The sequence below is a fragment of the Streptomyces sp. NPDC024632 genome, assembly GCF_055559175.1.
On record NZ_JBVHLD010000004.1, the window covers coordinates 94,277 to 138,329 of the forward strand.

Below are 44,053 nucleotides of genomic sequence, written 5' to 3' on the forward strand. Positions count from 1 at the left end.
GTTGCGGGGTGGCTGGGGACCGGACGATCTCGGCGCGGGGGAGTAGGTGGGCGGTGTCGGGACGGGGGGGGCGGGGGAGGGAGAGCACCGTGCCGGCGGACCCCCCCCCCGGGTAGCGCGTCGGCTGGTCCAACGACGCCCGCCCGGCCCAGAAGCCGTCGGCCGCGGCCGTGGTGCGGTAGACCCCGCTGACCAGCAGGTCGACCTGGGGCGGCGCGTTCCCCACCGCGGGCGTCCTGGCGAATTCCAGCGTCAGTCGGCTCCCGGTCGTGACGCCCAGGGCCCGCGCCGTGGCCTGCGACAACCCGATCTGGGGCGCGGTGCCCAGCGGTGTGCGGTCGGCCGGGGCGCGGCCGCTGACGTAGCGCAGATGGGCCCGCGCGGACGGCAGGTAGCTGAGCGCCAGCTTGGTGGCGGTGTTCGCGGGGCCGGGAGGCGGCGGTGCGACCAGGGACGCCGGGTTGTAGTCGTAACCGCCGCCGACGGAGGTCAGGCGGCGCGCGCCGGTGCCGCTGAGCTGCTCGGTGAAGGTGCTTCCCGCGCCCAGCAGGGTGGCCATGTCCACCGCGGGCGGGTCGGTGTCGAAGACCTCCGGAGTGGCGCTGACGCTGATCAGCGGCGCCTCGGCCTGCGCCGCCGCGACGCGCTGCCGCAGCGCCCGGTCCTCCTGGCGGCCCACGACGGCCGGGGCCCAGGCGCACAGCGCCGTCAACACGATCACCATGACCGTCAGGCAGACCAGCAGCGGGAGGTCGCCGCGGGTCTCCTGACGTATCAGGCGCAGTGTCACCGAGGCGCCCGTACCGCCCGGCCGCCTCACCGCCGTGTCCGCTCCCGCCGATCCCGTCTCTGTCGTACCCGTTGCCCCAAGTCCCTTTCCGGTCACGTCCGTTCGTTCGGCTCGCGTCTCCGCCCCGTCCGTTGCCCCACGTCCGTTGTCCCCCGCGCCCGTTCCCTCGGCTGGTGTCCGCCGCCCCGCGCGGTCGCGTCCGGCCCGGCTCATCGGTCCTCACCCGCTCGCAGCACGCGTACGAGGTCCACCCGGGCCAGCAGCCGGGCGAGCGCCAGCACGATCGCGCTGATGGCCACAGCGGTCGCCACCGCCGTCAGCGTCACGGTGCCCCACGGAGTGACGTTCGGCAGCGGGGGATACGGGGCGTGGCCGCTGTCGTCCACGGTGACCAGCGGCAGCACCGCCGAGGCCAGGGCCATGCCCATCAGCGCGCCCGGCACCACCGCGAACAGCGCCAGACTCAGCTGCTCGGCGCCCAACAGCGCGTACAGGCCGGTGGACCGGACGCCGATCGCCCGCAGCAGCGCGAATTCCTTGCGGCGCCGCCGGGTGGAGACCACCGCGTGCACGGTGAAGGCGATGACCGCGAAAGCGGGGGCCAGGTAGCGGACGAGTTCCAGCACCCGGCGCAGCCCGGCGCGGAACGGGTCGTCGCGCAGCGCCGCCGCGGTCCGTTCCGCTGTCGTGACCCGGCCCAGCGCGGGCCGCGCCTCGGCGGCCGCGGCCGTACGCGCGCTGTCGGTGCTGCTGATCCACCAGAACGCGGGATCCTCCTGGTCGACTCCGGCCACGGTCATCGCGGCGGCGAGCTGGCGCTGATCGGCGATCAGATGCCCCTGCCCGCGGCCCAGTCCCGGCAGCGAGTCGACCAGGCCCACGATCGTCGCGGTGATCCGGCCGCCGCCCAGATCCAGTGTGGTGGTGCTGCCCACGCTCAGGCGCGTGTCGCGCAGGGCGGCGGCGTCGGCGCGTACCGGGAGCGGCGCAGGACGGCCGGCCGGGCCCGCCACGAGGCGCACCTGGCTGCCGGGCCGGGTCTCGTAGTCGCTGTCGGCCAGGCCGCCGAAGGCGTCTCCGGTCGCGGTCGAGGCCCTGACGCCGGTGCTGACGGTGGTCCTGAGCACCTCGGAGCGGCCGGGGGCGATCGCGCACACCCCGGGAGTGCCCGGACTGTAGTCGCCCGTCGGTTTGCCTTCGCAGGCCCCGGCGGTGGCGTCGGAGGCGTGGGTCGTACCGTCGGCCCAGACCTGGCCGCCGGGAAGGCTGGTGACCCACGTGTCCGCGCTGCCCCGCGCGCCGACCCGGATCAGCTCCAGGCCGAGCCGCGCGGGCCGCGCGTTCGGCTGCGGCAGGACGTTCACAGCGGTCACCGTCAGCGGATACGCCCGCGGGTGGCCGTCGCTCAGCGCCACGTCGAGGGGGACCACGACGGTGTGCCGGGCGCCGTCGGCGGCGGGCAGGCGGGTCGCCAGCGTACTGACGAGGCCGGACGCGTCCTGCACGGTCAACTCCAGATTCGGCGCCGCGCGGCTGCCGTCGCTGCGCAGCCGCTCGTCCAGCAGCAGCGCGGTCGGACGGCCGGGGAGCGGCACCCCGAAGACGGCCGGTGACGGGGTGGGGGGAGCGGGCCCGCCGACCGTGCCGACCAGGCCCTCGGTGGCGTCGCCCGGCAGGTTCACCGTCGACTGCGTCACCGGGGTCACGGCGGTCACCGCGGGCAGCGCGCGATAGGCGGCGCCCAGTACGGACGAGGGGTAGCCGCCGTCCGCCGACGGCTGGACGCGTACGTCCGCGCCGACGGTGAACGCGGCCTGCTCGGACGCCAGTCCGCCCAGGCAGGCCAGCGCGGTGGTCGCGAAGGCGCTCACGGACACGGCCAGGCACATCAGGACGACCGGTCCCGCGTTGCGCGCGGCCCGGCGGCTCAACTGCCAGCCCGCCAGCGCGAGGGCCAGGCCCCGGCTGCGACGGCCGAACGCGTCCAGGAGCAGGGAGGTCAGCGGCAGCAGGCGCAGCAGCAGGAGGGCGGCGGCCCCGGCCACCAGGGCGGGCACCAGGACCAGCACCGGGTCCGCGCCCGCGCCGCCCGTGCCGACGTCGGCGATCAGCGAATGGTGCCGCCGCAGCTCCAGATAGCCCAGGGCCGCGACGGCCAGCAGCGCCAGGTCGGCGCCCAGCCGCTGGGCGGCGGCGCGTACACCGCGGGCCGGCCGGGACCGCGTCGAGCGCAGGACGGGCAGCAGCACCGCCGCCGCGTGCACCAGCAGGGTCAGGCCCACCGCCGCCCACGCGGCGGTTCCCCGGCTGCCCGGGCGCAGCAGCCCGGCCAGAAACGGCGCGACGGCCGCGGCCGGAACGCCGGTGACCGCCCACTCGGCCGCCGCCGCGCGCAGCAGTCGCGGGGTGCCCGCGCCCCTGGCCTGCTGGAGTGCCAGTTCGTCGCGCCGGTGCTCGGTGAGCTGGCGGGCGGCCAGTACCAGGGTGGCCAGGGCGAGGACCGCCAGCAGCACGCTCGGCAGGTACAGCGAGGACCGGGCCGCCACCATCGGCACCGCCAGGCCGTCGATCGCGCCCGGCAGCCCCGAGGCCACCGTCAGGTCGTCCAGAGCGGGCTGCCGTCCGCCGAACACCGACACGCGGCTCGCGCTGCCGGAGAAGGCGCGCATCCGGTCGTGCAGTCCGGGGAGGCTGTCGGCGTCGATCCGGGCGAAGTCCGGCTGCATACTCCAGTGGGCCGTCAGATGGCTGTTCAGGACGACGCTCCCGTTGAGAGCCGACGCCGAGACCACGAGCAGGTCCTGGCTGGCGGTCTCGTCCGCCGTCACGTCGCCGGCCATCGCGGGCCAGAATCCGACGGGGCCGGTCGGCCGGAAGACGCCGGTGATCCGCAGCGTCATGGAGTGCCTGAAGCCGTCGCGCACCTGGAGGCGGGAACCGGCGGTGACTCCCAGCCGCCTGGCCAGCGCGTCCGGCAGCGCCGCGTCGACCGGGGCGGTGGACCCGGCGGCGATCCGTACGTCGGGCAGCGAGGTGAAGGCGTCCGCCGTCGCGTCCGCTGTGCCGACCGGCCACCGTCCGGCGACCAACTGCCCGAATCTGCCCGCGTCCTGGACGGCGACCGGGTGCAATCCGGTTCCCCCGGGGCCGCGCGGCGGGCCCGTGACCCCGTCGATCCCCGTCACCGAGACCGGTGAAGACCCCAGCAGCCCCACATAGGTGTGCTGCGGAACCCCGGCGAACGTCCGGTCGGCGGCGGCCCGTACATCCCGGTCGGCGACGGCCATGCCTCCGGCGCGGAAGGGCGCGTTGACGGTCACCTGCGCGTCGAGGTCGGCGGCCAACCGCCGTACGGCGCCCGCCTGTACCGAACTCCCGGCCAGCGCCGCCAGTGCGGCCAGCGCCGTCGCGCACAGCAGGACGGTCACGGCGACGGCGGCCAGCACCAGCCCGTGCTGCGTGGCCTGCCGTACCACCGTGGGGAGCCGCCGTCGGGCCGGTCCCGGGACTCCCGGGCGTCGTCGCGGCGACGACGTGAAGGCCGTGGCGACCACATGAACCCCCGCGTTATCGAACATGTGACGGTGACGGCGCGTCACAGTCCTACCAGGGCATCCCCCAACGGGGCAAGCAGAGGCCCGGCGCGGGCCTGTGGGGAGGCCCGGCGCGGGGCCTGCGGGGAGGCCGAATCCCGGCCCCGGCGGCGCGGGCGGGGCCGCGCGCGTACCCGATGGGCCGACCCCGCACCTGTCACGGGCGCGCACTCACTCGGGCGGCTCACCGCTGCCACCGGGGTGGCGCACAGGGCCGGGGCGCGGAGGGAGGCAGCCCCGGCTCCGGAGCCCACTGTCGCCCCGTCACCACCGCCGCCCCTGGCCCGAGTACCGGCGGATCCAGGTTTGTTGACCGTGGTGGCCCACAGCGAGAACCCTTCTGCCGCATTTCGGACCTGGCGCGTTGCAGGCCCCCTCGGCGCGTGGTGCTTTATGCGTAGCTTAAGCCTCATATCGGACTTGCTCGGTGCCGTCGCCGTCACCGTACGGCGCGGTCATCGAGGTTCCGTTCAGGGCTGAGCCGTCCCCGCTCTGCGCCGTCCCGCCCCCAGCCGGGGGGCGGCGGCCCCGCCTGGAAACGGATGGTCCATGCAGTCTTCCCACCCGCCCCGCCGCACGGCGGCCCGCGCCGCCGAACGTTCACTCGCCACCGCCGGCCTGCTGGCCCTGGTGTCCTCCGTCGTCCTGACCGGTCTGACGCCCGGTGTCAGCTCCGCCTCCAGTCACCGCGAGGCGCCGCTGATCGCAGGGGACCCCAAGGCGGACAACACCGACGTCTACGCCTTCACCAGCCCGGACAACCCCGACACCGTGACCCTGGTGGCGAACTGGATCCCGTTCGAGGAGCCCAACGGCGGCCCGAACTTCTACCCGTTCGCCAACGACGCCCACTACAACATCAAGATCGACGCGGACGGCGACGGCAAGGCCGACACCACGTACACCTGGTCCTTCACCGACCACTACCGGGACGAAGCCAACCAGTTCCTGTACAACACCGGGGTCGTGAAGTCGCTGGACGACACCACCTTGAACTTCCGTCAGACGTACACGCTGACGGTGACCGACGCGGAGGGCAACACCAAGACGCTCCTCAAGGACGCGCCCGCGGCCCCCTCCAACGTCGGCAAGGCGTCGATGCCGGACTACGCCTCACTGCGCAAGGAGGCCACCGTCGCCCTCCCCGACGGCGGCCAGACCTACGCCGGGCAGGCGTCCGACCCGTTCTTCCTCGACCTGCGGGTCTTCGACCTGCTGTACGGCGGCAACCTCAAGGAGACCGGCCACAACACGCTCGCCGGTTACAACGTCAACACCATCGCCCTCCAGGTGCCCAAGTCCGCGCTGGCACTGAAGGGGGACGCCACCCGCAACCCCGTCATCGGCGTCTGGTCCACCACCGACCGGCAGGGCGCGGCGGTCGCCGCGCCGTCCGGCAAGGGCGACGAGGGCATGGCGTCCCACGGCGCGGAGGGTGCCAGGGGAGCCGGGGGCGCCGGGAAAACCGCGGGCGCCGCGGACTCGCAGGACGAGGGCAAGGGCGGCCCGCCGATGCCCGACAAGGGCGGCGAGACGGGCTGGCACCAGGTCTCGCGCCTCGGCAACCCGCTGGTCAACGAGGTCGTCGTCCCGCTGAAGTACAAGGACGCCTTCAACACCCTCAACCCGGACCAGGACCACACCGTGCAGCCGGTCGTCGACAAGGTCCTGGACCCGATCGTGCCCAAGCTCATCCAGAGCATCTACGGCGTCCCGGCGCCCGCCACCCCGCGCAAGGACCTCGCCGAGATCTTCCTGTCCGGAATCTGCAAGGCGTGCGGACCGGTCCAGGCCGACCTCAACTCGCAGTTGCTCAACGCCGACGTGGACAAGGCGAAGTTCACACCGTCCGAGGAACTGCGGCTGAACATGGCCGTCGCGCCCTCCGCCAACCCCAACCGGCTCGGCGTCCTCGGCCAGGACCTGGCCGGCTTCCCCAACGGCCGGCGGCTCAACGACGACGTCGTCGACATCGAGCTCCAGGCGCTGGAAGGCGCGGCGGAGACCGGAAAGATCGTGCCCGCGCTGGCCGCGGGCGACGCCGTCGACACCCCCTACCGCCAGCCCGGTTCGACCTTCCCGTACGTGGCGCTGCCCAACACCGCCGCGGTCAACCAGGCCGACTCGCTGCACCCCGACGGCGGCGTGGGCGCCGGCTTCGGCGGCACCGCGTTCCACGGTGGCTTCCCCGCCGTTCCGGTGACGGCCCTGGGCGGCGGCGCCCTGCTGGCCACCGCCGGACTCCTGGCGCTGCGCCGCAGGCGCGCCGACCGGGTGTGACCGCCCCCGCCACCTCGGGCCGCCCGGCCTCCGCACCGGAGGCCGGGCGGCTGCGGCGCGCCCTCGGATTCCGCCCCGCCCGGCCCTGGCGCCTGATCACCGCGCTGGGCGTCCTCGCCGGTCTGGGCATGATGACGGCCGGCGGCTGCGCGCTGCTCACCGCCCGGCCGCCGAAGACCACGCAGGTCGACGTCGGCACGCTGCCGGTCCCCGCGACCGCCGGGGGCCACGCCGCCGCCGTCGCCCCCGCGGCGCCCGCCGCACGGCCGGTCCGGATCCGTATCCCCGGCATCGGCCTCGACCACCCCCTGATCGGCCTCCAGGTCCAGCAGGACGGCCACCTCGGCGTGCCCGAGGACCCCGGCCAGGTCGGCTGGTGGAGCGACGGCCCGCGCCCCGGCGACCCGGGCGCCGCCATCGTCGTCGGCCACGTCGACTCCCTCACCGGCCCGGCCGCCTTCTACGGACTGTCCACGCTGCGCCCCGGCGACCGGATCACCGTCGACCGCGCCGACCACAGCCACCTGGACTTCACCGTGCGGGCGCTGCGGCAGTACGAGAAGGACGCGTTCCCCGACGACCAGGTCTACGCGACCGCCGGTCCGCCCACGCTGCGGCTGATCACCTGCGGCGGCGCGTACGCGGGACCCGAGGGCGGCGGCTATCTCGACAACGTCGTCGTTTACGCCACGCCCGCCGACCCGAAGCCGCCGCGCCCGTCCCCCCACGCCACCCCCAAGACCCCCCATCGGAGCGGGAATTGACTACGTCCGTCCGCCGGAGCCCCCGGCGTCATCTGCTGTCCGCCGCCGTCACCACCGTCCTCGGCGTGGGCCTCTTCCTCGCCGGCGGCCTCGGCCTCGCCCCCTGGCCGGTGACGGGCGCCGACCGCGCCGCGGGTCCCACGGGCGAGGCCGGGGCTCCGGCGGCCGGCGCGGACCCGCTCGCCCAGGACATCAACGGCATCCAGGCCCACCTGCGGCAGAGCCCGCGCGACGCCGTCGCGCTCGGCACCCTCGGCCTCGACTACGTCCAGCAGGCCAAGAACACTGCCGACCCGACGTACTACCCCAAGGCGGAAGCCGTCCTGAAGCGCTCGCTGTCGGTGGACGCCACGGACAACTTCACCGCGATGGGCGGCATGGCCGCCCTGGAAGCCGGGCGGCACGATTTCCGCCAGGCGCTCACCTGGTCGCGCAAGGCGGTGGCCGTCAATCCGTACAACTCGTCCCTGTACGGCACCCTCGCCGACGCCCTCACCCAGCTCGGCCGTTACGACGAGGCCGCCGACGCCGTACAGCGCATGGTCGACCTCAGGCCCGGCGCGCCCTCGCTGGCGCGCGCGTCGTACGTCGCCGAACTGCGCGGCGACATCGACACGGCCAGAACCGACATGCGCCGCGCCCTCCAGGACTCCGCGGGCCCGGCCGACCAGGCGTTCGCCCACTACTACCTCGGCGAACTCGCCTTCAACAACGGCGATCCGGCCACCGAGCTGACCGAGGCCGCCGCCGGTCTGCGCGTCGCGCCGACCTACACCTCGCTGTTCCAGGCCAAGGCCAGGGCCGAGGCCGCGCTCGGCAGGACCGACGCCGCCCTCGCCGACCTCAACCGGGCCGTCCAGCGGGTCCCGCAGCCCGAGTACGTGCTCCAGCTCGGCGAGCTGTACCAGTCCCTCGGCCGCACCGCGCAGGCCGACGAGCAGTACCAGCTCTTCCGCGCCGAGCAAAAGCTCTTCACCGCCAACGGCGTCGCCCTCGACTCCGACGCGGCCCTCTTCGAAGCCGACCACGGCGACGCCGCGCAGGCCCTCGCCATCGCCCGCCGGGGCATCGAGTCCCGCCCCTTCATGGACACCCACGACGCCCTGGCCTGGGCCCTGCACGCCAACGGCCGCGACCGCGAAGCCCTCGCCGAGAGCGACCTGGCCCTCGCCCAGGGCACACGCAACGCCCTGTTCCGCTACCACCGCGGCATGATCGAACGGTCCCTCGGCGACACCGCGGCGGCCCGCACGGACCTCGCGACCGCCCTGTCCGTCAACCCCCACTTCAGCCCCCTGGCCGCCCCCAAGGCCCGCGCGGCCCTGACCGCCCTGACCGGCCCGTCCCGGCGCACCTGACCGTCGCGGAGTCCCGGTCCTCGGCGGCTGGGCCGGGCACCGGGGCGTTCGCGCTTCTTGACGGGGGTTCGGGTGGCGTGCCACGGTGAGGATATTACTTAGGGATGTTAAGTGATTCCTCGAGGAGCCGTATGAAGCTGAGGTTGTCGCCCGAGGACGCGGCCTTCCGTGACGGGTTGCGGCGGTTCTTCACCACGCGGGTGCCGGGGCACATTCGGGAGACGGTGGCGGCGCGCGAGGAGTTGACCAAGGAGCAGATGGTCGAGTCGATGCGGACGCTCGACGCGGCCGGGATCGCGGTGCCCAACTGGCCGGTCGAGTGGGGCGGGAGGGACTGGACGCCGCTGCGACGGCACATCTGGCACGAGGAGATGCAGGCGGCCTGCGTTCCGCCGCCGGTCACCTTCAACGCCTCGATGGTCGGCCCGGTCATCGCCGCGTTCGGCTCGCGGGAGCTCAAGGAGCGCTTCCTGCCGCCCACCCGGAACGTCGACATCTGGTGGTCGCAGGGCTTCTCCGAGCCCGACGCCGGTTCCGACCTGGCCGCTCTGCGCACCTCGGCCGTACGCGACGGCGCGCACTATGTCGTCAACGGCCAGAAGACCTGGACCTCCTACGCCCAGTACGGCGACTGGATCTTCACACTGGTGCGCACCGATCCGGACGCCCCGCGCAAGCAGGCCGGCATCTCCTTCCTCCTGATCGACATGGCCTCGCCGGGCGTCACCGTCCGGCCGATCCAGCTCATCGACGGCGGGAGCCTGGTCAACGAGGTCTTCTTCGAGGACGTGCGCGTCCCCGTCGACAACCTCGTCGGCCAGGAGAACCACGGGTGGGACTACGCCAAATTCCTCCTCGGCAACGAGCGGGTGGGGATCGCGGGCGTGGGCGGGACCAAGTGGCTGCTGGCGCAGGCCAAGACATGGGCCGGGGACCGGCTGCGCGAGGATCCGCTGCTCGCGGCGGACTTCGCGCGGCTGGAGAACGACCTGCTGGCGGTCGAACTGACCTCGATCCGGGTCGCCGCCGACTCGGCGGACGGCAAGGCGCAGCCCGCCTCGTCCGTCCTCAAGCTCGCCGGATCCGAACTCCAGCAGGCCGTCACCGAACTCGTCCTCGGCCTCGCGGGCGAGCAGGGGCTCTCCGGCGACCCGGCCGCGGGCGCGCCGCCGTGGACCCGCCCGGCCGCCGCGGCCTATCTCCACCTGCGGGCCGCGAGCATCTACGGCGGCTCCAACGAGGTGCAACGACAGATCATCGCCGGCACGATCCTGGGGCTGTGAGACATGGACTTCGACCGCACTGACGAGCAGCGCGCCCTGCGGGACGCCGTACGCGGTCTGTTGGGCACGGCCTACGCCACGGTCCAGGGTCGCCGTGACGCCACAGCCAAGGAGCCGGGATACGACGAGACCATGTGGTCCCGGCTGGCCGCGATGGGCGTCCTCGGACTGCCGTTCGCGGAAGAGGCCGGCGGCATGGGCGCGGGCCCGGTCGAAGTCGGCGTGGTGGCCGAGGAGATCGGGCGCGTACTGGCCCCCGAGCCCTTCGTCGAGGCCGTCGTCCTGTGCGGCGGCCTCCTCGCGCGGGCGGGCGGCGACGTGTCCGGCATCGCGGACGGCACCCTCCTTCCGGCGTACGTCGGCGGGCCCGGCGTCACGGCCCGGCGCCACGGCGAGCGCTGGGTGCTGGACGGCGGCGCCTCGCCCGTACTCAACGGAGCCCGTGCCGACCTGCTCGTGGTGGTCGCCGACGCCGGCGGAACACCGGCGCTCTTCACGACGGCCGGGGGTGAGCGGACCCCGTTCGGTACGTACGACGGGGGACGCGCCGCCCGGGTGACCTTCGGCGCGACCGCCGCCGAGCCGCTGGGCGATCCGGCCGCCGACGCGACCGGCGTGATCGCGTACGCCCGGGCCCGCGCGCAGGTGGCGTACGCCCACGAGGCGCTCGGCGCCATGGAGCGCGCGCTGGAGATCACCCGCGACTACCTGCGCGACCGCCGCCAGTTCGGGAAACCGCTGAGCGCCTTCCAGAACCTCACCTTCCGCGCCTCCGACATGTACGTCTCGCTCGAACTCGCGCGCAGCACGGTGCTGTGGGCGTCGATGGTGCTCGCGGAAAGCGACGAGAGGGAGCGGGAGGGCGGTCTGGCGGGGAGCGGCGCGGCCGAAGGCATCGAGGCGGCGTCGCGCGCCAAACTCCGGGCCGCCGAGTCCGGGCGGCACATCGGCCAGGAGGCGATCCAGTTGCACGGCGGGATCGGCATGACGATGGAGTACCAGGTCGGGCACTACGCGATGCGGCTCACCACCATCGAGCACCTGCTGGGCGACCGGCGCCACCATCTCTCCCGCCTGGCGGCGGCGGTCGGCGACCACCGGGCCGTGAACCCGCTGCAATAGCCGGCGCCCGGCCGCCGCAGGAGCTGACGAACGAGCCGGCGGAGGAGTCGTCCGATGAGCCGGTGGATTCTGTCGATAATCCATTAACCATGCTAATTTATTGCGCAATCCGAAAGGGGCCCCCATGGCAGGGTCGGTCACCACACACGAAGCCCGGCTCACCCACGACGGCGCGGAACCCCTCACCGCCGGTTCGTTCGAGGTGGCCGAACGGGAACTGCCCCCGGCGGTCGACGGCGAGATCCTCGTCGAGGTCCGGTACGCCTCCCTCGATCCCTCGCAGCGGATCCGGCTCCGGTCGGAGGGCGCCGGTTTCGTCCCGCCCGCCGGAGTCGTCGGCACCGTCGTGGAGTCCCGGAGCGACGCGTTCGACGTCGGGGACACGGTGACCGCGCCGGGCGCCTGGGCCACCGTGGTCCGCGTCCCGGCCGCGAGCGCCGAGCGGTACGACGCCCCGGAGGGTGTGGCCCTGCACCACGCGGTCGGTCTGCTCGGACTGACCGGTCTGACCGCCTACTTCGGGGTACGGCGGGTGCTCCGCCCGCGTCGCGGCGAGAAGATCGTCGTGACCGGCGCCTTCGGGGGAGTGGGCCAGGTCGCCGCGCAGCTCATCGCCGCGAGCGGCGCCGACGTCCTCGGCGTCGTGGGCGGCCCCGACAAGGCGCACGGCCTCAAGCGGCTCGGCATCACCGCCGTCGACCACCGGGCTCCGGACTGGACCGCCGAGGTCGACCGCTGGGCGCCCGAAGGGCTGCACGCGGTCTTCGACAACGTGTGGGGCGAGACGTCCGCGCGGCTGGTCGAGCGGCTGGGACCGCTCGGCCGCGTCGCCCTGTGCGGGCAGATGTCCGGCATCGGCGAGGCGGTGGTCCCGCCGCTGCCGCTGGACAACTGGTTCCGGCTGGTGACCCGTTCGCTGACCGTCCAGGGTTTCCGCGCGGCCGACTTCGCCGCGGAGAACGCCGACGCGCGCCGGGCGCTCGCGGACATGATCGCCTCGGGCGCCCTCGACCAGGAGATCCACCTGGCGCCCGGCCTGGCCGCCGCGGGCCCGGCCTTCGCCGACCTGCTCACCGGCCACGTCGTCGGCAAGCTCGTCGTAGCGGTGCGGGAGTGAGCGACGGTGCGGGATCACGCGGCGGTGCGGGAGTCAGTGACAGTGCGGGATCGAGCAGCGGTGCGGGAACGAGCGGAGGTACGGGCATGAGCAGCGGTACGAGCGCGGGCACGGACGCCCTGCGGGACGACGTACTCGCCCTGCTGGCCGGGGACGGCGACAGGCTCGCGGACCCGTACCCCACCTGGAACCGGCTGCGCGAGGAGATCCCCGTCTGGAAGCAGGGCGACGTGGTGATCCTGAGCCGGCACGAGCACGTGCACCAACTGCTCGGGGACAACAACATCCTCTACAGCCGTCAGGGCACGAAGACCTCCGCGCGCTACGAGCGCGCCAAGCGGGAGTTCAGCCCGCACGGCAGCGCCGCCTTCGGCCGGGTCCTCGACCAGGAGTTCCACCAGTTGGTGCGGATGGACCCGCCGGACCACCCACGGGTGCGGCGGGCGGTCCAGCCGCCGTTCTCGGCGCGCAATCTGGCCCGTGAGATGCAGGACAAGGTCAGCGAACGGGTCGACCGCAATCTGACCGCCCTGGCGGCGGGCGGCGGCGAGGCCGACTTCAAGAAGTTCGCGTACTCCCTTCCCCTCCAGGTGCTCGGCGACCTCCTGGGCATCCCGATCGACGACCTCGACATGGTCCACTCATGGGCCCAGAAGATCGCCGAGAACAAGTTCAACGCCGACTCCGAGAGGGCGGCGGTCGAGGCCGACGAGGCGTACCGGCACCTGATGACGTACATCGACGTGCTCGTGGCGCGCCAGCGGGCGAGCGGCTCCGAGACCGGCCTCGTGGCCGCGCTGCTGGAATCGGAGGACAGCGGCGTGGTCTCCCACGAGGAGGCGATGGCCATGATGGCGCTGATGATCTTCGCGGGGCACGAGACGACCAGCAATCTGCTGGCCATCGGACTGCTCGAACTGCTGCGCCATCAGGACCAGTGGGACCTGCTCGTCGCGGAGCCCGAGCGGGTCCCGGCGGCGGTGGAGGAGCTGCTGCGCTTCGTCACGCCCGCGCACTTCCTGCCGTACGTCGCGAAGGAGGGGCGGGAGGTCGACGGCGTCGCGGTCGAGGCGGGCGACACCGTCATCGGCGTGCTCGCCGCGGCCAACCGGGACCCCGCGGTCTTCGCGCGGCCGGACGAGCTGGACGTCGCCCGCTCCGACAGCCGCGCGCACGTCTCGCTCGGCCTCGGGCCGCACTTCTGCCTGGGGGCCGGTCTGGCGCGGATGGAGGCGACGGCGCTGTTCGGCACGATCGCGCGCAGGTTCCCCGGCGCGCGGCCGGTCGAGGCCGACCTGCGCTGGGGCGGCCGTTCACTGCGTACGCCACTGGCCATGCCGGTCCGACTGCTGGGCTGATCGGATGCCGTGACGGCGGCCGATCCCGTGCCTTGACGGTGGCGGGCAGCACTCCTATCGTGTTATTTCACATCGCTAAATGAATGATCGGGAGGTTCCGGTGCGCTACCTCATCACGGGCGCGGGCAGTGGGATCGGACGTGCGGTGGCGACCCTGGCCGCGCGCGCGGCCGGGAGCGAAGGAGCCGGGCAGGCGCGGCTCGCGCTGCTCGACCGCGACGCCGGGGCCATCGAGGCGGTCGCCGCCGAACTCCGGGGGACCGGCGCCGAATGCCTGCCGCTGGCCGTCGACCTGAGCGACCCGGCGGCGGTCGGCAAGGCGGTGGAAGAGGCCGTCTCCGCCTTCGGCGGCCTCGACGCCCTCGTGAGCAACGCCGGGATCAGCTCGGCCGACCCGCTCGAAGACCTCAGCCTGGAGACCTTCCAGCGCACGTTCGACGTCAACACCCGCGCGACCTTCCTGCTGGCACGGGCGGCCTTCCCGGCGCTCCGCGAGTCGCGCGGTGCGATCGTCGCCACCGCGTCGATCTCCGCGACGCATCCGACACCGCCGCTCGGCATGTACAGCGCGAGCAAGGCGGCGCTGAAGATGATGGTCCAGCAGATGGCGGTGGAATGGGGCCGGTACGGAATCCGGGCCAACTGCGTCTCGCCCGGCCCGACGGACACCGGCCTGACCCGTAAATCGTTCGGCGACGCGGAGGACACGGCCGCCGCGGCGAACAGGCGCTACCGCGAAGCGGTCTCCCCCATGCGGAAGATCGCGCGCGCCGAGGACATCGCCGACGCCGTGCTCTACCTCGCGGGTCCGCGCGCCGGGCATGTCACCGGCGTGGACCTGCCCGTCGACGGCGGCCTGTCGCTGACCGTCATGCCGCTCACGGGGGGCACACCCGGATACCGACTCGACGAGATCGCGCAGGAGGCGACGTCGTGATGACCGACACCACCGCTGGGACGCTGCCCGGATTCCTCTCCTCCGAGGTCGCGGCCGACCCCGACGCCTTCTACCGGCGGCTGCGGGCCGAGGCCCCCGTGCACTGGGACGACGGCTACCGCGGCTACCTGATCAGCAAGCACGCCGACGTCGGAGCCGCTTACCGCAACCCGCTGTTCTCCACCCAGAACTACGAGGTCAGCCTCCAGCCCGTCTTCGGCCGCTCGATGCTCCAGATGGACGGCGCCGAACACAGCCGCAAGAAGGCCCTGGTCACCCCGTACTTCCGCGGCAAGGGCCTGGAGAAGTGGGCGCCGGTCATCGCGCGCAATGTCGCGACGATCCTGGACCGCTCCGTCGCGTCGGCGTCCGCGCACCTCACCCGCGGCTTCCGGCCGGGCGACACCGTCGACCTGCTGGCCGACTTCGGCTACTACCTGCCGGTCTACGTGATCACCGACATGCTCGGGCTGCCGCACAGCGACTACGACCGGTTCTTCGACTGGTACAGCAGGCACGTGGCCTTCCTCGGCAACCTCGCCCGCGACCCGGAGATCGACGAACTCGGCCGCCGGGCCACCAAGGAACTCTGGGAGTACCTCGCCCCCGTGATCGAGGACCGCCGCTCGCACCTCGGCGACGACCTCATCTCCGGGCTGATCACCGCCGAGATCGACGGCGAGCGCCTGGACGACCTCGAAATCCTCACCCACGTCACGCAGTTGCTCAATGCCGGGTCCGAGACCACCGGCAAGGCGCTGGCCAGTATGTTCGCCTATCTGCTGCGCGAGCGGACGCTGTTCGAGGAGGTACGGGACGACCGCTCGCAGGTCATCCCCGCGATCAGCGAGACCCTGCGGATCAGCCCGCCGTCCCAGATGAACGGCCGCAAGGTCACCCAGGACGTCGAGGTCAAGGGCACCCTGCTGCCCGCGGGCACCCTGGTGATGCTCCTCATGGCCTCGGCCAACCGCGACGAGGACCGGTTCTCCGACCCGGACACCTTCGACTTCCACCGGCCCGACCTCGACCACGCCAAGACGTTCACCGCGGCCGGTGACACCTTCGCCTTCGGCTCGGGGCGGCACTTCTGCCTCGGCGCGATGCTCGCCAAATCCGAGCTGGAGATGGCCTCGAACGTCCTGCTCGACCGGTTCCCCGGCATGCGCCTGGCCGACGGGTTCGAGCCCGCGTGGTCGGGCCTGAAGATGCGGTCGGTGGACAGGCTGACGGTGACCCTCTGAACGACCGGCCGCCGGGGCCGGGGGCGAGCGGGCGTGCCCTGTCGGCACTGCTGGTGTCCGCCGCCCTGGTCTCGGCGGCGGTCGTCACCCTCGGCGCCCCGCTCGTGCCGCGGGTCCAGCAGACCTTCGGCGTCGGCACCGAGGCGTCCCAGTGGTCGTACACGATCACCCTGCTCGTCGGCGCCACCCTGACCCCGCTGCTCGGCCGGCTCGCCGACGGACGGCGGCGAAGACCCGCGATGGTCGTGGTGTGCGCGCTGGTCACCCTCGGATGCGCGGTCTCCGCCGCCGGGACCCACTTCGGGGTCTTCCTGGCGGGACGCGCGCTCCAGGGCGTCGCGGTGGCGCTGGTGGCGATGACCATCGCGTGCGCCCGCGACCTGTACTCCGGTCCCGCGACGGCCCGCCTGGTCGCGCTGCTGTCGATCACCACGGCGCTCGGCGCCGGGGCGGCCTACCCGCTCACGACGTTCGTGGCCGACCACTTCGGCCTGCGGGCGGCGTACGGCGGCGCCACGGTGCTCGCGCTGCTCGTCACGCTCGCGGTGGCCGCCGGTCTGCCGCGAACGGTGCCGGTGGGCCGCGACGCGCCGCTGGACGTGCCGGGCGCGGTGGTCCTCATCGCCGCCACGGCGTGCGCGCTGCTGGCCGTCAGCCAGGGCAACTCCTGGGGCTGGTCGAGCGCCGGAGTGCTCGTCCTCGGCGCAGCGGCCCTCTGCCTGTCGCTGTGGTGGATCCGGCTCGAACTGCGCGCCCCCCACCCCCTGGTGCAACTGCGGCTCTTCGCCCGGCGCGACGTCCTCGCCGCGCACCTCACCGGCCTGCTGATGGGCGTGAGCCTGTACAACACCCCCGTCCTCATCACCCGCATCGGTCTCGCCTCCCGCGACACGCGGTACGGCGTGGGGCTCAGCCTCAGCGCGATCGGTGTGGTGATGGTCCCCATCGCGCTGTGCAACTACCTGAGCAGCCGCACCGCGACGGCGCTGGCGCGGGCCAGGGGCCGACGGGTCGCGCTGGCGTCGGGAGGCGTCGTCGGCGCGCTCGGGCCGCTGATGCTGATCGAGGTCGACGGGCACCTGGCGCTGCTGGTGGCCGCGGTCGTCCTGACGTCCTGGGGAGCGGGGGCGACCTTCGGCACGCTGCCCGGCCTCATCGTCGACTCGGTCGAACCGGGCGAGACCGGCAGCGCCACCAGCGTCAACATCCTGCTGCGGGCGGTCGGCGGCGCGGTGGGCAGCGCGGTCACCGCGGCGCTGATCGGCGCGGCCCACGGACCGGCGGGGGAGGCGACGACGACCGGGCTGACCTGGGCCGCGCTCGCCTGCGCCGCCACCTGCGCGGCCTCGGTCGTGGTCAGCTGCTGTGTGCCGAGCCGCCGCGCGCGCCGGTCAGAGCCGCGGCCGGCCGCCGTCGAACCAGTCCCACTCCCACGGGCGGATTGACAGCATCGGGGTGCTCAGCAGGACGTGCTCCGCGTCGCCGGGCGCGCTGTCCCGCCCGATCCAGTCGGGCCGCGCGTCCTCGACGCGAGCGCTTGTCTCCAGGACGTCGCCGTCGAGGTACAGCACGCGCACCGTCAGACCGTCGTCGGCACTCCCGGCCGGTGACCCGAACCCGCCCGCGCCCTCGGCGAACCGGTACGTCGCCGCGCCCGCGACACCGGGCACCGCGAGCACCGCCGGGATCAACTCCCGGTCCAGCGCGGCGAAACGGGCCGCGCCCGCGGGCTCGGCGGGAGCGGCCGTCCTGGACAGCGTGAGGTGGACGCCCCGGTGCGGGCGGTGCGGGAGCGCCGCCGCCGCGACGAGGACGCGCGGGGCCGCGTACTCCTTGACCGGGTGGAAGAAGCCGACCGGGCGTCGTTCGGTCCAGGGCAGTTCGGGGCGGCGGCCCCACCACAGCGCGCGCTGGTTGAGGTCGGTCCACTCCCGCAGCGCGGACTCCAGCGGGGCACGGAACCCGTAGGCGACGGCGTACTGGACGGGTGCGTAGGCGTCGTCGCCGACATGGCCGGCCGCCGCGCACCGCGGGGTGCGGACCCAGCGGTCCCCCCAGGCGACGCCGGGGAGCAGCGCGTTCTCCGGCAGGTGGTCGAGCTGGTGCCACGCGTTGTACTCGGCGTGCCGGGTGGCGTCGTTGAGGTGCGTGAAGGTGAGGAAGAGCCGGTCGGTGCTCATATCGGGCGGCCTTCGGCCCGCGGCTCTTCGGCGGGCGCCCGCGACCACTCGCGCAGCACCGCGTCGTTGTCGGCGCCGAGCCGGGGCGCGGGGGCGGGCGTGTCCTGCCCCCATCCGGCCGACCGCGTGACCGGACCCGGTACGGGGAACACGCCGACGCCCGGCTGATCCACCTGGTGGAAAAGGCCGTTGGCGGTCACGAGCGGATCGCGGACGAATTCACCGACGGTCCGGTAGTCGCCCCACAGGACGTGCCCGGCGTCGAGCGCGGCGACGGCCTCGGTGTGGGTGTGCGCGGAGAACCACGGCGCGAGGATCGCCGAGATCAGGTCCCGGTGCTCGTACCGCGCCGCCTCGTCGCCGAAGTCCACGCCGAGCGTGCGCTGAAGGCTGTCGAGGACGGTACGTGTGCCGGTCAGTCCGACGAGCTTGTCCCAGTGCCTGGCGGTCAGGGCGACGACCATGACCCGGCGGCCGTCGCCGGTCGCGAAGTCGCAACCGTAGCTGCCGTAGAGGTAGTTGCCGTCGCGCAGCCGTCCCGCGCCGTTCACCACCGCGTCGGCGACGAAGCCGAGGTGGGCCATGGTCGCGGCGGCGACATCGGCGAGGCTGACCTCGACGAGCCGGCCGCGGCCGGTGGCGGCGCGTTCGGTGTGCGCCGCGAGCAGGGCCAGCGCCACGTGCAGACCGGTGAGCAGGTCCCAGGCGGGCAGGACGTGGTTGACCGGGAGCGAGGAGTCCACGGGTCCGGTGAGCCAGGGCAGGCCCACCTCGGAGTTGATCGTGTAGTCGACGGCCGGGCGTCCGTCGCCGCGCCCGCCGATGTGGGCGACGATGACATCGGGCCTGACGCGGCGCAGTTCCTGGTAGTCCAGCCACGACTGGCCGACCGCGTTGGTGACCAGCAGGCCGTGGCCGCCGCCCGGTGCGGCCAGCAGTTCGCGCACCACGTCGCGCCCGGACTCCGACCGCAGATCGACCTCGACCGAGCGCTTGCCCTTGTTGAGCCCTGCCCAGTACAGGCTGGTGCCGTCCGCGCCGCGCGGCAGCCGCCGGGTGTCCGTGGCGCCGCCGACGGGGTCCACCCGTACGACGTCCGCGCCGAGTTGGGCGAGCGTCATCGTCGCGGAGGGGCCCGCCACGTACGTCGACAGGTCGAGGACGTGGAGTCCGGTCAGCGGCCCGCTCATGCGAACGGGGAGACGTACGGGATGTTCTTGGCGGCGGCGGCCTCGGCGATCCAGCCGTCGATCTGCTCGGCCACCTCGTGCGAGACCAACTCGATCCACATGCCGGGGGATTCGGGGTTGTAGTGGAAGGTGGCGCGGCCGATGCCGCCGTCCTCGGCGACGCCGTTCAGCTCGCGCCGGTATCCCCTGGCCTCCAGCGCCGCCGCCGCGGCGCGCAGGTCGTCGGTGTAGTAGCCGAGGTGGTGGACCCTGCGCCCGCCCGTCACGTTGAGGTACGGCGCCGGGTCGATCTGCTCCAGCAACTCGATGAAGTGCGGGCCCTGGAGCGAGTAGGTGAAGCGGACCTCGCGCCCGACGACGCCGTCGGGGCACTCCAGCGGAACGGTCGAGGTCAGCGGCGGTGCCCAGTCCAGGCGCAGGGCGTCGCCCATGGCCCCCATCGCCTTGTCGAGGCTGTCCACGATCATGCCGGTGTGGTACAGCCGGAGCAGCGGCTCGGTGCTCATGAAGGGCCCCTCTCTGTGGTCGGGCGACGAACGTTACATCATGCTAAGTAAATCCGGCAGTGCCGACGCGAGCCGACGCGGAAGGTTTCCGACGACCCCTTGACAGGGGTGATCCGCGACCTCAGTCTCATAGCAATTAGCCATGTGAAAGAATCTGGTGCGGACCGTTCCTGGGCACAAGGGAGTGCGCAATGATCTCGCTGGTCGTGACCGGCCTCTCGCAGGCGGCGGTGCTGATTCCGCTGGTCCTGGCGGTGAGTCTGGTGTTCCGTGTGAGCGGCGTCGTCAACTTCGGCGCCGGGAACTTCTGCGTCTTCGCCGGTGCCGCGTGCGCCTCCTGGGGGGTCGGCAACAGCGGTCTCGGCGTCGTCCTGACGATCGTGGTCGGCGGTGTCCTGGGCGCCGCCTGCTACGCGATCGCGATCGTGCCCGCGCAGCGCAAGAAGGTGCCGGTCATCGGCCTGACCCTCGCCACCCTCGGCTTCGGACTCCTGCTCAACTTCCTGACCCGCACGTGGTTCGGCGGCGAGCCCTCGATCGTGCAGCCCTGGATCCACGGCTCGGTCTCGATCGGCAGTTACGAGACCTCCAAGCAACGGCTGCTGGTCATCGGCCTGTCGCTCCTCCTGCTGCTCGTGATGTGGTTCCTGTTCGACCGGACGCTCATCGGGCACCACCTGTCCGCCGTCTCCTTCGACCACGAACTGGCGCAGGTCTACGGCGTCCGCACGATGCGGTTCGAACTGCTCGCCTGGGTGGTCTCGGGCGCCTGCCTGGTCATCGGCGGCATCTTCCAGGCCTCGCTCGGCAGCGTCTCGGTCGACGTCGCGCCCACCCTCCTCGTCCTGAGCCTGGTCGGCGCCGTCATCGGCGGCCTCGGAAGTCTCTTCGGCGCGGTGGGCGGCGCCGTCGTGGCCGGCTTCGTGATGACCTTCACCGACCAGCACATCGCCGCCAGTTACCACCTGACCTCACTCTTCGTGATCCTGTCCCTGGTGCTGCTCGTGCGGCCGACAGGGCTGTTCACCTTCCGCGGAACGGCTGAGCGCGTATGAGCACCATCGGACTGGACAAGGCCGCACCGCGCGAGGTGAGCGGCGCCCCGAAGAAACCCGAAGGAATACGCAGGGCACTGACCTCGGTCTGGGCCAAACACGTCGCGGGCCCACTGGTCCTGGTGATCGTCGGACTCGTCGCCAGCGGCAACGACTACTACGTCCACCTGGCGTCCGCCGGAGTCATCGCGTACATCCTCACGACGGCCTTCAACATCGTCTACGGCTACGCGGGCATCTTCAATCTCTCGGTCGTCATCACCTACGGCGTCGGGGCCTTCACCAGCGTCTATCTCGAAGTCCGGTTCGGAATGCCGTTCTGGCCCGCGCTGCTGATCTCCGTCGCGGTCACCACCGTGCTCTCCGTTCTCGTGGCGGTTCCCACCCGAGGGCTCAACGAGCTGTTCCTCGCCATCCAGACGCTCGCCTTCGCGCTCGCGCTCGCCGAAGTCATGGTGAACTGGCACGAGTTCAGCGGCGGCACGATCGGCATCTACTCGATTCCGCTGCCCACGTTCTTCGGCCACCAGCTCATCAGCGGCTATCTCTCGTACTACTGGCTCGCCGCGTTCTTCGCGTGGCTCACGTACGAACTCGTCCTGCGCATCCACCTGTCGGCGATGCGGCGCAAACTGACCGCGCTGCGCGAGGGGCCGCGCGTCCTCGCCTCGGTGGGTGTCTCGCCCGACTCCACGCGGCTGGTCGCCTTCGCGATCTCCGGCGGCCTCGCCGGACTCGCCGGGGTGCTCTTCGCCCACTTCCAGCTCGTGATCGACCTGGAGACCTTCAGCTTCACCCGCCTGGTCGCGCTGCTGCTCGCCGCGATCCTCGGCGGAAGCGGCTACTTCCTCGGCCCGGTGTTCGGCGTCGTCGCCATCCTGGTGATGGACGAGCTGTCGCTGGCCACCAGCCAGGCCCAGGACCTGGTCTACGGCGTGGGCATCCTGGTGCTCGTCGTGCTCACCCGCGGCGGCATCGCGGGCGGCCTGGACAACCTCGTGAAGTGGCTGCTCAGGCGCCGACGGCCGGACGAAGCGGCAGAGCCCACCGGCGAGTTGGAGCCGCGGGAACCGGGCCTCGCCGTCGCCGAGACGGTGACCCAGGTGACCCACCGCCTCGCGGACTCGGTCAGGGCCGTGCACCGGGACGCACGGGTCGAGGTGCGCGGAGTGTCGGTCGCCTTCGGCGGCAACACCGCGGTCAACGATGTCTCGCTCTCCTTCGCGACCGGTGAGGTCATCGGACTCATCGGCCCCAACGGCGCGGGCAAGACCACGCTCCTGAACGCGATCACCGGGGACGTCCGGGCGACCGGCTCCGTGCGCCTCGGCGACGACGAGATCCTCGGCACGCCCGCGCAGAACCTCGTACGGGCGGGCATCGGCCGGACGTTCCAGAGCCCGAAGGTCATCCCCGAACTGACCCTGCTGGAGAACGTCATGCTCGCCGGGGACGGCATCGGCAGGGTCGGCTGGCTCCGCCAGTCGCTGCTGAGCCCGGCCGCCCGCAAGCAGGCGCTGGCCGGACGCGACCGGGCGATGACCCTGCTCACCGACCTCGCCCTCGCCGACCGCGCCAGGAGCCTGGCCGCGGACCAGCCGTACGGCGTGCTCCGCCTGGTCGAGATCGCCCGCAATCTGATGCTCGACCCGGCGTTCCTGCTGCTGGACGAACCCGGCGCGGGACTCACCGAGTTCGAACGCCAGGAGATCGCCGCGACCGTCCGCGCGCTCGGCGCCCGCGACCTCGGGGTGGTCCTGGTCGACCACAATCTTCCGCTGATCACCAGCGCCTGTGACCGCGTCTACGTCCTGGACCACGGCCAGGTCATCGCGGAGGGCCCGCCCGACGAGGTCTTCGCACAGCAAGAGGTCATCTCCGCCTACCTGGGGGTTCCCGGATGAGCACGCCGCTTCTCGACGTCACCGGCCTGACGGCCGGCTACGGCGACCACCAACCCGTACTCCACGACGTCTCCTTCACCCTCGCCGAGGGCGAACTGCTCGGCCTGGTCGGGATGAACGGCGCGGGCAAGACGACCCTGATGCGCGCCCTCAGCGGCGGCCTCAAGCCCCGGTCGGGGGAGGTCTCCTTCCAGGGCGAGCGGATGAACGGATTCTCGACGGCCGCCAGCGTCCGCAAGGGGATCGTGATCGTGCCGGAGGGGCACCGCGTCCTGCGCCCGCTCACGGTCGAGGAGAATCTGCAGATCTCCGCGATGCGGCTGAGCAGGCGCGCCGTGCGGCGCGCGATCGCCGAGAAGCAGGCCCTGGTCTACGAGTTGTTCCCGATCCTGGCGGAGCGCCGCACGCAGCTCGCGGGCCTGCTCTCCGGCGGGGAGCAGCAGATGCTCTCCCTGGCCCGCGCCGTCATCCAGCGGCCCAGACTGCTGCTCCTGGACGAGCCGTCGCTGGGGCTCGCCCCGGTCGTGATCGAGAAGATCTACGCGTCCCTGCGGGCCCTCCAGGCCGAGGGCATCTCGATGCTGGTCGTCGAGCAGAACAGCGACCGCCTGGCCAGGGCCAGCGAACGGCTGATCGTCCTGCGCGACGGCCGGATCGCCGCCACCGGCACGCCGTCCTCCCTCCAGGGGGCCGAGCTCAACGCCGCCTATTTCGGCTGAGCGGCCGGGTCGCCCAGGTGTCCGGCCGCAGGGCCATCTGCGATACTTTACGTGGCTAAATAAATTGCCCCATGTCCTTCGCCCATGTCCTTCGCGCAACATCCCTTCGCCCGACCTTCCCCGCCCGAATCCCAGCCCGAATCCCACGGTCCGATCTCCATCGCCCGACTCCCGAGGAGTTACGCCCCATGCTCACCGTTGACTACGCGGCACGACGCTCGATCGTCGAGCCGGACAGGCTGCGCCGCTTCTTCGGCGCCCGCAGTATCGCGGTCGTGGGAGCATCGCCGAGCTCCAGTTGGGCGCGCAATCTCCTCAACGCCCTCGAACTCGGCGGCGGGGTGCGGGATGTGCGCTTCGTCCACCCCAAGTACGACGAGGTGTTCGGCAAACCGACCGTCCCGACGCTGCGGGACCTCGAAAAGCCCGTCGACATGGCCTACATCATGGTCGGCCCGAGCCGGGTCGACGCCATCCTCGAGGACGCCGCCGCGGCGGGTATCAAGAACGCGGTCATCCTCGCCTCCGGATACGGGGAGTCCGGAGCCGACGGACGCGACCGGCAGCGGCGGCTGGCGCAGAGCGCGGTCGATCTCGACCTGACGCTCATGGGCCCGAACACCATCGGATTCATCAACGCGGTGGACGGGGTGGTGCCCTGGGCCGTCGCCACCGAGTCCGCACCCGTGGCCGGTCCGGTCGGCGCCGTCTTCGAGAGCGGTTCGATGGCGCGGGCGACGTATCAGTTCGCCCAGGCGCACGGCGTGGGCTCCACGCTGTGGGCGTCGGTGGGCAACTCGGCCGTGCTGACCAGCCTGGACGTCCTCGACTACCTGATCGAGGACGAGAGCACCCGCGCCATCGCCCTGTTCCTGGAGACCGTGCGCGAGCCGGACCGGCTCTTCGAACTCGGCACGAAGGCGCTGCGGGCGGGCAAGCCGATCGTGGTCTACAAGGCCGGGCGGAGCGAGGAGGGCATGCGCTCCGCCATGGCGCACACCGGCGCCATGGCCACCGACGACGCCGTCGTGGACGCGGCGTTCCGGCAGGCGGGCATGGTCCGCGTCGAGAGCGTCGAGGAACTGGTCGCGACCGCCGGGGTGTTCGGCTACAGCCCGCGACTCCCGGACGGCCGCCGCATGGGCGTCGTGACCTCGTCCGGCGGCGGCTGCAACATCATCGCCGACCTCGCCTCGGTCAACGGCCTGGCCCTGCCCGGCTGGCAGGAGGACACCGGCGCCAAACTGGCCGCGCACCTGCCGGAGTTCGCCTCGATCCTCAACCCCCTCGACACCACCGGCTTCGGCCACGCCCGCGCCAGACCCCGGCCGACGAAGGCCGAGGACGACCTCATGGAGATCGCGGTCGAGGACTCAGGGATCGACTTCATGTTCTCGATGATGACGCCGCTGCCGGACGAGCGCCCCGAGGACCCGACGTTCATCGAGAGTCGGATGAAGATCATCGGCGAGATCGTGGCCGCCTCGCCCGTACCGGTCTTCCTCTCGTCCAACACCTGCCTGGACATCTCGCCGTACGCCCTGTCGCTGCTCTCCGAGAACAAGCTGTTCCTGCTGCCCGGCGTCGACCTCGCGATCACCTCCCTCGGGCATGTGGCCCGGTGGGTCGAGCAGCGCGACGCGCTTCGGGTGACGGCGAGCGGGACCGGGGAAGTGCCGCCCGCCGCGGTCGGCGACGGGCCGACGGCCGGCACCTGGGCGGAGGACGAGGGGCGGGCCCTGCTGGAGGCGGCCGGTGTGCCGATCGTCCCTGCCGTGCTCGTCCACTCCGCGGCCGAGGCGGCGGGCGCGGCGACCAAGGCCGGCGGCCCGGTGGCGATGAAGATCTGCTCGCGGGCCGTCGCGCACAAGTCCGACGTCGGCGGAGTCGTCCTCGGCGTCGAGGGCGCCGGGGCCGCGGCGACGGCGTACGACTCGATCACGGCGACGGTGGCGCGGAACGTCCCCGGCGCCGACCTGCGCGGTGTGCTCGTCTCGCCGATGCGGGAGCCGGGACAGGAACTCCTCGTCGGCGTCACGGTCGACTCGACCTTCGGACCGGTGCTCGCGGTGGGCCTCGGCGGCATCTGGGTGGAGGTCATGAAGGACACCAGCCTGCGGGTGCTGCCCGTCGACGCCCGCGAAGTGCGCCGGATGCTGGGGGAGTTGAAGGGCGCCGCCCTGCTGCGCGGCGCACGCGGCAGCACGGCCGCCGACCTCGACGCGCTGAGCGAGGCGATCGTGGCGATCAGCCGGGCCGCCCTGTCGGTCGGACCCAGCCTGGACACCCTGGAGGTCAACCCCCTGCGCGTCAACGGCAGTCGGGTCGAAGCGCTCGACGTACTCGTCACGGCCACGGTGGGGGAGGACGCATGACCGCGCCCGACATCGAGCGCGCGACCGCGCCTGTGGACGGAACCGGCGTCGAGCGTACGACCGCGCCTGTGGACGGAACCGGCGTCGAGCGTACGACCGCGCCTGTGGTCACCCCGGACACCGCGCCCCGGCCCGCGCCCGGCGCGCCCGAATTCCTCGCCGGAGCGCTCGACGGGATCAAGGTCCTCGACCTCACCCGCTTCCTCCAGGGCCCCTACGCGACCCGCATCCTCGCCGACCTCGGCGCGGAGGTCGTCAAGGTGGAGCGGCCGGGCGGCGAGTGGGACCGGCGGCTGCGCCAGGCCCCGGACGGATACGCCGGGTTCTTCACCGGCCTCAACCGCGGCAAGAAGTCGATCGCCGTCGACATCACCACCCCCGAGGGCCGCGACATCGTCAAGGCCCTCGCCCGCGAGTGCGACGTCGTCGTGGAGAACTTCCGGCTCGGCGTCATGGAGAAGCTGGGCCTGGGCTACGACACCCTGCGCCAGGAGAATCCGGGCATCGTCTACGCCGCCGCGTCCGGCTACGGCCCGCTGGGCCCGCGCGCCAAGGAGCCGATGTTCGACATGGTCGCGCAGGCCGTCTCCGGCCTCTCGGACTTCGTCCGCACCCCGGACGGGGCGCCCCGGCTCGCCAGCCGCGGCATGGCCGACTCGGCCGGCGCCGTCTTCCTCGCGATGGGCATCCTGACCGCGCTCCTGGCCAAGGAGCGCACCGGGCGGGGCCAGCGCGTGGACGGCTCGCTCGTCGGCTCCTGCCTGGCCATGCACACCGCCGAGGTCACCATCGCGCTGCACGGCGACGAGGTGAAGCGCACCCAGGGCCGTGTGACGTCGACCTCGGGCGCGTTCCGCTGCGGGGACGACCGCTGGATCGTCATCGGCGCCACCGACCAGAAGGTGTGGCACGGGCTGACCGCGGCCCTTGGCCGGCCCGACCTGCGCGACGATCCGCGGTTCGAGAAGAGCAGGATCCGCGAGCGGCACCGCGACGTCCTGGAGCCGGTCCTGGAGGAGATCTTCCTGACCGCCGACCGGGACACCTGGGTCGAGCGGATGCGGGACAACGGCGTACCCGTGGCTCCCGTCAACACCTTCGTCGAGGCCGCCCGCGACCCCGACGTCCTCGCGAACGGCTTCGTCGTCGAGCAGCCGGACGCGACCTGGGGGACCGTCCGCACCGTGGGCAACCCGTTCCTGCTCAGCGCCACCCCCGCGCGGGTCGGCGACTGGACACCGGAGCTGGGCGCCGACACCCGCGACGTACTCGCGCGCCTCGGCGTCCCGCAGGACCGTATCGACGCGCTCGTCGCGGACGGCGTGGTCGAGCAGGCGCGGCCCGCGCACGCACCGTCGGATTCGCCCCGAGCAACGGAAGAGGTGGGCAAGGCGTGAAGTACGGAACCCCGGAGAGCATCGCCGCCGCGGCGCGACAGGTGCTGTACGAGGCCGACCCGGCGTCCGGCATCGCGTATCTGACGCTGAACCGGCCGGAGAAGCACAACGCCATGAGCGTGCCCATGCGCGACCGAATCATCGAGCTGATGGCGCTTGCCGGGGACGACCCGACGGTGCGGGTCATCGTGATCCGGGGCAACGGGAAGTCGTTCTGCAGCGGCAACGAGATCAATGAGCAGTGGGGCCAGAAGCGCCCGCACGAGCGGCGCCGCACCCTGACGGTCGGCTACCGGTACGGCGCGGACATGGCGTGGGGCCGACTGGGCTTCAGCCAGGCGATCTCCCGCTCGCCGAAGGTCACCGTCGCCCAACTGCACGGCTACTGCGCCGCGGCGGCCTACTTCATGATCGCGTGCAAGGCCGACGTGGTGACGGCCGCCGAGGACAGCAGGATCGGCGCGCTCGAAGCGCGCTTCCTGGGCCCGGCGGGCGCGGTCGCCAGCGTGCACATCAACCGCATCCTGGGCATGAAGGCCGCCCGCCGCACCGGCTTCACCGCGATGCCGATGAGCGGGACCGAGGCGCACCACCTCGGCCTCGTCGACACCGTCACCCCGGCCGCCGAACTCGCCGCGGCCACACGGACGATCGCGGCCGACCTCGCCGCCCGGCCCCCCGGCCACCTGCTGTACCTGAAGTCGCGGCTGCGCGCCGCCGAGGGCGCGATGGACACCAGCGTCCCTTCCATTACAGGGCTGTTGGTCTCGCACTTCCTCCAATCGGGCCCGGACGAGATGGACTTCTGGAAGACCGCGAGGGACGTCGGCGTCGGCGGCGCGCTCGACGCCGACAAGAAACGCAAAGGCGCGGCCGACCCCCGCCTGGGGGTGAAGGGATGAGCGCCGTCGACCTCCGCGTGGCCGACGGCCGCGCGTACATCGAGGTGGAGAGCTTCGCCCCGCTGACGGCCCATGACCCCGCCTTCGCCGCCGAGTTGGCCGCGGCCGTCGTCGAGGCGTCGGACGACGACCACGTCAAGGCGATCGTGCTGCGCACCACGGGGCCCGACTTCGCGCCGGAGGCGGCCACCGGATTCCCGTCCGCGGCCGAGGCGCCGACCACCTGGCACCGCGCCTTCGCCGCGTCGACCGCGGTCTACCAGGCGACCTGCTTCGCGAAGAAGGTCGTGATCGCCGAGGTGCGCGGGGCGTGCCACGGGGCGGGCACCGCGCTCCTGCTCTGTACCGACCTGGCCGTCGCGAGCGAGGACGCCGTGTTCGGCTCGCCCTTCCTCGACGTGCCCGAGGCGAATTTCGTCCTGGCCGCGCTGACGGTCCGGCTCAACCGCGCCAAGTCGTGGCTGCTCAGGGGGACCGTCCACGACGCGGCCACCGCCGGGCGGATCGGGCTGGTCAACCGGGTCGTCCCGGTCGGCCGGCTCCGCGCGGAGGTCGTGTCGATGACCGCCGCCGTCATCGGCATGCCGCTGGACGGCATGACGATGTCGAAGATGCTCCAGCAGGCCGTCTACGACGCGCACGGCGTGGGCCGGGAGTTCGACCTGGCCGACCACTACGCGATCCACCGCGCGGCGGTCGGGTCCGGTCTCACGGAGGAGAGCGCATGAGCGAGGGCCGGGTCGAACTGGGCAAGGACCACGAGAACCACATCGCGACCGTCACCGTACGGCGTCCCGCGACGGGCAACCTCATGACCCGCGCCATGGCCGAGCAGTTCGCGGCCCACCTCGCGGACGTCGACCGGGACGACGATGTGAAGGCCGTCCTGATCCGCGGCGAGGGCGACGACCTGTGCGCGGGCTGGGACCCGGCCGACGCCTGGGACCAGTACGTGGAGGCGCCCGGCGGATCGGTGCGCAAGCACCCGAGCCAGCGGGCGCGGCTGATCGCGCTGGACGAGGCGTGGTGGGGGAGCACGGGCCTGTACAGCCGGCTGCTGCACTGCCGGAAGGTGACGGTCGTCGAGGCGCGTGGCCGCTGCTGGGACACCGGCCTCTACCTGGCGCTCTGCGCGGACCTGGTGGTCGCGGGCGAGGACGCGACCTTCGGTTCCCCCCGGTGGCACAACGTCGGGGTGGACGGCGACATGTCGCTGCTGTTCGCGACGGTCGGCCTCAAGCGGGCCAAGGAGTTGATGTACTGCAACGTGGCCTGGTCGGCGCGGACCGCGCTCGACTACGGTCTGGTCGACCGCGTCGCCGAGGACGCGCCACGGGGGGCGGCCGAACTCGCCGCCATGTGCGCGTCGATCATGCGGGACGGCATCGTCACCGAGAAGTACGCCGTCTTCGCGTCGCTGGAGAAGCTGGGCGTCGGGCTCTCGTTCGCCGCGACCACCGTCGTCGGCGCCTCGCTGAGCAACATCCACTTCCAGCCGGGCGAGTTCAACTTCCTGCGGGAGGTGCGTCGCGAGGGCGCCGAGGCGGCCCTGGCACGCTCACGCGAGGAGGTCGAGATCCGCTGACCGCCACCTACGGCCGGTGCCCGCCGGCCGCCGCGGGCCGGGGGACGTCAGGGGCGGCGCGGCAGCTCGGGGTCGCAGAGCCGCTCCAGGGCGGGCAGCGCGGTGAGCAGGCTCTCCAGCTCCGTGTCGTCCAGCCGTCCCAGGTGCTCCTCCAGCCAGACCTCGCGGCTCTTGAGCACCTGCTCGCGCTCGTCGGCGCCGCTGGGCGTCAGCTCGATCAGCGCCGCCCTGCGGTCGGCGGGGTCGGCGGTACGGGAGACGTAGCCGAGTTCGATGAGGCGGTTGAGCGACCTGGTCACCGACGGCGGGGAGACCCTTTCCGACGCCGCCAGCTCGCCCGCGGAGACGGGCTGGTTGCGGCCGATGTTGAAGAGCAGCGAAATGAGGGCATAGCTCAGACCGTCGTCATTCTGCTGCCGCAATACCCGTCCGAGGCGACCGAGCGTCATCCGCAGGCGCGTCAGATCCTCGCGCCGGATGGCGTGCTCGTGCTTGACGCGGTCGACAGAGCCGTTAGTGGTCGTGGTCATCCTTACCCCGAATCTGGGCGTTCGCCTCATCAACTTCGCGCTGCTAAGTATGCGCCCGGCGGGCTTCCCGACGCCACGTGCCCACGCCGTAGATCTGTCAGGGCCATGTCCAGAAACCCCGTTTCATCGGGGGTTTGCGTACATCTGCGCTGATTCGCCGAACACCCTTGCGGGTGTCGGATTCAGCCATTAGTTTACATGGTTAGATAAATTGTGGCGACCGTCACACGGAGATCCCGTATCCCTGAGGAGGGAAAATGAAGGACTTCAGGCCGGAGCTGACATACACCAGCTTCGAGGCGCACATGCACAAGGCCAGAACACCTCTGCAGCTCAAGCATCTCGAGACGGTTGTCCACCACTCGAAGGGCGAGGTGCTGGCCGACCTCGACATGGTCCTGCCGACGCTCTCGGACGACCCGCAGTACCACGAGTACGGCGTCCTGGGGAACGTCAAGGGGGACACCGGCCCGAAGGGCATCGAGCAGGTTCGAGCCAACTACACCGAGATGGTGAACAACGGCTCGTACGTCATCGAGTCGAAGAAGACCCGTGTGGTGGTCGGCGACTACGACATCGTCACCGAGGGCACCTTCCGGCAGATCCTGACCGCCGCGGTCGCCCGCAAGATGGGCTTCGTGGACGACACCTCGCCCGCGAGCCCCTTCTACGTGCTGTCGGCCAGGACCGTCGTCTTCTGGGAGTTCGACGAGAACGACAAGGCCAAGGGCGAGGACCGCTACGTCCTGGACCACCACATCGTCCCGCTGGCCGAGGAGGACCTGCCGGACGACTACCCCGACAAGTTCCGCACCGCGCCGAAGGCCGAGGTCTGAGCACATGACGACACGCACCGAGGGCCGGTCGCTGGAGCAGCGGATCGATGAGCTGGAGGGCCGGGCGGAGTTCGCCGACATCGTCGCGGGCTACTGCGAGGGCACCGACCGCCGCGACATCGACCGCTTCATGAGCATCTGGCACGACGACGCCGAGTACCTGATCCCCGGCGGGCGCGGCGACTTCCACGGCACGGACGAGATCCGCCGCTCGCAGGAGGTCATCGGGAAGGTGTGGAAGGAGACCTATCACTGGACCACCAACCACACGGCCCGCTTCGAGACCCCCGACCGCGCGACCGGCCGCAGTGACGCCATCGCCGTCTGCGTCCACCCGGACGGCAGGATCAGTTGGGTGAGCTGCACCTACCACGACGTCTACGAGCGCCGCGCGGGCGCCTGGAAGCTCGCCCGGCGCCTGGTCGAGCGCTACTTCGTGAGCGCGCCGCAGGACGTCGAACTGCTTCCGCCCTTCTGACCGCAGGACCGCCGACACGGGCCCCATCGTCAAGGAGACGAGATGAGTGCTGGACGAGTGCTGGTGGCCGGGGCCAGCGGGCTCATAGGGGCCGCGGCGATCACCGCCTTCGCCGCCGAGGGGTGGGACGTGGTCGCCTTCTCACGACGCCCGCCCGAGGCGGACGGATCCGTACGGTGCCGGCACGTGCCGGTGGACCTCACGGACGGGTCCGCGACCCGCGAGGCCGTCGCCGCGCTGGCACCCCGGCCGACCCACCTGGTCTACGCGGCGGCGTACGAAAAACCGGACCTGGTCGCCGGGTGGTCCGACCCGCGGCAGATGGCGACCAACGAGGCGATGCTCGGCAACGTCCTCGGGCCGCTGGCCGAGGGGCGCGCGCTGCGGCACGCCACCGTCATGCAGGGGACGAAGGCGTACGGCGCCCACCTGCACCCGATCCCGGTCCCGGCGCGGGAGCGGGCGCCGCGCGACGACCACGAGAACTTCTACTGGCGCCAGGAGGACCTGCTCAGGGAGCTGGCCGACCGCCACGCGTTCGACTGGACCATTCTGCGGCCGGTCCAGGTCGTGGGACCGGCGTACGGCGTCTCCTACTGCACACCGCCGGTGATCGGCGCCTTCGCCGCGCTCAGTGCCGCGACGGGCATCCCGTTCGGCTTCCCCGGCGGCACCGTCCACCCGGTCCGCCAGGTGGTGGACGCGCGGCTGGTCGCGGGCGCCCTGGTGTGGGCGGCGACCTCGCCCGCGGCTCGGGGCGAGCACTTCAACCTGACGAACGGCGAGGTGTTCTCCTGGCAGGAGCTCTGGCCGTCCCTGGCCGACGCGATGGGCGTGCCGTGCGCGCCGCCCCGTCCGATGAGTCTGACCGAGGAGCTGCCCCGGCTGGCCGGGGTCTGGCAGGACATCGTGACCAAGCACGGGCTCCGCCCGCTCTCCCTGCTCGACGTCCTCGGCCGGTCGCATCAGTACGCCGACTACACCTTCGGATACGGCCTGACGACGATGCCGCCGCCCGCGCTCGTCAGCACGGTCAAGGTGAAACAGGCCGGCTACACCCGGGTCCACGACACCGAGGCGACCTTCCGCGACGCGCTGCGGACGCTGGTCGAGCGCCGCGTGCTGCCCGACCTGACGGGAGCCGCCGGGTGAACGCGCCGCCCGCGGCGCGCGAGCCCCGGCTGGTCCTGGCCTGGGGCACCGTGCGTGACGCGTCGTTCCCCGACCGTGTCGCCGCGGCCCGCCGGGCCGGGTACGAGGGGATCGGGCTCGCGATCCCGTACTACCGGGACCTGCTCGCGCGGGGGTGGAAGGACCGCGACCTCGCCGCGGTGCTCGCCGAGTGGGACGTGCGGATCAACGAGGTCGAGGTGCTGTTCGGCTTCCACGGCGCGCTGGGCCGACCGGCGGGTGTCGCCGGCCGTCCTGGTCTGGTCTACGCCGACCCGGAGCTGGAGAGGACCGCCTTCCACCTGGCCGACACCTTCGGGGTGCCCTTCGCGCAGACCGTCGGCACCTTCGACGCCCGGCCGGTCGGACCTGAAGTGGTGGACGCCTTCGGGGAGTTGTGCGACCGGGCGGCGGCGCACGGGCTGAGGGTGGCGCTGGAATTCGTGCCGTACAGCAGCATCCCCGACCTGGCGTCCGGGCTGGCCGTCGTGGCCGGGGCGGACCGTGGCAACGGCGGTCTGTGCGTGGACAGTTGGCACTTCTTCCGCGGTGACCCGGACCTGGGGCTGCTGCGTACGGCGCCGCCGGAGCGCGTGTTCATGGTGCAGTTCAACGACGGCCCGGTGCCGCCGGTCGACCCCGACCGCATGGTCGACGCCGTCCACCACCGGGTCCTGCCCGGCGAAGGCGACTTCGACCTGCGCGCGTTCGTGGCGGCCCTCGACCGGCCGGGCGTCGAGGCGCCGTTCTCGGTCGAGGTCTACTGCGACGCGCTGCGGTCGCGGCCGACGTCCGAGGTGGCGCGGCGGGCGGCGGACGCCACGCGCGCGGTCGTCGCGTCCGCGCCGCGAACCCTCTGAAACGACCCGTGGTGTGACCGTTGACACGTATTGCTTCGCCTGGTTAAGTACACATGGCTAAGTAATGGTGGGGATGAGGAGCAGATGAACCCTTACCGTGTCGCCGTCGTCGGTTCGGGACCGGCGGGCGTCTACGCGACCGACGCTCTCGTGCGCGGCGCGCTCGATGTGTCGGTCGACGTCTACGACCGGCTGCCCACGCCGTACGGCCTGGTGCGGTACGGCGTCGCGCCCGACCACCCGAGGATCAAGTCCATCGTGGTCGCCCTGCGGAAGGTGCTCGAACGCGACGGGGTCCGCTTTCTCGGTGACGTCCACGTCGGCCGCGACGTGACGACGCGGGAACTCGCGGAGCTGTACGACGCGGTGGTGTTCGCGACCGGCGCCTCCGTCGGCCGCAGGCTCGCCGTACCGGGGGAGGAGCTGGCCGGGGTCTGCTCGGCCACCGACTTCGTCGCCTGGTACAGCGGCCATCCCGACCACGCCCGCGCGGGGGAGTCCTTCCCGCTGGAGGCGGAGTCGGTGGCCGTCGTCGGCGCGGGCAATGTGGCGCTCGACGTGGCGCGCCTGCTGGTGAAGTCGGCGGCGGACCTGGCGCGGACCGACATGCCGCCGCACGTCCTGGACCGGCTCGCGCACAGCCGTGTCCGCGACGTCCACCTCGTCTGCCGCCGCGGGCCGGAGCACGCGAAGTTCACCGCGAAAGAACTGCGTGAACTGCTCGAACTCCACGATGTCGCGACCGAGTTGGACGCCGGGCTGCTGCCCGCCGGGTCGCAGGACCCGCTGACCGCGGCCAACCTCAAGGTCTTCGCCGACCTCGCCTCCCGTGAGGTGCCCGCCGTCCGGCGCACCCTGCGCTTCCACTTCTGGTCCCGCCCCGTGGAGCTGTTGGGCGACGGCGGCGCCGTCACCGCCGTGCGCCTGGAAAGGACGCGGGAGGCCGACGGCGCGGTCGTGGCGACCGGCGAGGTCACCGATCTCACGGCCGGCATGGTCGTCCGGTCGGTCGGCTACCACAGCACACAGGTCGGCGCCCTGCCGTTCGACGAGGACCTGGGCCGCGTCCCGCACGACGCCGGCCGGGTGCTGGGCCCCGACGGCCGGGCGCTCGACGGTCACTACGTCGCCGGGTGGGCCAAACGCGGGCCGTCCGGGGTCGTCGGCACGAACCGGGCCTGCGCCGCCGACACGGTGGCCGGTCTCGTCGCGGACCTGGCGGCCCGGCCGCCCCGCGGCGCCGGGCCCGACGAGGTCGACCGGGTGCTCGCCGAGCGCGGCGTCAGGCCCGTCACGTACGACGGCTGGCTGTCGATCGACGCGGAGGAGGAGAGCCGCGGCCGGAACCTCGGCCGGGCGCGTACCAAGATCCCCGACTGGGAGACCCTGCGGCACGTCGCCGCCGCGGACGCCGACCGGCCGGACCGGGGCGCGGCCTGACGCGCGGGCGCCCACGACCGCCCGAACCCCGGGCGCACCGGAGGCCGTTCGCCACCACCCGAACCCCGGGCGCACCGCAGGCCGTTCACCACCGCCCGAACCGGCGGGCGTCCAACACCGCCCGCACCGGGAGCCGTTCATCACCGCCCGAACCGGCGGGCGTTCACCACTGTCCCTCTCAACCAGGAAGTCGGCATTCCCATGGCCTACGTCATCCACGGCGCCTGCATCGACGTGCTCGACCGGAGCTGCGTCGAGGTCTGCCCGGTCGACTGCATCTACGAGGGCTCGCGCAAGGCGTACATCCACCCCGACGAGTGCGTGGACTGCGGTGCCTGCGAGCCGGTCTGTCCCGTCACGGCCATCAAGTACCGCGACGAAGTACCCGAGGGCCAGGCCGACTTCGTGGAGGACAACGCCCGCTTCTTCCTCGAACCCCTTCCGGGGCGCGACGAGCCGCTGGGCCACCCCGGCGGCTCGGCCGACCTCGGACCCACCGGTGTCGACACCGCTCTGGTGTCCCACCGCCCGGCGTCGTCGGGCGGCGCCTGACCCCATCCACCTCGGAGGCCCAACCCGCCATGGAGAGCCTGAAGGAAGCACGCGACCAAGACCCGTATCCCTTCTTCGCCGACCGACTAGCCCGCGGTCCCGTCCACTGGGACGAGGGCATGAACGCCTGGATCGTCGTCGGCTACGAGGAGTGCCGGTACATCCAGCTCAACGAGGATCTCTTCGCCCACCCGTACTTCGAACTCAAGGGCGCGGCGGACGTCTACGGGGGACCCAAGGGAGTGCTGCTCCTCCAGGGCGAGCAGCACCACCGCGTCCACAACTTCCTCCTCCAGCACTTCACGCCGACGACGGTCCGCAAGTACCGCACCGCCTTCATCGCGGAGCTGGTGAGCGCCCGGCTCGACGCGATCGAGGGGCGCACCCATGTCGACCTCGCCGCCGAGTTCGCCTCGGTGGTGCCCAGCGACGTCATCGCCGCGCTGCTCGGACTCGACTGGCGCGACGAGGAGTTGATGGCCAAGTGCCGTCGCTGGAACTCCACGATGTTCCGCTGGACCGAGACCTTCGGCGAGGACGAGGAGGCGTACGCGGAGGCGGCCGCCGCGGCCTCCGCCCTCAACGAGGTGCTGCTCCCGGTCATCAGGGCGCGCCGGGACGAGCCGCGCGACGACCTGATCTCGGTGCTGTGGGAGCAGGGGCAGGGCGTGCTGGAGCAGTGGGGCGAGGAGGAGATCTTGGCGCAGGCGCGGGTGCTGTTCTTCGCCGGTACCGACACCACCGCGCACTTCCTGAAGAACGCCATCCACACGCTGCTGAACCACCCCGAGTTGCAGGACCGCATCCGCGGGGACGAGCGGCAGATCGTGGCCTTCGGCGAGGAGGTGCTGCGCTACCTGGCGCCCGTGCAGTTCCGGGTGCGCGTGGCGACCCGTGACGTGGAGGTGGCGGGACGGCTGATCGCCAAGGGCGACCGGGTGCACCCGGTCAACGGGGCCGCGAACCGGGACCCCCGGCAGTTCCACCACCCCGAGACCGTCGACCTGGACCGCGGCAATCTCAAGACGCATGTCGCGTTCAACGTCGGCCCGCGCTACTGCGTCGGCGCCGCCCTCTCGCGCGGCGAGGAGGTCGAGGTGATCTCGCAGTTGCTCGACCGCTACGGGACGCTGCGCTGGGACCGCGACGCGGAACCGGCGCGCTACCGCGGCTACATGCCGCGCTCGTTCAGCCCGCTCAACGCCGTGGTGGCCCCGGCCGAAGAGGCCGCCCCGGCCACTGCCACCGCCACCGCCACCGCCACCGTCAGCGCGGACGCGGACGCCTGCGTGGGCGCGGGGAACTGCGTCCTGGTGGCGCCCTCGGTCTTCGGCCTGGACGACGACGGGGCCGTGGCCGTGCTGCGGGAGCGGATCGGCGCCGCCGACCGCCCCGCGGCGGACGCGGCGGCGGCCGGGTGTCCGGCGGCGGCGATCATCGTGGAGGACTGACGACGCGGACAGCGAAAAGGTGGCCGGGCCCCGAGGGCCCGGCCACCGTCGTACGCGGCTGACGTACGGTCAGATCGCGGCCACGCGGCCCGATCGCGCGGACGCCTCGGCGAAGTCCACGACGGTCGTGTCCCGGACCGAGCCGAGACGGTCCCGCCGGGCGATGATGTCGTCCAGCCGCAGCGCCGTGCTCCCGGTGATCTCGTCGGCGGGCGTCCACTCCCGCATGCGGGACACCGTCGGGCCGTGGACGACGAAGACCTGGCCGGTGATCCCCCGGGAGTGCGCGCAGCCGAGGAAGGCCGTGAGCGCGGCGACGCTCTCGGGGTCCCACTCGTCGGCCGCGCCCTCGGCGGGCGCCATGCCCTCGACGACGCCTTCGGTCATGCCGGTCCGGGCGCGCGGGCAGATGGAGTTGGCGCGTACGCCGTAGCGTGCCAGCTCGCGCGCCGCGACCTGGGTGAGGGCGACGATGCCCGCCTTGGCGGCCGAGTAGTTGACCTGCCCGAAATTGCCGTAGAGCCCGGCCTCCGAGGACGTGGTCACCACGGCGGCGTCGACCGGCTCGCCGGACGCCTGGTGCAGCGCCTTCCAGTGGGCGGCGGCGAAGTGCAGGGGACCGGCGTGGCCCTTGAGGTGGACGGCCATCACCGCGTCCCACTCGGCCTCGGAGATGTTGACGATGGTGCGGTCCCGGATGATGCCCGCGTTGCAGACGAGGAAGTCGAGCTTTCCCCGGACGCCGGCCGCCTGGGCGATCAGCCGCTCCGCGCCGTCCCAGGTGGAGATGTCGTCCCCGTTGGCCTCGGCGCTGCCCCCGGCCGCGCGGATCTCCTCGACGGCCTCGTCGGCGGCCGGCCGGCCCTCCGGCGTACGGCCCACGTCGTTGACCACCACATGCGCGCCCGCCCGTGCGAGCGCCCGCGCCTCGGCGCGCCCGATGCCCTGGCCGGCCCCCGTGACGACGGCGACCTTCCCCTTCAGCTCGTCCATTTCTCGCCCTTCTCCTCCGTGCTCGTGCGGCTCGGTCCGCGAGATGTGCCCCCGGGTGATCAGCGTGAACAGCGTGATCAGGAGGCACTGAAACACATTTGCTTAGCCAGGTAAAGAGATTGACGCGATCCATTGCGCTCGGTTTAAGACGATGTTACACATGGCTAACCACTTCCCGTGAACGGCCTCCGCTTCGCCGTCCGCACAGTTCGCGACGAGAGGAAAGAGCATGGCCGCTGCTCCCGCGCCGACGACGAGGACCGACCGCGAGGCGTACTACCGCGAGCACGGATACTGGACCTCCGAGCGTCTCGGATGGTGGGTGTTCGACGTCGCCGAGCGCACCCCGGACCGCGAATTCCTGGTGATCGGCGACCTTCGGCTGACGTACGGCGAATTCGCCGCGTGGGCCGACGTGCTCGCCGCGCACTTGGTCGAGGCGGGAGTCGTACGCGGCGACCGCGTCATGATCCAGCTGCCGAATCTGGCGGAGGCGCTGCTGGGCCAGGTCGCCGCCTTCCGGATCGGCGCGGTCAACGTCCCGGTCGTGCCGATCTACCGCGAGCACGAGATGGCGCACATCGTCAACGACTGCAAGCCGCGCGCGGTGATCTCGATCGCGGAGAACCGCGGCAGGCGCCCCGCCGAGGAGCTGGACGGCATCCTGGAGGGCGCCACCTGGGGACCGGTTGCCCGCTTCTGCGTGGACCTGGAGGAGCCGCGGCCCGGCTGGCGCGCCTTCCCCGGCCGGGACGACCGGCGGCCCGCCGTCTCGCTCCCCGACCCGCTCGAACCCGACCGGTGCTGCCTGATGCTCTACACCTCGGGGACGACCTCCGCGCCCAAGGGCGTCGAGCTGACGGGCCAGGGGTTCGTGTCCAACGCGCGCAGCATCCGGCACACCATGTCGCTGAGCGCCAAGGACGTCTTCTTCTGCGCCTCGCCCCTGTCCCACCTGGCCGGTTTCAACGCCGGGGTCGTCTGGCCCGCGTCCATGGGCGCCAAGATCGTCGTGATGCCGGTCTGGAACGGCGCGGAGGCGGCCCGGATCATCGAACGCGAACGGTGCACCTTCACCACCGCAGCCTCGGTGTTCCTCCACGACCTGGTCGCGGCCCACCGCGAGGGCATCGGCGCCGGCCACCCGATCTCGGTGTTCATGTCCGGCGGCGCGGCGACCGTACCCGATCTGATCCGGGAGGCGGGCGAGGTCGGGATCACCGCGCTGCGCGGCTACGGCATGACGGAGACCGGCGGGGGAGTCTCCTGGGTCGCCCCCACCGAACCGCTCGACATCAGGGCCGAGTACGACGGCGCCGTCGTCCCCGGCAGCGAGATCCAGGCCGTCGACGCCGAGCGCCGGCCGCTCCCGCCCGGCGCGGAGGGCGAACTGCGGATCAGGGGTCCGCAGGCCCTCATCGGCTACACCGACCCGGCCCTCACCCGCGAACAGCTCGACGAGGAGGGCTGGTTCTACACCGGCGACCTCGGCCGGGTCGACACGCGCGGTCTGGTCCGCATCACCGGCCGTACCAAGGACATCATCAACCGCGCGGGCGAGAAGTTCTCCGCCCGCGACATCGAGGAACTCATCCAGCGGCACCCGGCCGTCGACATGGCGGCCGTGGTCGGACTGCCCGACCCGCGGCTCGGCGAGGTCGTCGGCGCCTTCGTCACCCTCGCCGCGGGCCAGAAGTGGCCGGGCGACGGCGAGATGACGGCGTACCTGGACCGGGCCAAGCTCGCCAAGCAGAAGATCCCCACCTCGTGGCAGGTGCTCCCCGAGCTGCCCAGAACCGCCTCGGGCAAGATCCAGAAACACGAACTGCGCCACACGAACTCCACGACGAACAGGAGGAGTTGAGCCGTGACCCGCCCCGACCGCACCCCGGTCATCGCCGCCGTCGGACTGTCCGACGGTCCCAAGGCGCCCCATCTCGACGCGCTCGGCCACCAGGCCCAGGCGATGCAACGCGCGCTGGCCGACTCCGGCCTGCGCAAGGACGACATCGACGGCTTCGGCTGCGCCGAGGCGTGGATCCCCGGCGTCCCCGGCGTCGACCTCCCCGAGACCGCGGAGTACCTGGGCCTCGACCCGCGGTGGATCGAGGGCACGTACACCGGCGGATCGGCCTACGAGTTCCAGATCCAGCACGCCGAGGCCGCGATCCGGTCCGGCATGGCGGACACGATCCTCCTCACCTACGGCAGCGACCTGCTGACCCGGATGGGACGGAGCCTCGGCACGGCGTACGGCCGCAGGCCCGTCGGCGGCGCGGCGTACGAGGAGCCGTACGGCAAGACGACGGTCGCCGCGTACGCGATGGCCGCGCGGCGCCACATGTACGAGTACGGCACCACGCCGGAACAGCTCGCCAGCGTCGCCGTCGCGGTCCGCGAACACGCGGCCCACAATCCGCAGGCCATATACCGCAAGCCGCTGACCGTGGACGACGTCCTCGACTCCCGGATGATCGCCGACCCGCTGCACCTGTTCGACTGCTGCGCGATCACCGACGGCGGCGGCGCCGTCATCGTCACCACCGAGGAGCGCGCCCGCGACCTCAGGCAGCCGTACGTCTCGATCCTGGGCACGGCCGCCCGCCAGAACCACTGGAACATCTCGCAGGCGCCGGACGTGACCACCACGGCGGGAGCCCGCTCCGGCCCCGACGCCTTCGCGCGCGCCGGACTGACCCCGGCCGACGTGGACATGGCCATGCTCTACGACAGCTTCACCATCACGGTCATCCTGCTGCTGGAGAGCCTGGGCTTCTGCGAGCCGGGCGAGGGCGGCCCCTTCGCCGAGGAGGGCAACCTCCGGCTCGGCGGGAAGCTGCCCGTCAACACCGACGGCGGCGGCCTGTCCGCCTGCCATCCGGGACTGCGCGGGATCTTCCTGCTGATCGAGGCGGTCAGACAACTGCGCGGCCAGGCCGGTGAGGTGCAGGTTCCGGACTGCGAGGTGGCGCTCGCGGCCGGCTCCGGCGGCTGGTTCTCCACGATCGGCGTCACCATCCTCGGGAAAGGCAGATGAGGCAGATGGCAACCGAGAACATCCGCGGCCCACAGGGGACCCTCGACGTCATCGACGTGGCCGACACCTGGGCGAAGCCGGTCCCCGAACTTGACCCGGTCAGCGCCACCTACTTCCGCGCCGCCCAGGAAGGCACGCTGCTGATCCAGCGCTGCCCGTCCTGCCACGCCACGCAGCACTACCCGCGGCTGATCTGCCGCGTCTGTGCGGCGACGCCCGAGTGGGAGGCGGCGAGCGGGCGGGGCACCGTCTACACCTACACCGTCGTCCGGCAGGCGGGCATGCCCGGATTCGACGAGGACGCGCCGTACGTGATCGCGCTGGTCGACCTCGACGAGGGGCCGCGCATGATGGGGAACATCACCGACTGCCCTGTGGACGAGGTCCGCGTCGGCCAGCGCGTCCAGGCGTATCAGTTGCGGATCGCCGACGGGATCGGCCTGCCCCAGTGGCGGCCCGAGACCACCTCCGGCTGAGACCGCGCCACGCGACCGAGGCCACGTCCGGCTGAGACCGCGCCACGCGACCGAGGCCGGGTCCGGCCGAGGCCGCCCCCGACCGAGAGCACCTCCGGCTGAGCCCGCTCGCGGCTGAGCCCGCCCACCCTCCCCGTGACGCGCGTACGCGCCGTCGCCGGCGATCCATCATTTCACTTCGTTAAGGAGCCTGTTGTGCACAGATCCCTCTTCGGCGTCGGCGTCCTGGCGCTCGCCGCCACGATGTCGCTCGCCGCCTGCGGCTCCAACGGCGGGGGCAGCACCTCCGGCGGTGGCGGCGGCAAGACCCTGGTCATCGGCTTCGCCGCCCCGCTCACCAGCGGCAACGCGGCAGTGGCCGAGCAGATGGTCAACACGGCCAAACTGGCCGTGAAGACGATCAACGCGGACGGCGGCGCGGGCGGCCGGAAGCTCTCCCTCAAGGTCTACGACGACAAGCTCACCGCCGACGAGTCGGCCAAGGTCGCCCAGCGGGCCATCACGGTCGACAAGGCCGGGGTCATGATGGGCGGCTACACCAGCATCGAGGGACTGGCGATCCGCAAGATCGTCGAGCCGCGCAAGATCGTCTTCATCAACTCCTCGACGATCTCACCCGCCCTGATGGACGGCGCGAAGTACACCTTCCGCACCACCGTCGACCAGAGCGACTACCCGGTCCAGATGATCGACCTGCTCAAGTCGCTCGGCTACAAGCACCCGGTGGTGACCGCGGACGACGGCCCGACCGGATCGACGCTGTGGAAGCCGATCGTCGACCAGGCGAAGCAGGCGGGCATGGACCCGGGCGACACCGTGCACTACACGCTGGGCGCGACCGACCTGACCTCGGCCGTGACCAAGCTGAAGGGCGAGCACCCGGACGCCGTCGTCCACATCGGCTCCGCGGCGGCCGACGCGGGACTCATGCTCAAGACGATGGCGGAGGCCGGGGTCAACGTGCCCGTCGTCGGCTTCGGCTCGCTCATCGCGCCGGACGCCCTGAAGATCGGCGGCGACGCGTACACCAAGCTCCCGGCGATCTACACGCTCGCCAACCAGCAGCCGTCCAAGCCGGAGTACCAGGACTTCGTCAAGGCGTACGCCACCGAGTACGGCGGCAGCGCGGACGCGCTCGCGCTGGGCCTGGCGGAGCAGGCGGGCGCCACCTGGGACGCCTTCACCGTCCTGAAGAAGGGGCTCGACGCCACCAACGGCGACACCGACGGGGACAAGCTCGCCAAGGCGATCGACGCGATCACGCCCTTCGCGGGCGCCGCGGGCAAGGACGGCTCGCTGATCAACTTCGGTGACGGGCGCGACGGATTCAGCAAGTCGCTCGTGGCCTTCCAGTTCGTCGGCGGCAAGCCCAAGGAACTGGCGAAGCAGCCCTCGTGACCCGGCGCGACCCGGTCGACGCGCCGGGCCCCACACCCCGGGGCCCGGCGCTCGACGCCCAGGACGTCCGGCGGATCACCGCCCTGCTCACCGCGTACTGCGACAGCGTGGACACCGGTGACTTCGCGCGCTTCGCCCGCCTCTTCCGCGACGGCACCTGGATGGGAATGCCCGGCGCCGACGTCGAGGACTGGATGCGGGAGAACGTCCTCACCTACGACGGCGCCACGCACACCCGGCACCGCGTGCACGACATCAGCCTGGCACCCGGCCGTTCGCGGGACGAGGCGTACGGGACCTGCGGCATCGAGGTCACCCAGCGGTTCCCCGGTGAGCGGGCCCTGCTCGTCACCCGCAACACCTACGCCGACCGGTTCCGCCGCGTGGACGGCCGGTGGCGGTTCGACTCCCGGACGATCACGCGGCGGCAGCCCGGCGACGACTCCCGGCACCGGCGCCGGGGGAGCGGCCGGGACGACAACCAGAAGGGACGAGGCACGTGCGGATCTTCGACGGCCTGACGGATCTGGCCGACTCCGAAGGCGAGGATCTGGGGGCCGGCGACTGGATCGCGGTCGACCAGAAGCGCATCGACGCCTTCGCCGACGTGACCGGGGACCACCAGTGGATCCACGTCGACCCGGACCGCGCGGCCTCCGGTCCCTTCGGGCGGACAGTCGCCCACGGCTACCTGACCCTGTCGCTGCTCGCCGAACTCACCACCCGGCTCTACCGCGTCGACAACGTCTCCTTCGCGGTCAACTACGGCCTGGACCGCGTCCGGTTCGTCACGCCCGTGCTCGAAGGCTCCCGCATCCGCGCCACGGCGCGGCTCGCGGAGGCCGCACGCCTGGACGCGGCCGTCCAGGTGAGGCTGGAGAGCACCATCGAGATCGAAGGGTCACGGCGCCCGGCCGCGGTCGTCACCTCACTCGCCCGCTACATCGCCTGAGCCGGGCAGCGTGCGAGGCGCGGCGGACCGGGACAGGACATCGCGATGGACCTGCGCGTCGCGCCGCACCGGCTGTGTGCCCCTTCTGCGACCGGCGGCGGGAACTGCCGGGCGGCCGGGGGGGGGGGGGGGGGGGGGGGGGGGGGGACCCGGGGGGGGGGGGGGGGGGGGGGGAGAACCGACGCCCGGACGGGTAAGAGAGGGAGGGGGCGACCGCCGTC

General features: G+C 72.3%; 37 protein-coding genes and 1 pseudogene. 31 read left to right on the forward strand and 7 right to left on the reverse strand.

Annotated elements, in window-relative coordinates; all coding sequences use genetic code 11:
• A pseudogene (locus tag ACZ37P_RS10170) lies at positions 1-790 on the reverse strand (hypothetical protein); the annotation flags it as partial.
• 209 nt (positions 791-999) lie between these two features.
• The gene (locus tag ACZ37P_RS10175; RefSeq protein WP_467345952.1) at positions 1,000-4,266 is read right to left on the reverse strand and encodes an FtsX-like permease family protein; all 3,267 of its coding nucleotides are present in this window, start codon (positions 4,264-4,266) and stop codon (positions 1,000-1,002) included.
• Between the two features lie 666 nt (positions 4,267-4,932).
• On the opposite strand from ACZ37P_RS10175, the gene ACZ37P_RS10180 reads away from it, so the two are divergent.
• From ACZ37P_RS10180 to ACZ37P_RS10225, 10 genes are all read left to right on the forward strand, one after another.
• Positions 4,933-6,663: a DUF4331 domain-containing protein gene (locus ACZ37P_RS10180; protein WP_391046075.1), complete on the forward strand. Its 1,731-nt coding sequence runs from the start codon at positions 4,933-4,935 to the stop codon at positions 6,661-6,663.
• Complete coding sequence (locus ACZ37P_RS10185; protein ID WP_467345954.1) at positions 6,660-7,427, forward strand: class F sortase; 768 nt, start codon at positions 6,660-6,662, stop codon at positions 7,425-7,427. The genes ACZ37P_RS10180 and ACZ37P_RS10185 overlap by 4 nt, the downstream gene beginning before the upstream one ends.
• Entirely contained in the window at positions 7,424-8,785 is a 1,362-nt protein-coding gene (locus ACZ37P_RS10190; protein ID WP_467345955.1) for a tetratricopeptide repeat protein, read from the forward strand. The genes ACZ37P_RS10185 and ACZ37P_RS10190 overlap by 4 nt, the downstream gene beginning before the upstream one ends.
• Before the next feature lie 131 nt (positions 8,786-8,916).
• Complete coding sequence (locus tag ACZ37P_RS10195) at positions 8,917-10,068, forward strand: acyl-CoA dehydrogenase family protein (protein ID WP_391163018.1); 1,152 nt, start codon at positions 8,917-8,919, stop codon at positions 10,066-10,068.
• Between the two features lie 3 nt (positions 10,069-10,071).
• Positions 10,072-11,190 carry an acyl-CoA dehydrogenase family protein gene (locus ACZ37P_RS10200; protein ID WP_467345957.1) on the forward strand — a complete coding sequence of 373 codons (1,119 nt, stop codon included), beginning with the start codon at positions 10,072-10,074 and terminating at the stop codon, positions 11,188-11,190.
• A gap of 124 nt (positions 11,191-11,314) precedes the next feature.
• Positions 11,315-12,307, forward strand: coding sequence for a zinc-binding dehydrogenase (locus tag ACZ37P_RS10205; RefSeq protein WP_467345959.1), 993 nt, complete (start codon positions 11,315-11,317; stop codon positions 12,305-12,307).
• 86 nt (positions 12,308-12,393) lie between these two features.
• Positions 12,394-13,665, forward strand: a complete 1,272-nt coding sequence (locus ACZ37P_RS10210) for a cytochrome P450 (protein WP_467345961.1) — start codon at positions 12,394-12,396, stop codon at positions 13,663-13,665.
• A gap of 79 nt (positions 13,666-13,744) precedes the next feature.
• Entirely contained in the window at positions 13,745-14,602 is an 858-nt protein-coding gene (locus ACZ37P_RS10215) for an SDR family NAD(P)-dependent oxidoreductase (RefSeq protein WP_401856408.1), read from the forward strand.
• Positions 14,602-15,846: a cytochrome P450 gene (locus ACZ37P_RS10220; RefSeq protein ID WP_391046059.1), complete on the forward strand. Its 1,245-nt coding sequence runs from the start codon at positions 14,602-14,604 to the stop codon at positions 15,844-15,846. Before ACZ37P_RS10215 ends, ACZ37P_RS10220 begins: the two co-directional genes overlap by 1 nt.
• A gap of 53 nt (positions 15,847-15,899) precedes the next feature.
• Positions 15,900-17,291 carry an MFS transporter gene (locus ACZ37P_RS10225; protein ID WP_355342481.1) on the forward strand — a complete coding sequence of 464 codons (1,392 nt, stop codon included), beginning with the start codon at positions 15,900-15,902 and terminating at the stop codon, positions 17,289-17,291.
• Here ACZ37P_RS10225 and ACZ37P_RS10230 read toward each other — a convergent pair.
• The 3 genes from ACZ37P_RS10230 to ACZ37P_RS10240 are packed head-to-tail and all read right to left on the reverse strand — an operon-like array spanning position 17,238 to position 19,722.
• On the reverse strand, positions 17,238-18,026 hold the full coding sequence (locus ACZ37P_RS10230) for a hypothetical protein (protein WP_391046057.1): 789 nt from the start codon (positions 18,024-18,026) through the stop codon (positions 17,238-17,240). The genes ACZ37P_RS10225 and ACZ37P_RS10230 overlap by 54 nt on opposite strands.
• The gene (locus tag ACZ37P_RS10235) at positions 18,023-19,216 is read right to left on the reverse strand and encodes a CoA transferase (RefSeq protein ID WP_467345964.1); all 1,194 of its coding nucleotides are present in this window, start codon (positions 19,214-19,216) and stop codon (positions 18,023-18,025) included. Before ACZ37P_RS10235 ends, ACZ37P_RS10230 begins: the two co-directional genes overlap by 4 nt.
• Entirely contained in the window at positions 19,213-19,722 is a 510-nt protein-coding gene (locus ACZ37P_RS10240; RefSeq protein WP_467345965.1) for a VOC family protein, read from the reverse strand. Before ACZ37P_RS10240 ends, ACZ37P_RS10235 begins: the two co-directional genes overlap by 4 nt.
• Before the next feature lie 191 nt (positions 19,723-19,913).
• Between ACZ37P_RS10240 and ACZ37P_RS10245 the strand changes: the two genes are divergently transcribed.
• The 8 genes from ACZ37P_RS10245 to ACZ37P_RS10280 all read left to right on the forward strand — a co-directional run bounded on the left by ACZ37P_RS10245 (position 19,914) and on the right by ACZ37P_RS10280 (position 29,659).
• Entirely contained in the window at positions 19,914-20,777 is an 864-nt protein-coding gene (locus ACZ37P_RS10245; protein WP_467345966.1) for a branched-chain amino acid ABC transporter permease, read from the forward strand.
• Positions 20,774-22,681, forward strand: a complete 1,908-nt coding sequence (locus ACZ37P_RS10250) for a branched-chain amino acid ABC transporter ATP-binding protein/permease (RefSeq protein WP_355342468.1) — start codon at positions 20,774-20,776, stop codon at positions 22,679-22,681. The genes ACZ37P_RS10245 and ACZ37P_RS10250 overlap by 4 nt, the downstream gene beginning before the upstream one ends.
• Complete coding sequence (locus ACZ37P_RS10255) at positions 22,678-23,400, forward strand: ABC transporter ATP-binding protein (protein WP_355342465.1); 723 nt, start codon at positions 22,678-22,680, stop codon at positions 23,398-23,400. Before ACZ37P_RS10250 ends, ACZ37P_RS10255 begins: the two co-directional genes overlap by 4 nt.
• A 188-nt stretch (positions 23,401-23,588) precedes the next feature.
• Entirely contained in the window at positions 23,589-25,775 is a 2,187-nt protein-coding gene (locus ACZ37P_RS10260) for an acetate--CoA ligase family protein (RefSeq protein WP_467345967.1), read from the forward strand.
• Positions 25,772-27,172, forward strand: coding sequence for a CaiB/BaiF CoA transferase family protein (locus ACZ37P_RS10265; protein WP_467345969.1), 1,401 nt, complete (start codon positions 25,772-25,774; stop codon positions 27,170-27,172). Before ACZ37P_RS10260 ends, ACZ37P_RS10265 begins: the two co-directional genes overlap by 4 nt.
• Complete coding sequence (locus ACZ37P_RS10270; protein WP_355342456.1) at positions 27,169-28,074, forward strand: enoyl-CoA hydratase/isomerase family protein; 906 nt, start codon at positions 27,169-27,171, stop codon at positions 28,072-28,074. The genes ACZ37P_RS10265 and ACZ37P_RS10270 overlap by 4 nt, the downstream gene beginning before the upstream one ends.
• The gene (locus ACZ37P_RS10275) at positions 28,071-28,802 is read left to right on the forward strand and encodes an enoyl-CoA hydratase/isomerase family protein (protein ID WP_355342453.1); all 732 of its coding nucleotides are present in this window, start codon (positions 28,071-28,073) and stop codon (positions 28,800-28,802) included. Before ACZ37P_RS10270 ends, ACZ37P_RS10275 begins: the two co-directional genes overlap by 4 nt.
• Positions 28,799-29,659 (forward strand): enoyl-CoA hydratase/isomerase family protein, encoded by an 861-nt coding sequence (locus ACZ37P_RS10280; RefSeq protein ID WP_401856399.1) that lies wholly within the window; start codon positions 28,799-28,801, stop codon positions 29,657-29,659. The genes ACZ37P_RS10275 and ACZ37P_RS10280 overlap by 4 nt, the downstream gene beginning before the upstream one ends.
• A gap of 47 nt (positions 29,660-29,706) precedes the next feature.
• Here ACZ37P_RS10280 and ACZ37P_RS10285 read toward each other — a convergent pair whose 3' ends face one another.
• On the reverse strand, positions 29,707-30,189 hold the full coding sequence (locus tag ACZ37P_RS10285) for a MarR family winged helix-turn-helix transcriptional regulator (RefSeq protein ID WP_355342447.1): 483 nt from the start codon (positions 30,187-30,189) through the stop codon (positions 29,707-29,709).
• A 257-nt stretch (positions 30,190-30,446) separates the two neighbouring features.
• On the opposite strand from ACZ37P_RS10285, the gene ACZ37P_RS10290 reads away from it, so the two are divergent.
• From ACZ37P_RS10290 to ACZ37P_RS10320, 7 genes are all read left to right on the forward strand, one after another.
• The gene (locus ACZ37P_RS10290) at positions 30,447-31,025 is read left to right on the forward strand and encodes a hypothetical protein (RefSeq protein ID WP_467345971.1); all 579 of its coding nucleotides are present in this window, start codon (positions 30,447-30,449) and stop codon (positions 31,023-31,025) included.
• A 4-nt stretch (positions 31,026-31,029) separates the two neighbouring features.
• Complete coding sequence (locus ACZ37P_RS10295; RefSeq protein WP_467345972.1) at positions 31,030-31,503, forward strand: nuclear transport factor 2 family protein; 474 nt, start codon at positions 31,030-31,032, stop codon at positions 31,501-31,503.
• A 42-nt stretch (positions 31,504-31,545) separates the two neighbouring features.
• Complete coding sequence (locus ACZ37P_RS10300; RefSeq protein ID WP_467345973.1) at positions 31,546-32,655, forward strand: NAD-dependent epimerase/dehydratase family protein; 1,110 nt, start codon at positions 31,546-31,548, stop codon at positions 32,653-32,655.
• The gene (locus ACZ37P_RS10305; protein ID WP_467345974.1) at positions 32,652-33,533 is read left to right on the forward strand and encodes a sugar phosphate isomerase/epimerase family protein; all 882 of its coding nucleotides are present in this window, start codon (positions 32,652-32,654) and stop codon (positions 33,531-33,533) included. Before ACZ37P_RS10300 ends, ACZ37P_RS10305 begins: the two co-directional genes overlap by 4 nt.
• Before the next feature lie 84 nt (positions 33,534-33,617).
• Positions 33,618-34,973 (forward strand): FAD-dependent oxidoreductase, encoded by a 1,356-nt coding sequence (locus tag ACZ37P_RS10310; protein WP_467345976.1) that lies wholly within the window; start codon positions 33,618-33,620, stop codon positions 34,971-34,973.
• 201 nt (positions 34,974-35,174) lie between these two features.
• Positions 35,175-35,525, forward strand: a complete 351-nt coding sequence (fdxA, locus tag ACZ37P_RS10315) for a ferredoxin (protein WP_355342430.1) — start codon at positions 35,175-35,177, stop codon at positions 35,523-35,525.
• A 29-nt stretch (positions 35,526-35,554) separates the two neighbouring features.
• On the forward strand, positions 35,555-36,976 hold the full coding sequence (locus ACZ37P_RS10320) for a cytochrome P450 (protein WP_467345977.1): 1,422 nt from the start codon (positions 35,555-35,557) through the stop codon (positions 36,974-36,976).
• A gap of 69 nt (positions 36,977-37,045) precedes the next feature.
• On the opposite strand, the gene ACZ37P_RS10325 is transcribed toward ACZ37P_RS10320, so the two are convergent.
• Positions 37,046-37,969 carry an SDR family NAD(P)-dependent oxidoreductase gene (locus tag ACZ37P_RS10325; protein WP_391163039.1) on the reverse strand — a complete coding sequence of 308 codons (924 nt, stop codon included), beginning with the start codon at positions 37,967-37,969 and terminating at the stop codon, positions 37,046-37,048.
• 229 nt (positions 37,970-38,198) lie between these two features.
• On the opposite strand from ACZ37P_RS10325, the gene ACZ37P_RS10330 reads away from it, so the two are divergent.
• The 6 genes from ACZ37P_RS10330 (at position 38,199) to ACZ37P_RS10355 (ending at position 43,832) form a co-directional block, all read left to right on the forward strand.
• Positions 38,199-39,833, forward strand: a complete 1,635-nt coding sequence (locus ACZ37P_RS10330) for a class I adenylate-forming enzyme family protein (protein ID WP_467345978.1) — start codon at positions 38,199-38,201, stop codon at positions 39,831-39,833.
• 3 nt (positions 39,834-39,836) lie between these two features.
• The gene (locus ACZ37P_RS10335; RefSeq protein ID WP_467345979.1) at positions 39,837-41,006 is read left to right on the forward strand and encodes an acetyl-CoA acetyltransferase; all 1,170 of its coding nucleotides are present in this window, start codon (positions 39,837-39,839) and stop codon (positions 41,004-41,006) included.
• The gene (locus tag ACZ37P_RS10340; protein WP_467345980.1) at positions 41,003-41,482 is read left to right on the forward strand and encodes a Zn-ribbon domain-containing OB-fold protein; all 480 of its coding nucleotides are present in this window, start codon (positions 41,003-41,005) and stop codon (positions 41,480-41,482) included. Before ACZ37P_RS10335 ends, ACZ37P_RS10340 begins: the two co-directional genes overlap by 4 nt.
• Before the next feature lie 195 nt (positions 41,483-41,677).
• Positions 41,678-42,880, forward strand: a complete 1,203-nt coding sequence (locus ACZ37P_RS10345; protein ID WP_355342412.1) for an ABC transporter substrate-binding protein — start codon at positions 41,678-41,680, stop codon at positions 42,878-42,880.
• Complete coding sequence (locus ACZ37P_RS10350; RefSeq protein ID WP_467345981.1) at positions 42,877-43,401, forward strand: nuclear transport factor 2 family protein; 525 nt, start codon at positions 42,877-42,879, stop codon at positions 43,399-43,401. Before ACZ37P_RS10345 ends, ACZ37P_RS10350 begins: the two co-directional genes overlap by 4 nt.
• The gene (locus ACZ37P_RS10355; protein ID WP_467345983.1) at positions 43,380-43,832 is read left to right on the forward strand and encodes a MaoC family dehydratase; all 453 of its coding nucleotides are present in this window, start codon (positions 43,380-43,382) and stop codon (positions 43,830-43,832) included. The genes ACZ37P_RS10350 and ACZ37P_RS10355 overlap by 22 nt, the downstream gene beginning before the upstream one ends.
• Positions 43,833-44,053 lie beyond the last annotated feature (221 nt).

Excerpts from the sequence above, each read along its gene's own strand:
- ACZ37P_RS10180 (WP_391046075.1), top strand. The coding sequence starts at position 4,933 with ATGCAGTCTTCCCACCCGCCCCGCCGCACGGCGGCCCGCGCCGCCGAA.
- ACZ37P_RS10195 (WP_391163018.1), top strand. The coding sequence starts at position 8,917 with ATGAAGCTGAGGTTGTCGCCCGAGGACGCGGCCTTCCGTGACGGGTTG.
- ACZ37P_RS10200 (WP_467345957.1), top strand. The coding sequence starts at position 10,072 with ATGGACTTCGACCGCACTGACGAGCAGCGCGCCCTGCGGGACGCCGTA.
- ACZ37P_RS10205 (WP_467345959.1), top strand. The coding sequence starts at position 11,315 with ATGGCAGGGTCGGTCACCACACACGAAGCCCGGCTCACCCACGACGGC.
- ACZ37P_RS10210 (WP_467345961.1), top strand. The coding sequence starts at position 12,394 with ATGAGCAGCGGTACGAGCGCGGGCACGGACGCCCTGCGGGACGACGTA.
- ACZ37P_RS10215 (WP_401856408.1), top strand. The coding sequence starts at position 13,745 with ATGAATGATCGGGAGGTTCCGGTGCGCTACCTCATCACGGGCGCGGGC.
- ACZ37P_RS10220 (WP_391046059.1), top strand. The coding sequence starts at position 14,602 with ATGACCGACACCACCGCTGGGACGCTGCCCGGATTCCTCTCCTCCGAG.
- ACZ37P_RS10230 (WP_391046057.1), bottom strand. The coding sequence starts at position 18,026 with ATGAGCACCGACCGGCTCTTCCTCACCTTCACGCACCTCAACGACGCC.
- ACZ37P_RS10235 (WP_467345964.1), bottom strand. The coding sequence starts at position 19,216 with ATGAGCGGGCCGCTGACCGGACTCCACGTCCTCGACCTGTCGACGTAC.
- ACZ37P_RS10240 (WP_467345965.1), bottom strand. The coding sequence starts at position 19,722 with ATGAGCACCGAGCCGCTGCTCCGGCTGTACCACACCGGCATGATCGTG.
- ACZ37P_RS10245 (WP_467345966.1), top strand. The coding sequence starts at position 19,914 with ATGATCTCGCTGGTCGTGACCGGCCTCTCGCAGGCGGCGGTGCTGATT.
- ACZ37P_RS10250 (WP_355342468.1), top strand. The coding sequence starts at position 20,774 with ATGAGCACCATCGGACTGGACAAGGCCGCACCGCGCGAGGTGAGCGGC.
- ACZ37P_RS10255 (WP_355342465.1), top strand. The coding sequence starts at position 22,678 with ATGAGCACGCCGCTTCTCGACGTCACCGGCCTGACGGCCGGCTACGGC.
- ACZ37P_RS10260 (WP_467345967.1), top strand. The coding sequence starts at position 23,589 with ATGCTCACCGTTGACTACGCGGCACGACGCTCGATCGTCGAGCCGGAC.
- ACZ37P_RS10265 (WP_467345969.1), top strand. The coding sequence starts at position 25,772 with ATGACCGCGCCCGACATCGAGCGCGCGACCGCGCCTGTGGACGGAACC.
- ACZ37P_RS10275 (WP_355342453.1), top strand. The coding sequence starts at position 28,071 with ATGAGCGCCGTCGACCTCCGCGTGGCCGACGGCCGCGCGTACATCGAG.
- ACZ37P_RS10280 (WP_401856399.1), top strand. The coding sequence starts at position 28,799 with ATGAGCGAGGGCCGGGTCGAACTGGGCAAGGACCACGAGAACCACATC.
- ACZ37P_RS10285 (WP_355342447.1), bottom strand. The coding sequence starts at position 30,189 with ATGACCACGACCACTAACGGCTCTGTCGACCGCGTCAAGCACGAGCAC.
- ACZ37P_RS10290 (WP_467345971.1), top strand. The coding sequence starts at position 30,447 with ATGAAGGACTTCAGGCCGGAGCTGACATACACCAGCTTCGAGGCGCAC.
- ACZ37P_RS10295 (WP_467345972.1), top strand. The coding sequence starts at position 31,030 with ATGACGACACGCACCGAGGGCCGGTCGCTGGAGCAGCGGATCGATGAG.
- ACZ37P_RS10300 (WP_467345973.1), top strand. The coding sequence starts at position 31,546 with ATGAGTGCTGGACGAGTGCTGGTGGCCGGGGCCAGCGGGCTCATAGGG.
- ACZ37P_RS10310 (WP_467345976.1), top strand. The coding sequence starts at position 33,618 with ATGAACCCTTACCGTGTCGCCGTCGTCGGTTCGGGACCGGCGGGCGTC.
- fdxA (WP_355342430.1), top strand. The coding sequence starts at position 35,175 with ATGGCCTACGTCATCCACGGCGCCTGCATCGACGTGCTCGACCGGAGC.
- ACZ37P_RS10320 (WP_467345977.1), top strand. The coding sequence starts at position 35,555 with ATGGAGAGCCTGAAGGAAGCACGCGACCAAGACCCGTATCCCTTCTTC.
- ACZ37P_RS10325 (WP_391163039.1), bottom strand. The coding sequence starts at position 37,969 with ATGGACGAGCTGAAGGGGAAGGTCGCCGTCGTCACGGGGGCCGGCCAG.
- ACZ37P_RS10330 (WP_467345978.1), top strand. The coding sequence starts at position 38,199 with ATGGCCGCTGCTCCCGCGCCGACGACGAGGACCGACCGCGAGGCGTAC.
- ACZ37P_RS10340 (WP_467345980.1), top strand. The coding sequence starts at position 41,003 with ATGAGGCAGATGGCAACCGAGAACATCCGCGGCCCACAGGGGACCCTC.